The sequence below is a fragment of the Paenibacillus sp. FSL W7-1279 genome (genome assembly GCF_037969845.1).
Taxonomy (GTDB): domain Bacteria; phylum Bacillota; class Bacilli; order Paenibacillales; family Paenibacillaceae; genus Paenibacillus_AQ.
The window spans coordinates 7,206,200-7,263,870 of sequence record NZ_CP150215.1; the positions used below are offsets into that span (position 1 = coordinate 7,206,200).

General features: G+C 50.4%; 51 protein-coding genes, 1 pseudogene and 1 other annotated feature (2 of these 53 running past the window's edge). Of the genes and pseudogenes, 26 read left to right on the top strand and 26 right to left on the bottom strand.

Annotated features, from left to right (window positions below; all coding sequences use genetic code 11):
• From MKY82_RS32625 to MKY82_RS32635, 3 genes are all read left to right on the top strand, one after another.
• Positions 1 to 463 carry the 3' portion of a DeoR/GlpR family DNA-binding transcription regulator gene (locus MKY82_RS32625; RefSeq protein WP_194540087.1) on the top strand. The gene continues 311 nt to the left of window position 1, outside the view, so the window shows 463 of its 774 coding nt (coding positions 312-774); the start codon falls outside the window, past its left edge; it ends in the stop codon at positions 461 to 463.
• Positions 463 to 1,314, top strand: coding sequence for a DMT family transporter (locus MKY82_RS32630; protein ID WP_216533600.1), 852 nt, complete (start codon positions 463 to 465; stop codon positions 1,312 to 1,314). The genes MKY82_RS32625 and MKY82_RS32630 overlap by 1 nt, the downstream gene beginning before the upstream one ends.
• A gap of 101 nt (positions 1,315 to 1,415) precedes the next feature.
• Positions 1,416 to 2,219, top strand: a complete 804-nt coding sequence (locus MKY82_RS32635; protein WP_194540089.1) for an alkaline phosphatase family protein — start codon at positions 1,416 to 1,418, stop codon at positions 2,217 to 2,219.
• A 71-nt stretch (positions 2,220 to 2,290) separates the two neighbouring features.
• Here MKY82_RS32635 and MKY82_RS32640 read toward each other — a convergent pair whose 3' ends face one another.
• Both MKY82_RS32640 and MKY82_RS32645 read right to left on the bottom strand, forming a co-directional pair.
• Positions 2,291 to 2,821: a cysteine hydrolase family protein gene (locus MKY82_RS32640; RefSeq protein ID WP_339295123.1), complete on the bottom strand. Its 531-nt coding sequence runs from the start codon at positions 2,819 to 2,821 to the stop codon at positions 2,291 to 2,293.
• 202 nt (positions 2,822 to 3,023) lie between these two features.
• Positions 3,024 to 3,503 carry a MarR family transcriptional regulator gene (locus MKY82_RS32645; protein WP_194540091.1) on the bottom strand — a complete coding sequence of 160 codons (480 nt, stop codon included), beginning with the start codon at positions 3,501 to 3,503 and terminating at the stop codon, positions 3,024 to 3,026.
• 367 nt (positions 3,504 to 3,870) lie between these two features.
• Between MKY82_RS32645 and MKY82_RS32650 the strand changes: the two genes are divergently transcribed.
• The 5 genes from MKY82_RS32650 to MKY82_RS32670 all read left to right on the top strand — a co-directional run bounded on the left by MKY82_RS32650 (position 3,871) and on the right by MKY82_RS32670 (position 11,425).
• Positions 3,871 to 4,965 carry a GntR family transcriptional regulator gene (locus MKY82_RS32650; RefSeq protein ID WP_339295124.1) on the top strand — a complete coding sequence of 365 codons (1,095 nt, stop codon included), beginning with the start codon at positions 3,871 to 3,873 and terminating at the stop codon, positions 4,963 to 4,965.
• A gap of 35 nt (positions 4,966 to 5,000) precedes the next feature.
• Complete coding sequence (locus MKY82_RS32655) at positions 5,001 to 7,193, top strand: GH92 family glycosyl hydrolase (RefSeq protein WP_339295125.1); 2,193 nt, start codon at positions 5,001 to 5,003, stop codon at positions 7,191 to 7,193.
• A 225-nt stretch (positions 7,194 to 7,418) separates the two neighbouring features.
• Positions 7,419 to 9,086 (top strand): spore germination protein, encoded by a 1,668-nt coding sequence (locus MKY82_RS32660; RefSeq protein ID WP_220687190.1) that lies wholly within the window; start codon positions 7,419 to 7,421, stop codon positions 9,084 to 9,086.
• Positions 9,087 to 9,116: 30 nt separating this feature from the next.
• Complete coding sequence (locus tag MKY82_RS32665; RefSeq protein ID WP_220687189.1) at positions 9,117 to 10,223, top strand: spore germination protein; 1,107 nt, start codon at positions 9,117 to 9,119, stop codon at positions 10,221 to 10,223.
• Positions 10,220 to 11,425: a Ger(x)C family spore germination protein gene (locus tag MKY82_RS32670; RefSeq protein ID WP_339295126.1), complete on the top strand. Its 1,206-nt coding sequence runs from the start codon at positions 10,220 to 10,222 to the stop codon at positions 11,423 to 11,425. Before MKY82_RS32665 ends, MKY82_RS32670 begins: the two co-directional genes overlap by 4 nt.
• A 48-nt stretch (positions 11,426 to 11,473) precedes the next feature.
• On the opposite strand, the gene MKY82_RS32675 is transcribed toward MKY82_RS32670, so the two are convergent.
• On the bottom strand, positions 11,474 to 12,889 hold the full coding sequence (locus MKY82_RS32675) for a hypothetical protein (RefSeq protein ID WP_194540097.1): 1,416 nt from the start codon (positions 12,887 to 12,889) through the stop codon (positions 11,474 to 11,476).
• A gap of 195 nt (positions 12,890 to 13,084) precedes the next feature.
• On the opposite strand from MKY82_RS32675, the gene MKY82_RS32680 reads away from it, so the two are divergent.
• The 5 genes from MKY82_RS32680 (at position 13,085) to MKY82_RS32700 (ending at position 18,754) form a co-directional block, all read left to right on the top strand.
• Complete coding sequence (locus MKY82_RS32680; protein ID WP_220687187.1) at positions 13,085 to 13,786, top strand: response regulator transcription factor; 702 nt, start codon at positions 13,085 to 13,087, stop codon at positions 13,784 to 13,786.
• Positions 13,783 to 14,793, top strand: coding sequence for a sensor histidine kinase (locus tag MKY82_RS32685; protein ID WP_339220550.1), 1,011 nt, complete (start codon positions 13,783 to 13,785; stop codon positions 14,791 to 14,793). The genes MKY82_RS32680 and MKY82_RS32685 overlap by 4 nt, the downstream gene beginning before the upstream one ends.
• A 192-nt stretch (positions 14,794 to 14,985) precedes the next feature.
• Positions 14,986 to 15,756 carry an ABC transporter ATP-binding protein gene (locus tag MKY82_RS32690; RefSeq protein ID WP_071220513.1) on the top strand — a complete coding sequence of 257 codons (771 nt, stop codon included), beginning with the start codon at positions 14,986 to 14,988 and terminating at the stop codon, positions 15,754 to 15,756.
• Positions 15,731 to 17,662: an ABC transporter permease gene (locus MKY82_RS32695; protein WP_339295127.1), complete on the top strand. Its 1,932-nt coding sequence runs from the start codon at positions 15,731 to 15,733 to the stop codon at positions 17,660 to 17,662. The genes MKY82_RS32690 and MKY82_RS32695 overlap by 26 nt, the downstream gene beginning before the upstream one ends.
• Before the next feature lie 3 nt (positions 17,663 to 17,665).
• Positions 17,666 to 18,754, top strand: a complete 1,089-nt coding sequence (locus MKY82_RS32700; protein ID WP_194540101.1) for a DUF418 domain-containing protein — start codon at positions 17,666 to 17,668, stop codon at positions 18,752 to 18,754.
• On the opposite strand, the gene MKY82_RS32705 is transcribed toward MKY82_RS32700, so the two are convergent.
• From MKY82_RS32705 to MKY82_RS32715, 3 genes are all read right to left on the bottom strand, one after another.
• A complete protein-coding gene (locus MKY82_RS32705; RefSeq protein WP_194540102.1) occupies positions 18,749 to 19,441 on the bottom strand; it encodes a hypothetical protein in 693 nt (230 codons plus the stop codon). The two genes, MKY82_RS32700 and MKY82_RS32705, sit on opposite strands and share 6 nt — an antisense overlap.
• A 138-nt stretch (positions 19,442 to 19,579) precedes the next feature.
• The gene (locus MKY82_RS32710) at positions 19,580 to 20,386 is read right to left on the bottom strand and encodes an aminoglycoside phosphotransferase family protein (RefSeq protein ID WP_339295128.1); all 807 of its coding nucleotides are present in this window, start codon (positions 20,384 to 20,386) and stop codon (positions 19,580 to 19,582) included.
• Between the two features lie 22 nt (positions 20,387 to 20,408).
• The gene (locus MKY82_RS32715) at positions 20,409 to 20,864 is read right to left on the bottom strand and encodes an SgcJ/EcaC family oxidoreductase (protein WP_339295129.1); all 456 of its coding nucleotides are present in this window, start codon (positions 20,862 to 20,864) and stop codon (positions 20,409 to 20,411) included.
• Between the two features lie 182 nt (positions 20,865 to 21,046).
• On the opposite strand from MKY82_RS32715, the gene MKY82_RS32720 reads away from it, so the two are divergent.
• Both MKY82_RS32720 and MKY82_RS32725 read left to right on the top strand, forming a co-directional pair.
• On the top strand, positions 21,047 to 21,925 hold the full coding sequence (locus tag MKY82_RS32720) for a MerR family transcriptional regulator (RefSeq protein WP_339295130.1): 879 nt from the start codon (positions 21,047 to 21,049) through the stop codon (positions 21,923 to 21,925).
• A gap of 191 nt (positions 21,926 to 22,116) precedes the next feature.
• Complete coding sequence (locus MKY82_RS32725; RefSeq protein WP_339295131.1) at positions 22,117 to 22,881, top strand: SDR family oxidoreductase; 765 nt, start codon at positions 22,117 to 22,119, stop codon at positions 22,879 to 22,881.
• A 162-nt stretch (positions 22,882 to 23,043) separates the two neighbouring features.
• Here MKY82_RS32725 and MKY82_RS32730 read toward each other — a convergent pair whose 3' ends face one another.
• Positions 23,044 to 24,618 (bottom strand): sigma-70 family RNA polymerase sigma factor, encoded by a 1,575-nt coding sequence (locus MKY82_RS32730; RefSeq protein ID WP_339295132.1) that lies wholly within the window; start codon positions 24,616 to 24,618, stop codon positions 23,044 to 23,046.
• 267 nt (positions 24,619 to 24,885) lie between these two features.
• Positions 24,886 to 25,160: a binding site (T-box leader), on the top strand.
• Between the two features lie 49 nt (positions 25,161 to 25,209).
• On the opposite strand from MKY82_RS32730, the gene trpS reads away from it, so the two are divergent.
• On the top strand, positions 25,210 to 26,193 hold the full coding sequence (trpS, locus tag MKY82_RS32735; RefSeq protein WP_339295133.1) for a tryptophan--tRNA ligase: 984 nt from the start codon (positions 25,210 to 25,212) through the stop codon (positions 26,191 to 26,193).
• A gap of 74 nt (positions 26,194 to 26,267) precedes the next feature.
• On the opposite strand, the gene MKY82_RS32740 is transcribed toward trpS, so the two are convergent.
• The 6 genes from MKY82_RS32740 to MKY82_RS32765 form a co-directional block, all read right to left on the bottom strand.
• Complete coding sequence (locus tag MKY82_RS32740; protein WP_339295134.1) at positions 26,268 to 27,419, bottom strand: ABC transporter permease; 1,152 nt, start codon at positions 27,417 to 27,419, stop codon at positions 26,268 to 26,270.
• A complete protein-coding gene (locus MKY82_RS32745) occupies positions 27,419 to 28,537 on the bottom strand; it encodes an ABC transporter permease (protein ID WP_339220566.1) in 1,119 nt (372 codons plus the stop codon). Before MKY82_RS32745 ends, MKY82_RS32740 begins: the two co-directional genes overlap by 1 nt.
• A 29-nt stretch (positions 28,538 to 28,566) precedes the next feature.
• Positions 28,567 to 29,502 carry an ABC transporter ATP-binding protein gene (locus tag MKY82_RS32750; RefSeq protein WP_339295135.1) on the bottom strand — a complete coding sequence of 312 codons (936 nt, stop codon included), beginning with the start codon at positions 29,500 to 29,502 and terminating at the stop codon, positions 28,567 to 28,569.
• Between the two features lie 207 nt (positions 29,503 to 29,709).
• Positions 29,710 to 30,783: a sensor histidine kinase gene (locus MKY82_RS32755; RefSeq protein WP_339296738.1), complete on the bottom strand. Its 1,074-nt coding sequence runs from the start codon at positions 30,781 to 30,783 to the stop codon at positions 29,710 to 29,712.
• Positions 30,784 to 30,830: 47 nt separating this feature from the next.
• Positions 30,831 to 31,484 (bottom strand): response regulator transcription factor, encoded by a 654-nt coding sequence (locus MKY82_RS32760; RefSeq protein WP_071220520.1) that lies wholly within the window; start codon positions 31,482 to 31,484, stop codon positions 30,831 to 30,833.
• A 501-nt stretch (positions 31,485 to 31,985) separates the two neighbouring features.
• A complete protein-coding gene (locus MKY82_RS32765; RefSeq protein ID WP_339295136.1) occupies positions 31,986 to 33,164 on the bottom strand; it encodes an ABC transporter permease in 1,179 nt (392 codons plus the stop codon).
• A 172-nt stretch (positions 33,165 to 33,336) separates the two neighbouring features.
• Here MKY82_RS32765 and MKY82_RS32770 point away from each other — a divergent pair, with 172 nt between their 5' ends.
• Positions 33,337 to 33,948, top strand: a complete 612-nt coding sequence (locus MKY82_RS32770) for a TetR/AcrR family transcriptional regulator C-terminal domain-containing protein (RefSeq protein WP_339220568.1) — start codon at positions 33,337 to 33,339, stop codon at positions 33,946 to 33,948.
• 81 nt (positions 33,949 to 34,029) lie between these two features.
• Here the strand turns inward: MKY82_RS32770 and MKY82_RS32775 are convergent, their stop codons facing one another.
• Positions 34,030 to 35,079: an NAD(P)/FAD-dependent oxidoreductase gene (locus MKY82_RS32775; RefSeq protein ID WP_071220523.1), complete on the bottom strand. Its 1,050-nt coding sequence runs from the start codon at positions 35,077 to 35,079 to the stop codon at positions 34,030 to 34,032.
• A 324-nt stretch (positions 35,080 to 35,403) separates the two neighbouring features.
• Between MKY82_RS32775 and MKY82_RS32780 the strand changes: the two genes are divergently transcribed.
• The 4 genes from MKY82_RS32780 to MKY82_RS32795 all read left to right on the top strand — a co-directional run bounded on the left by MKY82_RS32780 (position 35,404) and on the right by MKY82_RS32795 (position 39,264).
• Positions 35,404 to 36,276 carry an ABC transporter ATP-binding protein gene (locus MKY82_RS32780; protein ID WP_071220524.1) on the top strand — a complete coding sequence of 291 codons (873 nt, stop codon included), beginning with the start codon at positions 35,404 to 35,406 and terminating at the stop codon, positions 36,274 to 36,276.
• Positions 36,200 to 37,177, top strand: a complete 978-nt coding sequence (locus MKY82_RS32785; RefSeq protein ID WP_339295137.1) for an iron-hydroxamate ABC transporter substrate-binding protein — start codon at positions 36,200 to 36,202, stop codon at positions 37,175 to 37,177. Before MKY82_RS32780 ends, MKY82_RS32785 begins: the two co-directional genes overlap by 77 nt.
• Positions 37,178 to 37,246: 69 nt before the next feature.
• Complete coding sequence (locus tag MKY82_RS32790) at positions 37,247 to 38,257, top strand: iron ABC transporter permease (RefSeq protein WP_260064666.1); 1,011 nt, start codon at positions 37,247 to 37,249, stop codon at positions 38,255 to 38,257.
• Entirely contained in the window at positions 38,254 to 39,264 is a 1,011-nt protein-coding gene (locus tag MKY82_RS32795) for an iron ABC transporter permease (protein WP_339295138.1), read from the top strand. Before MKY82_RS32790 ends, MKY82_RS32795 begins: the two co-directional genes overlap by 4 nt.
• 714 nt (positions 39,265 to 39,978) lie before the next feature.
• On the opposite strand, the gene MKY82_RS32800 is transcribed toward MKY82_RS32795, so the two are convergent.
• Entirely contained in the window at positions 39,979 to 41,529 is a 1,551-nt protein-coding gene (locus MKY82_RS32800; RefSeq protein ID WP_194540115.1) for a BCCT family transporter, read from the bottom strand.
• Between the two features lie 128 nt (positions 41,530 to 41,657).
• On the bottom strand, positions 41,658 to 41,996 hold the full coding sequence (locus MKY82_RS32805; RefSeq protein ID WP_339220572.1) for a helix-turn-helix domain-containing protein: 339 nt from the start codon (positions 41,994 to 41,996) through the stop codon (positions 41,658 to 41,660).
• Positions 41,997 to 42,125: 129 nt separating this feature from the next.
• Here MKY82_RS32805 and MKY82_RS32810 point away from each other — a divergent pair, with 129 nt between their 5' ends.
• Positions 42,126 to 42,530: a DUF4440 domain-containing protein gene (locus MKY82_RS32810; protein ID WP_220687167.1), complete on the top strand. Its 405-nt coding sequence runs from the start codon at positions 42,126 to 42,128 to the stop codon at positions 42,528 to 42,530.
• A 67-nt stretch (positions 42,531 to 42,597) separates the two neighbouring features.
• Here MKY82_RS32810 and MKY82_RS32815 read toward each other — a convergent pair whose 3' ends face one another.
• The 10 genes and pseudogenes from MKY82_RS32815 to MKY82_RS32860 form a co-directional block, all read right to left on the bottom strand.
• A complete protein-coding gene (locus MKY82_RS32815; RefSeq protein WP_339295139.1) occupies positions 42,598 to 43,818 on the bottom strand; it encodes a hypothetical protein in 1,221 nt (406 codons plus the stop codon).
• 105 nt (positions 43,819 to 43,923) lie between these two features.
• Positions 43,924 to 44,420: pseudogene (locus tag MKY82_RS32820) on the bottom strand (tail fiber protein).
• Positions 44,420 to 44,908, bottom strand: coding sequence for a GNAT family N-acetyltransferase (locus tag MKY82_RS32825; RefSeq protein WP_339295140.1), 489 nt, complete (start codon positions 44,906 to 44,908; stop codon positions 44,420 to 44,422). The pseudogene MKY82_RS32820 and the gene MKY82_RS32825 overlap by 1 nt, the downstream one beginning before the upstream one ends.
• 201 nt (positions 44,909 to 45,109) lie before the next feature.
• The gene (locus tag MKY82_RS32830) at positions 45,110 to 46,087 is read right to left on the bottom strand and encodes a ring-cleaving dioxygenase (RefSeq protein WP_194540121.1); all 978 of its coding nucleotides are present in this window, start codon (positions 46,085 to 46,087) and stop codon (positions 45,110 to 45,112) included.
• Between the two features lie 233 nt (positions 46,088 to 46,320).
• Positions 46,321 to 46,839, bottom strand: a complete 519-nt coding sequence (def, locus tag MKY82_RS32835) for a peptide deformylase (RefSeq protein ID WP_220687163.1) — start codon at positions 46,837 to 46,839, stop codon at positions 46,321 to 46,323.
• 4 nt (positions 46,840 to 46,843) lie between these two features.
• Positions 46,844 to 47,086: a helix-turn-helix transcriptional regulator gene (locus MKY82_RS32840; RefSeq protein ID WP_071220536.1), complete on the bottom strand. Its 243-nt coding sequence runs from the start codon at positions 47,084 to 47,086 to the stop codon at positions 46,844 to 46,846.
• Between the two features lie 136 nt (positions 47,087 to 47,222).
• Positions 47,223 to 47,867 carry a class D sortase gene (locus MKY82_RS32845; RefSeq protein ID WP_339220574.1) on the bottom strand — a complete coding sequence of 215 codons (645 nt, stop codon included), beginning with the start codon at positions 47,865 to 47,867 and terminating at the stop codon, positions 47,223 to 47,225.
• Positions 47,868 to 47,951: 84 nt separating this feature from the next.
• On the bottom strand, positions 47,952 to 51,608 hold the full coding sequence (locus MKY82_RS32850) for a collagen binding domain-containing protein (RefSeq protein ID WP_339295141.1): 3,657 nt from the start codon (positions 51,606 to 51,608) through the stop codon (positions 47,952 to 47,954).
• A gap of 131 nt (positions 51,609 to 51,739) precedes the next feature.
• Positions 51,740 to 52,693, bottom strand: coding sequence for a DMT family transporter (locus MKY82_RS32855; protein WP_339295142.1), 954 nt, complete (start codon positions 52,691 to 52,693; stop codon positions 51,740 to 51,742).
• A gap of 264 nt (positions 52,694 to 52,957) precedes the next feature.
• A complete protein-coding gene (locus MKY82_RS32860) occupies positions 52,958 to 54,469 on the bottom strand; it encodes a copper amine oxidase N-terminal domain-containing protein (protein ID WP_233354689.1) in 1,512 nt (503 codons plus the stop codon).
• Between the two features lie 249 nt (positions 54,470 to 54,718).
• Between MKY82_RS32860 and MKY82_RS32865 the strand changes: the two genes are divergently transcribed.
• From MKY82_RS32865 to MKY82_RS32880, 4 genes are all read left to right on the top strand, one after another.
• Positions 54,719 to 55,408 carry a response regulator transcription factor gene (locus MKY82_RS32865; protein ID WP_194544985.1) on the top strand — a complete coding sequence of 230 codons (690 nt, stop codon included), beginning with the start codon at positions 54,719 to 54,721 and terminating at the stop codon, positions 55,406 to 55,408.
• The gene (locus tag MKY82_RS32870; RefSeq protein ID WP_339295143.1) at positions 55,405 to 56,409 is read left to right on the top strand and encodes a sensor histidine kinase; all 1,005 of its coding nucleotides are present in this window, start codon (positions 55,405 to 55,407) and stop codon (positions 56,407 to 56,409) included. Before MKY82_RS32865 ends, MKY82_RS32870 begins: the two co-directional genes overlap by 4 nt.
• Before the next feature lie 99 nt (positions 56,410 to 56,508).
• Positions 56,509 to 57,270, top strand: a complete 762-nt coding sequence (locus tag MKY82_RS32875) for an ABC transporter ATP-binding protein (RefSeq protein WP_009591195.1) — start codon at positions 56,509 to 56,511, stop codon at positions 57,268 to 57,270.
• Positions 57,260 to 57,671 carry the 5' portion of an ABC transporter permease gene (locus tag MKY82_RS32880; RefSeq protein WP_339295144.1) on the top strand. It continues 1,538 nt past the right edge of the window, so only the first 412 of its 1,950 coding nucleotides appear in the window; it begins with the start codon at positions 57,260 to 57,262; the stop codon falls past the right edge of the window. The genes MKY82_RS32875 and MKY82_RS32880 overlap by 11 nt, the downstream gene beginning before the upstream one ends.

Here is a 57,671-nt window from a genome sequence, read left to right on the forward strand (position 1 = left end):
AACCACGATTGAAGTCATCCGTTATCTTAAGGACCGGTCCGATGTGACGGTCATCACCCATTCGCTGCCTGTCCTGAATCTGGCTATGGAGATTTTTCAGGGAAAGATTATTTATATCGGCGGGGATATGGACCGGACCAAGCAGGCGGCAACAGGTCCTCTCACTGAAATGCTGCTGGAACAGTTCAAGGTCAATAAAGCATTTATCTCGGTCGGCGGTATCTCCTTAACCGATGGCATTACCGATTACAATCTGGATGAAGCCTACATATCGCGAAAAATGCTGGAGCGTTCGGAGGAAGGCATCGTTCTTGCCGATCACACCAAGCTCGGGGTAACCACGTTCTCGAAGCTCGCCAAACTGGAGGACATCTCCATGGTTATCACGGATCCGGGCTGTTCGCAGGAATGGGTGGATAATCTGTCCGCCCGCAGCATTGAAGTCCTTATCGGACATTTCTGATGGAGCTGCTATCCCTGCTGTTGGTGCTGTCTTCCGGTCTTACCCATGCCCTCTGGAATCTGTTCACGAAGCGAAGCATTCATAAATCGGTGTTTCTGTGGTGCATCCATTCTGTCACCTTAATCCTCCTGATGCCTTCATTTCTCATGGAGATGTCAGGGCTAAAGCTGGAACCGCACATTTACGGACTTATGCTGCTGTCTATGACCATTCAGGGCTTCTATATTACGCTGCTCTCCAAAGCCTATACCCATGGCGATATGTCCCAGGTATACCCGTTTATGCGAGGGCTTGGGGCCATGCTGACCTCGCTGTGCAGCCTCGTGTTGTTCCATGAGCATCTAAGTGCAGCGGGTTATATGGGCCTTAGCATCATTATCTTTTCGTTGTTTGCTTTATCGGGTTTGAAATTCAGAGGCCCTTCCAGCCTGAACCCCAAGGCCTTAATCTATGCTTGCCTGGTTGGGCTATGCATTTCCGGATATACCCTGACCGACAAGGCTGTTCTGGACGCAGGGGTCTCTCCGATCGCCCTGATTCAATTATCCAATATCAGTTATTTCATCGCTCTCATCGTTCCCGTGATACTGTCCAGAGGGCTGAAACAGGAATGGACGGTGAACTGGCGCACGATTCTGTTGGGCTCCATCCTGGCACCGGGATCGTACTTGCTATTCCTGTTCGCCATGCGGCTTACTCCGCTTGCACACATCGCGCCGGTTCGTGAAATCAGCACGGTATTCGGCACTCTGCTCGGCATCATCGTTCTGCGTGAGCAGCAAGGCTGGCGGCGAATCATTACATCCGTGCTCATCACGCTGGGTATCATCACCATTGCATCATGGGGGTAGCAACAGTCATTGCTGCAGCAATCCTGTACACATGATGCATATTATTTTATTCAGCTTCTATGCATAAAGATCAAATTGTTCTTACCAAGGAGGTTTTATCGATGGCTAAACGCGTCATTATTCTTGGAATTGATGGAGCAGGCAGGTTCGTTCAAGAAGCGGATGCACCGCATCTTCACGCCCTGCTGCAAGCTGGAGCCTACTCGTACGATGCGCAGACCGTATTTCCCAGCATCAGTGCTGAATGTTGGGGCTCGTTGTTATATGGCGTAAGCCCGGCCCAACACGGTCTTGATAATGACCGGGCGATCCACGGGCAAATTCCGGATGACTTCCCCTATTCGTCACTATTCAAGCTGGCCCGCCAGCAATGGCCGGATGCTCCTCTGTCCGCGTTCAGCTGCTGGGAACCGATCAACACAGGAATCATTGAGAATACGATCAATGTTCATATGGAATCCAAACCCGATCCCGAGCTGACGGAAGCCATCGTCGATTATATTCATCAGCAGCCCGATTTCAAACTGATGTTCATTCAGTTGGATCACCCCGACGGCGCGGGCCACAAGTACGGATTCGGTACTGATAAGCAGCTGGAGCAGATTGCCGTTACGGATAAGTACGTAGACATGATAATCGAGGCACTGGATGATCAGCAACTGCTGGAAGATACGTGGATCATCACGGTTACGGACCATGGCGGCGGAGGCGCTCATCCTAATGACCATGGCAGTGACCATCCGATGGATATGACCATCACCTGGGGGATTACGGGTCCGGGCGTAAAACCCGGCCTTCTCGACGCTCCGATCAGCATCATGGACACGGCCGCCGTCATCGGTCATGTGCTGGGGCTGCACACACCGGATTGCTGGGAAGGCAAGGTGCCCGAAGGAATATTTTAACCAGAAAATCGAGTTATGGCGGAAGCCCGTCCTTATAAAGGATCATCTATTCATTATATAAAAGCCGGCGATTACACGCCGGCTTCTTTCGTAATGAGGATTTCTTCTGTTGTCTTCACGTCGGCAAACCATCTCAGGGTAGCGTTCACATGATCTATGATCTGCTGCGCGGTTAACACCGAATTGTTCCAGGTGCTGTGTGCATCGGCTACCAGCGTGACATCATAGCCCAAACTGGACGCTCTCCTGCACGTGGTGTCTACGCATAAATCACTCTGCATACCTGCAAGAATCACATGTTCTATGCCTTGCTGCTTCAGTTTCTCTTCAAGTGAGGTGTTATAGAATGAATCCGGTCTGGTCTTCTGAATGATCGTATCCGACATCGCAGGCGCAATCTCACGGTTAATCTTCCACGCCTCCGACCCTGCCATCAAACCTTCGTCATTATGTTGTATGTAGAGGATAGGAATGCCGCCGCTTCTGGCTTTTGCGATCAGCTGCTTGAGATTGTGGAGCAATCGATCCCCTTCAAACACCGGATCATTCACTTGAAACATCTCATTCTGTACATCAATGACCAAAAGCGCACTCTTCTTCAACTACAACACCCTCCTGTACGATTCATGTACTCATCGATTTCATTATAGAACGAACGTTCTTATGATGTATATAAAAATTTAGATCTCTCATTAAAAAATGAACTCATTTCGCACAAAAAAGGAATCCCTCTCTTAGGACTCCCCTGCGTCTTCTTTGGCTCCCTTCGTAAAGCCGATAACTAGCAGCCAAGGCAACCTTCAGCTACTCCTCCTCGACGATAACCCTCGGGTGTGCCGACTTTTTCTTTCCATTATGCTGATGAAGCTTCCTCATCGTCTTGTAAAGCTGCTGTAACTCCTGTTCATCCAGAACGTCGAACATAGAGGTTTGGAAATCCGACAGCAGCGGAATAATTTCTTCCAGCAGGGCCTGTCCCTTATCCGTTAGCGAGATATACTTTACCTTCCAATCCTGCTTGCGGACAATCAGATCCAGCTTCTCCAGCCGTTTTACCATATGGGAGACACCGCCGCCGCTAATGGAAAGATATTCGGCCAGCTCCTGCTGTGATAAAGGTTGGTGCGCGAAGACCTGGATCAAAACGTCGAATTGGGCAACCGTGATGCAGAACGGCTGTAAGAACTCATTCGAGAGGTGATTGCCGATCTGTTGAAAACGGGTGATCCGAATCCAGGACAGCATAGCTAATCGGTTCTCCTGATGAAATCCCAATTGTTTCATTGACTCCATTCACCTCCCTACCCTAATCACAGTCAATTTATCACTCAAGTGATAGGCTGTCAAATCAACGCCCGCAGGAAAGGCGATAACCAGTTATGAATATTTGATATAACAATTAACATCTTTATCCGTTTGTTATATATACCAATTTATTCTCTCCAATTTATTGGCGTTGGAAGCGTCTAATCTTGAAATATATCCATGGACACGATACTATGGACATAGAATCTTTGAACTATATGCACCCGAGCAATGTATTCCTTTTGTGCATTCAAACATAACAACTGTAACTTTTTATTAAATGTATCATTAGACTTTGACATAAACGCCACAAAATGATATATCAAATTCAGGGAGTGGATCCGCAATGGAACAAATTCCACTATATCAACATATCGTAAATGCTTTAACGGCCAAGATTGAATCCGGAGAGCTCCAGGCTGGAGATCAGCTTCCAACCGAAGCCGAGATTTCGAAGGAATACAACGTCAGCCGGATCACCTCGAAGAGGGCGCTGACCGAGCTGGAGAATGCCAAGCTGATCTACCGGATCCAAGGTAAGGGAAGCTTCGTGAGCACAGACAAAGCCCCCCAAAGGCACCTGAGCAAGACGAATAAGGAGATCCTGCTGATTCTGCCATTCGCTCATAACCCGGGACTTGGTGATTACGAAAAAGGCATCAACGAATATCTCGCAACGACTGACTACACTTTGAACATTCAGTCCAATACGATTGTCGGACAGCGGAAGCTGCTGGAAGCCGCGCTTCAAAGCGCCAATTCGGGGCTGATTCTCTACCCGATAAGCAGCATCTCGGATCTTGGCATTCTGTATCAGTATCACCTGGCACAGTACCCGCTGGTGACGATGGATAAATGCATTGAAGGGATTCCGTTCCGTTCGGTTGTCTCCGACAACTTCGGTGGCGGGTATCAGGCCTCCAAACATCTGATCGAGAATAATCATAAGAAGATCGCCTTTATCTCCTCCTTGAAGGTAGAGAACTCTTCCTCGATCCGGGAGCGGTATTTCGGCTATTTGAAAGCTTTGTATGATTACAAACTGATCGATTACAGCGTCAATGACGTGACCGACCGGTACTTAACCCATGACAACGACAACGGCAGAGAATACTATACTCAGTTTATTCAAGCCGTTGTGACGCAGGGAATTACGGGTATTGTTGCAGAGAATGACCTCATCGCGATCGAGATCATTCAGATTGCCAAAGAGCTGGGCCTGTCGGTACCGGATGATTTCTCCATCGTGGGCTTTGACAACATTCATCTCGCGGGCTTCGTTGAACCCAAGCTGACCACCATATCCCAGGATTTCGGACAGATGGGGTATCAGGCTGCACAGAGCCTTATCACCCTGATCGAGAATCCCCAGGATCACCCGCATGAGAATACCGTGGTTCCCGTTCGTCTCATTGAACGACAGACCGTGAAGAAGCTGTGACACGCCTATTTCTAAAAACCAAAGGAGACTTTTACATGCTGAACTATATCGATACAAGGCAAGGCACCAATAACCAATATACCTATTCCAACGGGAATGCGCTTCCTTATACGGGTGTACCTTTCGGTATGAACCATTATGTCGTCCAGACCAAAAACGAAGGAAGCTGGTTCTTCAACCCTAATGACCGCGTCTTCCAAGGCATTCGCCTGACACACCAGCCAAGTCCATGGATGGGCGATTTCGCCCACTTCCTGATGACTCCGATTGCGGACGACAAAATCAGAGGGTCCGTCTTCACCTGTCAAAGCTCCTACCGGCCTGAAGAAGCGACATTCAAACCCCACCATCTCAGAGTGAAGCAGCAGCGTTATAACATCACCACGGAGCTGGTTCCCAGCACCTACGGTGCGGCAATGCGTATGAAGTACAATTCCGGGCAGCAGGCAGGCTTTGTCCTGAATGTTAATAACATAAGCGAGTTCCGACTGGATGCAGCCCAGCGCAAATTAACTGGCTATGTCAGCAACTTCGCAGGCTGTCACGATGACGGGTTCCGTATGTACGTAGCCATGAGCTTTAGCAAGGACATAGATCTTGCTACAACAGGTTATTACAACGAAGAAGGCAAGTTCTTCCCTGCGGTTGCTTTTGGAAGAGTCGACCAGCATGTCGTCATTCGTTTCAAAAACTGTGAAAGAGACGTGCTGGATGTTAAACTGGCGACGTCGTTTATTAGCCTGGAGCAAGCAGAGCTTAACCTTGCGCGCGAGCTTGACATATCCCTGGATGAGCAGAAGGAACTGGCTGCACAAGCCTGGAATCATTACCTGAACAAAATCCGGGTTACTCACTCGAACGAAGAATATATGCGCACCTTCTATACTTGCCTGTACCGCATGTTCCTGTTCCCGCAGAGGTTTTATGAGCTGGATGCCAACATGGAGCCGGTACATTACGACACTACGGCCCGGTCCGTCAAGAAGGGCATTCTCTATACCAATAACGGCTTCTGGGATACTTACAAAACCGTATATCCGCTCTATTCCATCATCGCGCCCAAGGAATATGAGGAAATGCTGGAAGGTTTCCTGAATTCCTACCGCGAGACCGGCTTCCTGCCAAAATGGCTGTCCCCGGATGAGCGCGGGCTGATGCCAGGCACGCTTATTGACGCCGTCATTGCGGATGCGGCGGCTAAGGGACTGGCTCAGCACCTGCTGCCGGAACTGCTGGAAGCCATGCTGACCGCAGCCACCACGCAGAGCGGACAGAACTGTTATGGACGGCAAGGAACGCTGGATTACATCAAGTACGGTTATGTTCCAAGCAGCTATCACGAGAGCGTGAACCACACGCTGGATTACGCATACAGCGACTACTGCATCAGCCGCGTGGCCGATGTCTTGGGCCGATCTGATGTTGCAGACCAATACAGACAAAGCGCGCTCAACTACAGAAATATTTTCGATGCAGAAACCGGGTTTATGCGGGCCAAGGATCAGGACGGCCAATTCCGTCCGGATTTCAACGATACGAGCTGGGGGCTTGATTATGCCGAGGGAAGCGCCTGGCAGACCAGCTTTGCCGTATTCCAGGATTTCCAAGGCTTGATCGAGGCGTATGGTTCGGAGAAACGTTTTTTCGATAAAATCACCGAATTGTGCAACAAAGCACCGGACTTCGACGTACGGGGCTACGGCTTTGAAATTCATGAGATGAGTGAGATGGCTGCCATCGACTATGGCCAGCTGGCGATATCCAATCAGCCAAGCTTCCATATTCCTTATCTGTTCAACTATGTCGGGCAGCCCGCATCATCCCAGGTCGTCCTCAAACAGCTGATGTCGAACCTGTTCAACAGCGGCTTTGACGGTTTCCCGGGGGACGAGGATAACGGCAGCATGTCCGGATGGTATGTGTTTAGCTCCATGGGCTTCTATCCGGTATGTCCGGGCAGTAATGAATATGTGCTCGGCATCCCGTTATTCGACAGCGTGAGTATTGAGCTGCCAAACGGCAAACAGATGTTGATTCATACCGACAACAACAATCCGCAGTCCAACTTCGTGGCCAGCGTTCAATTGGAAGGACAGGATTACACCAAACTGTACATTACGCATGAGGATATTCTGGCAGGCAAGTCCCTCGATTTCCGTCTCGGGCTGGCTCCAAGCTACCGTGCTTACAGCTCTGATGAGCTCCCGTTCTCGATATCGAAGAAGTAACGATCACAGCTTAGTTCATATATATAAGGGGTATCCCCATCAGGACAGCGGCCTGGGGATGCCCCTTTTTGTTATTCCGTTTTTCAGCAATTGGTTATATAACTTCAACGGCGCAGGGTATTCTTCCTGATATTCAAATAACAGGAATTTTCAAGATCACCTCGGGTAACAATACACTTGATTCACACTATGATCTATTGCTAAAAAATTGCGGGGTGACTTTCATTGTGGTCAGTAATTGTATCCTATATTCCGAAGTGGACGATTTGGGTTCAAGCTTTACTACTCGTACTGGTACCCTTCCTCATGCTGGCGTTAACCCATTGGTTTCGCAAATCTATTAATTCGAGTTACGCCCTCAAACCGAACAAGCCCTCTCCCCCCGAGAGAGAGGATAGCGTTTCGCCACAGGCTCTCTTGACGGGGCTTTACGATGCGGATTTAACATCCGTCCGTAAAGCAATCGGTAACAACGGGGACGTGGAAATCAGAGAATTTACGATCCGGGGAACGGGAACGCGGGCAGCCATCGTTTTTGTCGACGGATTGATGAACAACGATCTTATGGACACCCATCTTATAAGGCCCCTCATGTTGGTGGGAATTCCAGAAGCGGAGCAGGAACAGTTCAATCGTTCAAGCGATACGATCAAAGCCTATATCAGCAGCCAGATGCTCCCTGTAAGCGAAATTAAACATACCGCTAGATTACTGGAACTCGTACAATCTGTTCTTGTGGGCACAACCGGTTTATTGGTAGATGGAATGCAAGGCGCCTTCCTGATTGGTTCTGCCAAGGGGAAGAGCCGAAATCTGGAGGAACCTCTATCCGAAGCACTTCTTCGAGGCCCGCGTGTCGGGTTTACCGAGAGATTGGCCGACAATACAGGATTACTGCGGCTTCACGGAAAAAACGAAAGCCTTCTGCTCACCCGATTTGAGGTTGGGAACCGCGTGAAAAAGGATCTGATCATTGCCTATATGAAGGATATTGCCGACCCGAAGCTAGTCGAGGAGGTCGTTACGCGAATTCAGAAACTCGAAATTGATGACCCTCTCGAGTCAGGATACATCGAGCAATTGATTGAGGAAAATGTCATGAGTCCTTTTCAGCAAGTGCAGAACACGGAAAGACCCGACAGGGTGATCGGGGCTTTACTGGAAGGGCGGGTAGCTATCCTGCTTGATGGCACGCCGTATGCGCTAATCGTCCCTGTCACGTTCAGCATGCTGCTGCAGTCGCCGGAGGATTACTACGAAAGATGGATCTCGGGATCCTTTGTCCGCTTATTGCGTTTTCTCTCCGCCCTGCTGGCACTTCTGGCTCCGGCACTCTACATTTCGTTTATTTCTTTTCATCCCGGGCTGATTCCAACCAAGCTGGCGCTAACGATCATTGAAACCAGGCAAGGCGTGCCCTTTCCCTCAATCATCGAAGCGCTCATCATGGAAATCGCCATTGAAATATTGCGGGAGGCCGGGATTCGGCTCCCGAAACCCATCGGGCCTGCGATGGGCATCGTAGGCGGTCTGATTATTGGCGATGCTGCCGTACAAGCCGGTATTGTCAGTCCGTTTCTCGTTATTGTCGTGGCCGTAACCGCCATCTCTTCCTTCACGATCCCAGTATACAGTGCCGGCATTACACTGCGCGTTCTTCGGTTTACCGCGATGTTCTTTGCGGCAGTGCTTGGACTGTATGGTGTCGTGATGTTCTTCCTTCTTCTCTGCAGTCATTTGGTCATACTGAAGAGCTTCGGCGTACCTTATGCAAGTCCAATGGTGCCTTACGGCATCAGTGACTTGAAGGACTTCCTCATTCGGTTCCCGCTGAAGGTGATGAAGAAACGACCTCGAATGTTAAAACCGAACGACCCTGACCGCAGAAATTAATCATCCTAAGCACGAAATGAGGCGAGGACCATGAGCAGCTCAAATAACACCCATGACCAGATCACCACGTCTCAAGCTGCCGTCATGATCATTAACTACATGCTGGGTGCCGGTATTCTGACACTTCCCAGAACGACGGTAGAGGCTGCCAAAACGCCGGATGTGTGGATCTCGATTCTCATCTCCGGTTTGATCATCCTGTTGGCAGGAATGATCGTTGTGTCGTTATGCCGAAGATTTCAAGGGAAAACATGGTTTCAATTTGTACCTGAGATCACCGGGAAATGGCTGGCTTTTGTTCTAGGCCTGCTGTTTATTGGTTATTTCATTATCATCGCCGCTTTTGAGATCCGGATTATGGCGGAGGTAACGGGGTTATATCTGCTGGAAGGCACACCCGTCTGGGCCATCGTGATGACCTTTATGTGGATCGGCCTGTATTTGACCACCGGGGGGATCAACAGCATCGCCAGAATCTGCGAGATCATTCTACCGATTACGCTGGTTTTTTTCCTCATAGCGATCCTGTTGAGCAGCAATATTTTTGATATCAAAAACTTAAGGCCGGTACTCGGCTCAGGGTTTATGCCCGTGATTCGGGGGTTAAAGCCATCTTTGCTGTCTTTTACGGGTTACGAGATCATGTTTGTTTCCATGGCGTTTATGAAGTCTCCCAAAAAAGGCACCAAAGCCATGCTCGTTGGCATTACGGTTCCCCTGGTTATCTATTTAATCACCGTCATTATGGTTATTGGCGGGCTGTCCATAAACGGAGTTGAAACAAGAACATGGCCGACACTGGACTTAATGCGGAGTTTTGAAATGCAGGGACTGATATTCGAACGTTTTGAGTCCCTGCTGCTTGTCATCTGGATCATGCAAATATTCTCGACCTTTGCGATAACGCATTACGCAGCCTCGTTAGGATGGTCCCAGCTTCTTAAGACGAAAATACGGCCCTTTCTCTTTATCCTGCTTCCTGTCATCTTCCTCATCGCGATGATTCCGAAGGACGTATCGGAAACATTCAAGCTGGGAGATGTGGTAGGCAATGCCTCTATCTACTTATTTGGCGCTTTACCATTACTCTTGCTTCTGATCAGCATCGCCCGTAAGAAAGGTGTGAAGCCGAAATGAACAGGTATTTACGATTTACGTCACTATGGACGGCCAGCATCCTGCTGTTTCTGACTACCGGCTGCTGGAGCAGCAACGAGATCGAGGATGTCAGCGTCTATGTTGGATTGGGACTCGATACAGCGAATGAATCCAGTTTCGAACGAGATATCAATAAACAAGGGGCAACCTATCCGAAGAAGAAAGTACTGACGGCAACGGTTCAGATCGTACCCCCAATTGCGGGAAAGAACGAGAAGCAAGGAGGGTCCAGTTCTTCATCGCCAAGCAAGGCCTACCTGAACGAACAGTTGACGGGCGACTCCATCATTCAAATCTTTCGCCAATTTGCATTACGTAGAGACCGGCCGCTTATCGGCCATCATCTGAAGGTCATCGTGGTTTCTAGCGAATTAGCCAAAAGGTACAGCCTGGAACAGGTATTTGACTTTATTCTCCGCGATAATGATATCCGCCCCAGCTGCCTAGTGGTGGTCAGCCACCGAAGCGCGCTTGAAGCGTTAAGCTCTACTGAACCCGGGGAGATCCCTGCTTTCTACTTGATGGGACTCGTGGATAACCGTTATCGTTCCAACAAAATCATCCCACCCGTGACCCTCATTAAGCTTGACAGCGCCATGCAATCCGGGGAAAGCTTCCTGTTACAAAATGTCGTTACCGCTCAAAGCGAGCATAAATTCTCGGGAGCCGCCATTTTCAAAGGCAAGACCAAGAAATGGATCGGGGAATTAAGCCAATATGATCTGGAAGGCTTGTCTTGGATTACGGCAGACGTGATGGGAGGCGCGCTGAAGACGTATGCGCCGAAGACCGGCCATACCGTAACCTTTGAGCCCAAGAAATCCCACAGCACCATCATACCTAAGGTTCAGGGGGACGAAATTTCATTTCATATCAAGGTCCATGCCGAAGGCAGATTAATCGAGGACTGGAGCTTTCCGGAGATTCCCTCAACGGGTGGATACATCTTAGAGATGGAGCAGCAGTTTGAAGAAGAGGCCCGTAAACAGATCGAACAGGTCCTGAACAAAATGCAGCATGTCTATCATGTGGACGTTGGGGGTTTTGGCAATGAAATCCGCATCAAACATCCGAAAGTGTGGAAGAAGGTGCAGGAGAATTGGGATGAAACCTTCAGTCATATCCCCATTACGTATGAAGTAAACATGCGAATCACGGACTTCGGTTCCTCAACAGATTAAACGAGCGCTGACAATGACGGTCAGCGCTCTTTAAGTTCTCGCTGTTGATTACACCAGAAACATCGCTACGACTGTAGTAGCAGCCAGACCCAGCAGCACCGGCTTCAAATTTCGCCTTGCCAGCTCGAATGGGCTGACTCCGCAGATGGCTGCAGCCGGAATCAACGCCCACGGAATGAGCGTGCCGCCGCCTACCCAGATGGCGGCAACCTGCCCAAGCGCTGTCAGTGTAGCCGCACCTGAGCCGATAGCCGTAGCGAACAGCTGCGCGATCGATCCGGCTAACGAGATACCGGAGAAACCCGAACCGTCCAGACCCGTAATGGCACCGGTGATCGTCAACGTTACCGAACCTACCGCGCCGTTCAGCGGCACCGCATTCGCGAGGGCAACCCCCAGGTCGTTCACGATGCCATGGGATGCTTCCGGAAGCACTTTACCGAATAAATCGGTAAATGCCGCATCCCCCAAATAGAAGAACGCCGCGATAGGAATGACAGGACCGAATACCTTGAATCCAAACATGAATCCCTCGATCAAATAAGAGGTGACCTTCTCCAATCCCCGGTTACGATGAGCGACCAGGGCAATGACACTGAGGATCAGGACGGCTGTGCCGCCGACCAAGGCCGTTGCATCTCCGCCCTGCAGCTTTAGGATGAACATGACGACAACATCTGCTGCGAACAACAGCAGAATGACGATAGCCAACCATTTTTTCATAGCCGGGGATATGGCCGCAACAGCCTCATCCTCTTCGGTACGCGTGGTGAGCGTGTCTCCCGTGTTTTTAATGGTTACCAGTCCATCTCTCCAGCTGCCGTTCCGCTGATCTCTGCGCATCATCCAGAATGCCGCCACGGTTGTTACAAGTCCCATCACGATCACGAGCGGCACACTGGCAGCCATGACACTGGATACAGGCAATCCAGCCGCATCCGCGGTTAATTTGGGCGCCCCCTGGATAATATAGTCTCCCGATAACGCAATGCCGTGTCCGAACAGATTCATTGCCACCGCCGCACCGAGAGCCGGCAAACCCACACGGATAGCCACAGGGAGCAAGACCGCACCAATTAACGCAACTGCCGGTGACGGCCAGAAGAAAAAGGACGTTACCATCATAATGATTCCGATGCCCCAGTAAGCCATCGCGGGAGTACGCAGAAAGCGGGTTAACGGAGCCACCATCGTCTCGTTGATCCCCGTCTTGATCAAGACCCGGCTCATCGCCACGATGATGGATATAATCATGATGGTGCCCATCAGCTCTTTGGTCGCATAGATGAATGAATCAAACACACCGGAGACCGAGCCGCTCAGCGTTTCCGTTGCCAGAAGGCCAAGCGCAAATATTCCGGTAATACAAACAAGCGCCGTATCGCGCCGCCGAATCAACAGCGTCATGATCAGGACGATAAACGCCAGATACACCCAGTGAATCGCGGTTAAATGAATCCCCATATGAATCACGCCCTTTCCCAGGCAGCAGGTTTGATGTGACTACATCTTATGCATGGGCCTGGGCAAAGGTTAATTTGGGATCGTACAATTGGTTACCTTCCGTTCAGAAACATGAACCTCTGGATTTCCAACGCCCTCTCCAATTCGGTATAGTAAGTACATAATGTAGTTAGGAGTTTCAAAGGAGCTGGAACCGTGTATACCATCCTGATTGTGGAAGACGATGAACGAATCGCGGATAAATTAAGATCGGCTATTTCCAAATATGATTTCAACGTACGGATCACCGAAGACTTCAGCCGCGTGATGGACATTTTTGCGGATACGAAGCCGGATCTTGTTCTGCTGGATGTCAATCTGCCGAAATTCGACGGATTCTATTGGTGCAGGCAAATCCGTACCCAATCGCACTGCCCGATCATCTTCATCTCGGCCCGAGACAGCGGCATGGATCAGATTATGGCCTTGGAAAACGGGGCGGACGATTATATTACGAAGCCGTTTGACATGGAGCTTGTTCTGGCGAAAATCCGCAGCCACCTGCGCCGTGCGGTCGGTGCCTATGCCTCCGGCCAGGAGGATGAGCATACCATCGAAAGCGCCGGTCTTATCATCTATCCCGAGCGATTCGTTGTGACCTATGGAGACGAATCAGCCGAGCTTACCCAAAAGGAAGCAGCCCTGCTGACGATGCTGATGGAAAAAGAGGGCCGTGTGGTCAGCCGCGAGCGGCTGCTGGACCTGATGTGGGAGGATCAGCACTTCATTGATGACAATACGTTAAATGTTTATATTACAAGGGTTCGTCGCAAGCTTCGTGAGCTGGGCGCCGGAGATCTTATCGAAACCGTCCGGGGAGCAGGCTACCGGTTCATGACGGGCAGGGAGACCCCATGAAACTTTTCTTGCGGGAGCATCTCCCGCTCATGCTGTTTTTTACCGTTCAAATGCTGCTTGTCCCCCTGCTGTACTGGCTTACCGGTGAAGGCAGGCCCTTTACTGTCGTACTATACGGTGTGCTGTTAAGCAGTGTCGTGCTGCTTCTCTATCTTGCTTACCGGTATCTTTCCCATCGCACGATGTATCGGGAGCTTTCTTCTGAGAAGCTTTCGGAGAAGGAATTCTTAAGCCCTCCCCTGGGCGAAGCGCCACTGCCGGAAGCGATACACGAACGGATCGGCCATTATGAGCGCTTATACCGCCAACAGCTGCATCGCCATCAAAGCCAAACCGACCAGCATCTCGCTTTCGTCAACCGCTGGGTACATCAGATGAAGACCCCGCTGTCGGTTATTCAGTTGACGCTCGATGAAGTCGAAGAGGCACCCGCCGAGCATATTCGGGGAGAGCTTGATCGTATTCGCAAAGGCCTCGAAATGGTGCTGTACACCGCGCGCCTGGACCGGTTCGAGCAGGATTTTGCTGTAGAAGCCATCGGGCTCCGTGCTGCGGTAAGCGAATCCGTGGTCGAGAACCGCAAGCTGTTCATTCGCAAGGGGATTACGCCTGTGTTCCAAATCGATGATCGGATCTCCGTCTATACGGATGCCAAATGGTTTCGTTTTATGCTGGGTCAGATATTGACGAACGCCGTGAACTACTCGGGCAGCCCCGGCAAGAAGATTCAATTAACCGCAGAAGCAGCGGGGAAACACATCAAACTCCATATCCGCGATGAGGGAATCGGCATAGCACCGGAGGACATCAACCGGGTGTTCCATCCCTACTTTACCGGAGAGCGCGGTCGGCAATATCATGAATCCACCGGCATGGGCCTGTATCTTGTCCGTGAAATCACTCATAAGCTGGATCACTCCGTTGAGTTGGAATCTAAGTTGGGCGAGGGAACCACCGTTACTTTGATGATGCGCAGAGCCGAAAACCAAGACACATCTGGAACTTAGGTGTGTCTTCTTTGTACTGGAGGAATGACCACAAACCTCACGCCCATAACCTTTAGATACGAACAAAATATACGAACATAACCTTATGGTAGTTGTAAGCTCCGTTTCACCTAAATCCATAGCAGGGCCAGGTCAGTATACGATAGAGTTAGGCTACACTAATAAGGTATACAGAAAGGAGCTTCTGGGTTTATGGATATTCTTGAAGTAAAAGCATTAAACAAAGTATATGCGGGCAAAGTGGCGACACAAGCTCTTACCGATATTCATCTCACTATCAAAGAAGGAGAATTCGTCGGCATCATGGGCCCTTCAGGCAGCGGCAAAACCACCCTGCTGAACATGGTATCCACCATCGATCGTCCAAGCTCGGGCGAGGTCAAGATCGGGGGAAAAAATCCTTACACCATGAAAAAAAGCGAGCTTGCCCACTTCCGCCGCAGACAGCTCGGCTTTGTGTTTCAAGATTTCAACCTGCTCGATACGTTAACCGTTGCCGAGAACATCGTGCTTCCGCTTACGCTGGACCGCCGTCCGCTCAAGGACATGGAGTCGCTGCTGCAGCAAACCGCTTCACGGCTTGGCATCCGCGAAATTCTGAATAAACGCGTGTACGAGATTTCGGGAGGTCAACGACAGCGCACCGCGATTGCCAGGGCTATCATCAGCGCGCCGCTGTTACTGCTTGCGGATGAGCCTACAGGCGCACTCGATTCCAACTCCTCACGGATCGTGATGGAGTCGTTAGCCGAGATTAACGAGCGGGATCGCACCACATTAATGCTGGTTACGCATGATCCTCTCGCCGCAAGCTATTGCAACCGCATCGTTTTTATTAAAGACGGCAAGTTGGCCGCCGAAATTCACCGCGGAGAGAACCGGCAGGCCTTTTTCCAAAAAATCATCGATACGCTATCGTTCTGGGGAGGGAATACAAGTGAGCTTTCCTCAATTCGCGTTTAACAACGTCCGGCGTAACGCACGTCAATATTTCGCTTACCTGCTCAGCAGCTCGTTCATGGTCATGATCTTTTTTACGTATGCGGTATTCATCTATCATCCGGCCATTGAGAATTCGCCTATGGGCACGATGACGCGTACGGGAATGACAATCGCCACGGTCATCGTCTACGTGTTTGCGTTCTTATTCGTGCTGTATTCGATCAGCGTCTTTCTGAAGTCGCGGAACCGGGAGTTCGGCATTCTGACCATCCTCGGAGCTGAAGCCAAACAGATCAATTGGCTGATCTTCCTGGAGAACATTCTGATTGGCGCCATTGCCATCGTAACGGGCATCGCCAGCGGAATGCTGTTATCCAAAGTATTCCTGCTCATCAGCACCAAAGTCATCGATATGGACGAGCTGCCGTTCTATTGGCCGGTTAAAGCGATGCTGCTTACCGCCGGTGCGTTCGCTGCGCTGTTTCTCGTCATTTCGCTCTTCACCTTGTTATTTATCCGGAAGAATCAAGTCCTGGAGCTTCTCAAAGGTACCAGCAAACCGAAAACCGAACCGAGAGCCAATCTGTTCCTGGCCCTCTTGGGCGTGGTGCTGCTTACCATCGGCTTCACCGTCCTTCGCGTCAAAGAGTTAGATCCTGTGGCACTGATCATTGCCGCGGTAACCGGCATTATGGGCACGTATTTTTTCTACTCCCAGCTATCCGTGTGGATTGTCCGTATGCTGCAGCGAAATCGCAGGGCCACCTGGAAAGGAACAAACCTGCTATGGATTTCCGAAATGAGTTACAAGATCAAGGATAATGCCCGCATGCTGTTTCTGGTCACGGTTGTGGTTGCACTGGCTTCCATGAGCACCGGTTTCGTACTGGCTATGCAGCAATCGATCAAATCGGTGTATGTAGATAACCCGTATGCGCTTAGTTACAGCTACAGCTATATCGCCAACGAGACTAAAGTGCAGGATGAGTTGGCCCTGATTGAAAATCATCTGCAGGCAGAAGGGCTGGAGTATAAACGGGAGGAGGTCGAAACCATCTATTATCGCTTGTCAGCGAATGGAGAGGACTCCTTACACATCATCCCGCAATCCCAATACGACCGTTTGGCTGCTTTGATAAATACCAAGCCGGCCGGGACATTCGGCGAGAATGAAGCCTTACTGGCGGAAACGCCGAATGCAGCGAAGAAGAGTAAAGGGAAGCTAACGGAAGCGGATATCGAATTATCCGGTCAGCCCTACTCTTTCATCTTGAAGAACCGCACAGACCGGATTGCGGCTTTGGTATACAGCGGCAGATTGCTTGTCGTTACGGACACCATGTTTGAAGAACTAAGGGGCGGGAACAAAGCAGATGAAATCAGTGTGAGTTATACGTATCCGTTTATTCTTCCCGATTCGCAAGGGCTCCCTCAGAAGGATGATCCTGAAACCAAGTTCGGCCTTGAGTTGTCGGAATGGAACAGAAGTACAATCAGTGAAGGATTTATCGATTCCAGGGCGGCGAACTATTACGTCAATAAACAAGGATTTTCGTTATTCAGCTTTATCGGGGTGTTTGTCGCCTTAATCTTCTCGATCTCATCCGCCAGCTTCCTGTATTTCAAGCTGCATACGGAGCTTTCAGCTGACCAGGCGATGTACCGGTCCCTGTCCAAGATCGGACTCAGCGCCCGTGAGATGAACATCTCCGCGACGATTCAGATTGCTGTGCTGTTCTTTATCCCCATTCTGGTTGCAGCCCTGCAGTCCTTAGTCGTGCTCGGCCCGGTTCTTGCATACCTGGATTCTCCTTTCGTAAGTGGTCCTGTATTGGCGGCTTCATCGGCATTCTTGGCCGCTCAAATGATTTATTTCCTGATCGCCAGAGCCCGTTATATCAAGTCTGTAAATAGGATGATGGTGTAACTAATGGCTCCTGTAAAAAATGAGACCGTGATGAAACGCCAGCCTGCCACTGGAAAGGGGCGATTGCACTTTTTAGACCAGTTCAGGGGTTTTGCGCTGCTTGGTCTGCCGTTTGTTAACGTATTGGCGCTTTGGCTCATCGCCACGCCGGAAACTTCAGCGGATTTTTGGCTGCAGCGCGTGCTTACCTTTTTCGTGGAGGCCCGATTCTACACGATCTTCACGTTCCTGTTCGGGCTGGGGTTCTACATGTTCCTATCCCGAAGCGCTGTTGCGGGAGGAAAGCCAAGGCTTCGGCTGTATATCCGCCGGTTAGCGATCTTGGTGCTAATCGGGTTCATACATCAGCATTATCAATCGGGGGAGGCATTATTTCATTATGCGATTGTCGGCCTGCTAGCGCTTCCCCTCTATTGGGCGCCAAGGAGAGTTAATCTAGGTATTGGAGTGGTCGGGTTTACGGTTGCGGCCGTCATGGGAGTCAAGCTGCTTACCATTCCGTTTCTGATCCTGTTAGGGCTAGCCGCGGGCCAATACCGATTACACGAAGCAACCAGCAAGGGAATACGATGGAGTAAGCTGCGCATGGTGTGGCTGCTGTCATTACTCGGAACCGTCATTGCGATCGGGGCCATGTGGTGGGCAGCACCTCCCGAGCCGATGCCCCCGTTTCTATTCATGATAGAAGGCGAATCGCCGTCATCGACCATGCAGGCAGCCTTAACTCTGGCACATATCGGGGTGGCAACGGGTCCTATCGTGTCTGCATTTTATCTAAGCTCGCTCTTATTGCTGGGGCGCACCCGTTTAGGCGCAAGGATACTGTATCCGTTACAGGCATACGGCCGGATGGCGCTTACCAACTACATCGGACAAACCGTCTTTCTGGTAGGTATTCAGCGCTTCATACTGAACACCACACCGACGACTTATGTCGTATCTACACTCGTTTCCCTTGGGATTGTGGTCTGTCAGATCATAGCCAGCAATCTGTGGATGCGTTGGTTCCAATACGGACCCCTCGAATGGTTGTGGAGATGCGGCACCTATTGGACGATCGTGCCGATTCGCAAAAAAGCAGGAAACCTATAGGTCTCCTGCTTTTTTTGTTTTTCGCCCTATTACCATGTAAACGCCAAATATCAGTGTCCATATAAACACCGGACCTGAGGTGATCGGATAGATGATAACGCTGAGTTTTGGAAGCAGCAGTGCTGCAGGTATGCCAATCGCTCCCCACAACCCTGCTGCTATGCCTATCCATGCCATGACCGGTTTCACAGTTTCTTCAGAGAGCGAGAGCAGTGCAATGCTAAGCAGGCTTATTCCGATCCAGGCTAGCATCATGGCAAAATCCCCGGCCATAATACCGAACGCAAATAACCCGACACCCAAGGCGGCCGTCCCTGGGTCTTGCACCGAACCCCACTCCTTGGCCAGCACTGGGAGAACGGTTAATTCCATCGCGAGCACGAGCACCCATATCGTAATTGCCGCATTGAACAAGCGGGCAGCCATCATTGCAGCCGGGCGTCTACCGGCCATAGTCTCCCCGAGAGACAGTCCTCCAAGCCATAATAATACAGCCGCCAGCATCAGGCTGTGATCCCATTGCCAATAGGTTAGCATGTCCGGAATCATCGAAATCACATGATGACCCGTCCAGGGATCGGTCGCAGGAGGGTGCATAAGTGTAGCAATAACAAACAGCGCTCCGCCCAATAAAATGCTGATGCCTGCATAACGGCTAACTTGCGTACGTTCCTTCCATTTGCTCATGAGGGATTCCCACCTTCTGCTTCGTCGTCTACTTATCCTTATACTTCCCGTTCCGTAATGAAACTAGAAGTTTGAGATTGTCCGGCGACTTTCCCCGTTTCAAGGAGCCTGATAGGTTCTTAGAAGCCCTGATCTCCATCAAGCATATGCACGCAGCCGATCATCAATTAGACCCAGCAGCCATTCTCTTTCTCCAGGGACATCCTCTCTCAGCCTGGCTGCCGCTACGGGCAGCATCCACCGGTCGATATCCTCCAGCTTCGCACGGGACAAGCGGCAGTACTCGTTCAGGTATACTTGATTCCACAGCATGCGGGCCATCCGAAGCGGAATCAGCAGGATGCCCGGCTGATCGTCCGGCTTAAACGGCGATTGAAACATCAGCGATGTTCTGGCGACGTCGCATAATGGGTCACCCACCGTGGCGTTATTCCAATCGATCGCCCGGCATCCGCTCTCCGCCACGATCACATTATCCGGGTGGAAGTCGCCATGACAGATGGAATTCCCCTCAGGAAAAGAGTCCAGTACCTTCAATATAGCCTGCGCCTTTTCTTGCAGGATGCCGCTTGCATCAAGAATTGCATGCTCAAGCTTTTCCTTTTGCGACGGCAGCAAGGTTGTTGTGCAGCCATGCATCGCATGCTGGAGCCGTGCCATCTCACGGGCGCACTTCAATAGCTGAAGCGGTGACGATTGAACCTGATGCAGCATTGATGGTCCTGTAACCCGTTCATACACCAGCCCTGTTCGTCCCTCGATATCCACCATGTCAAAGACGGCAGGAGCAGGCACACCCGCTTCGGCAACGATGCGGCCCATCTCCGCCTCATATGTCACCCATTCCGGGCGATACCCTTCATAATACAGCTTTAATGCCTGAGACTCTCCCCATTCATACACCTCTGCGCTCCTGCCTTTTCCTATCCGTGTACCCTTTTTCAAAGCACATCCTCCGCTTCCTGCGTCAGCTGGATTTTGATTTCGAACGCATCATCAACCGTTGGATCCAGCCTGGCTTCTGAATCCGGCAGTTATGAAATGCGGATATCTTCCATTCCCCGTTCACCTTGATCAGCACGTTGGTATTAATGGAAAAGCGGCCGGTGGGCGGCTTCTTATGAAATCTGAGCTGCACCGCTCCCGTAGCCTGGGCTATCGCAAGCTCCGGGGTCGGGAAACGCAGCTGGGTCGGGGTTGGTCCCGCAACCAGCCTGGAGTCTCGCAGCACCCCATCCCACAGCTTCTGATGAACCTCATCGATCTCTTGGCGGCCCTTCAAGTGCTGTCCGCTGAACGTGACGTAATCCGCGTCCTCCGTAAAGCATTCCGCATAAGTCCGGCCATTCCCTTCTCCCCACGCCTTGGACAGCGAATCGAATAACGTTTGGATCGCCTGGCGATCCTCGTACGTTCCATTCATCAGCCTCATCTCCTTTCCTGTCTTGCTCTTAAGCGGGATCACGAATCTTCTTTGAACACATTCTACGATAAACCGGCCGAACCGAAATCCCGCCCCGGGATGAAAACCGACTCGGTCTTGGGACTGAGTGATTCCTTCAGATCGGGCAAGTTGCGTTCTTTACGTAAGCAGGAGCGCGAGATATGATATCGTTATCCACGAGAGAACGAATCGTTAAGGAGGTTGCAGCCGGCATGATGAAGATCAGCGCTTTTGCTAAGGTCAGCGGCATTTCCATCAAAACATTGCGATATTATGATGAGCTTGGCCTATTGAAGCCGGCCCATGTTGATGAACAAAGCGGATACCGTTACTATTCCGAGGAGCAGCTTCTGACCGTCAAGCGGATTGCCGCTTACAAGGAGCAGGGGTTTACCTTGGAACAGCTCAAGCCTTTTTTGGAAGAGGATATAGGAAGCGATATCGTAAAAAACAAACTTGCGGATAAAATGACGGAGCTTCAGCATGCGATGCAGAACCTCCAGCAGCAGCTGGATAAGGTCAACAGCAGGATAACGCGCTTGGAACGATCTGAAGCAGGGAATCCAAGTGGCCCCATTATCAGGGAAGTCCCCTCCCAGCGTGCTGCCTTCATTCGTGACCAAGTCCCCCGCAGCCAGCTATGTCTCTTGCTGGATGAGATTACGAAATACGCTGTCTCTAATGGAGAAGAGGAGGCCAGGCAGCTAACCATTCTTTGGCATGACCACGGCAGCGGGAATGCTGACATTGCCGACATCGAAGTCGCAGTTCCCATAACTAGGGACATACCTGCTAATGGGCGCATTCGCGTGGACTTTCTGCCGCAGCTGAAATCTGCTGCATCTCTTGTACATCGTTGTGATCCGTACACCTACACCTGCCCCGTCGTACCCGAACTCAGGGCATGGATTTCGTCCCAAGGCCTCGTTCAGGCGGAATCGGAGCCGATCCGCGAGATCTATCTCACCTCGGATAAAGATATCTACGGCAAGAAGCGCCCTGCGGAATTGCTTATCCCCTTGCAAGGTAACGGGGAGTAACTCTTCCTTCCCGTGATAGGCTGTCGAAACGAACCTCGACCCCGTATCCACTCGTACTTGCAGAAGCAGTAACCCCCGATGTCCCTTTTGTTCATGAAAAACGCTAGAATAATTCTAAACCGCCCTCTTGACTCTCCCCTTAACAGGAGAGTGTACAGTAGCGTTAAATCGAACAAGAGGAGTGGGATTTCATGAAACGATTGGAAAACAAAATCGCATTAGTTACAGGCGGAAGCCGAGGCATCGGCAAAGGAATCGCGCTTCGGTTAGCGGAAGAAGGGGCTCTGGTCATTGTCCATTACGGAACCCGCCGGGATGCGGCGGATCAGGTTGTCCAGACCATACAAGATCAGGGTGGGCGAGCTATCGCTTTAGCTGCCAAACTGGAATCGGTAGACGGCGCAAAAGGGCTGATTCATTCGCTGGAGGAGGAGCTGCTTCGAATTAAGGGGGACAACCGTTTCGATATTCTGGTGAATAACGCAGGCATCGGAACCTCCAAGACCTTTGAAGAGACGACCGAGGAAAGCTTCGATGAGCTGCTTGCCGTAAATGTAAAAGCACCGTTCTTCCTGGTGCAACAGGCCCTGCCGCTCCTGCGTGACGATGGGCGCATCGTCAACATTTCCTCCGGCGTTACGCGGATTGCCTACCCGCATATTATGGCTTACAACATCACCAAGGGAGCCGTCAATACGTTCACCTTGCATCTCGCCAAGCTGCTCGGTCCACGCGGGATCACGGTAAATGCGGTTCTCCCTGGCATCGTGGATACGGATGTGAATGCTGCATGGCTGCATACGCCGGAAGGGCAGCAGCATGCCGCTGAGATGTCCGCGCTTGGCCGAATCGGTCAGCCGTCCGATATTGCGGATGTCGTAGCTTTTCTCGCATCAAGCGACGGGCGCTGGGTCACGGGGCAGATGGTCGATGCAACCGGCGGTTCTCATCTGTAACGATATGAGGCAGCAGATGCCCCGAGGTTTATCCTTTCTGATATGCTAAAAAGAAGCGATCCTTGTTGGGCATAATTCCAGCAAGGATCGCTCTTATGTTTTATCTGCTGTTAATCTGATTCGCCAATCTGCTCAAGATCGCTTTTTTCCTATATCTGCTGTTTAATCGGATTCAGCTATCCGCACAACCGACTTCCGCTCCGGATCCCAGCGCCATGATGGAGACTTGCCCCGCACATGCAGGCCTCCTACCCATTTATCGATCGTTCCGGAGCAGGCATCGTCGGTCTTCCCGGCTAATACCTTACGCCCCAGACTCGTCACTTGCAGCAGCCGATCTTGGAAATGGGGTACAGCCCGTTTGAAGTCGGGAAACGGTGCTGTACCATCGATAACCAGCAACGAATCCGGACCCTCCGTCATCTTCGCCAGGTAACACCAGAACTCCAGATCTCCCATTCCGAGTGTATGGAGCTGGTCACCTACCTTTCGGAACAACTCATACGGCTTATGGATTCCGCTTGCTACAGCCTCTAACGCGGTCTGCTCGATGATCCCGAGTCCATGGCTCACAGAAGGCAGCCGCGCCAGATGGGCTTCGAATGCTGCCCTCGCAAAAGGCAGTGCCGAGGAATCCACCTCCAGCATGCGCTGATGTCTCTCCGGCCGATCCGAGGTATAGCCTTCCCACAACATGCTGCCCAGCCTAAGCTCTTCTTCTCCAATCGTGTGCCATGTGCCCGATAAAGTCTCGAGCTGCTCCGTACTAAGCTGCCCCAGCCCCCGAAAAAGCTCAATGCCCGGGTAGGCGCCAATGCACAGCAGACTCAACTTCGTATTTCCCAGTGACTGTTCCTTAAACCAATGCAGCAAATAGACCAGCATGGTCTGGTCAAACAGATCATGCTCAAACCAGAGCACGATCTCATCATATTTTCGAAAATCCTGTAGCTTCCTCTCCTGCGACTCGCAGGTCTCGATATATTCCTTCTCCGGAATCCCGAGTGTTTGCTCCAAATACAGAGCTCTCGTTCTCCGATGATCCAGCTCGTCCATCTTCGTGTAGACCGGGCCAAACGTATAGAGCTCCCTCCACACCAGAATATCTCCTTGAATGTTTCCTTGGTTCAGCTTATCCCCTACCGAATCCCCGTTAACGATATGCAGCATACGTTTTCCTCCCTCATACAGATCGGTGAACACCGATACAAAGTCGGCTACGTGCAGCGTGTTCTTCAGCTTCCGCCGGGCATCAAAAAGTCGCTTCTTCAAAGCCGCCAGGGATATATCCAAATATTGCGAGATCTCCCACAGACTGTAGCCTTGAAAATAATAGAGCTGGACCGCAATCCGCATGCTTGATGGCAAATCCGCGATCGTGGCATGCAGCTGACGAATCATCTCTCTCTTTTCCACGACAAACTCCAAGCTTCGCTGATCGCCAGCCGGCAACTCCATCTCATGCAGCGGTAACGTCTGAAATTGCTTGCGGCGCAGGTCTCTGTAGCACTGCCGCTCAACGATCACTTTGAACCATCCGGGAAAACGCCGAGGATCCTGCAGCTTGTGCAGATTCGCAAAGGCCTGCGTAAAGGCCTCCTGCACGGCATCTTCCGCCAAATAAGGATCCTGCAATTTATCGTAGGCCACGGCCAGCGCCATGCCGGTAAAATGCCGGACCAAGCTCCCCTGTGCCTCCGCACTGCCCCGCCGGGCTTCCTCAATCCACTGGAACACGTTCACTAAAACCTCCCTTCACGGTGTCTCTATCCCTTAAGTGCCGATCTGAACGAAAAAGGTTACCTCACTTCAGGAACTCTGCACCCGGATGGATGATATATCGAAAACTCTCCATCGCCTTCGTCGGCGCCTCCCAGGCACGGTTCAGACACCCGATTCCTCTTGACATTCACCTAACACCTGTGTGATGATACACACCAAATCATCTTGTTCTCTCTTTACATCCGAAAAGAGCTGCGTTAGATGAATTTAAGAACAACATACCACACGGCTATGAGAAGAAATAGTAGCTTATCTCCCGAGGCCCAAGCGAACCGGCGAATGGTGCGAGGCCGGTACCCCGGAATAAGTGAATGGATCTTCTCGCTTCAACCCGAACCTTTCGGCTGTGCCGGGGCAGTAGGCCTTGACGGTTCTCCACCGTTATGATGGAGATATGGCAGGAATCATGGTGCTTTTTCCCATTTCCACGTCATGCTAAAGCGCGACTGTACAGTCGAATTTGGGTGGTACCGCGAAGGTTACACTTCGTCCCATAGAGGGATGAGGTGTTTTTGTGTTGTTCGCAAACCATTAGGAGGTGTTTTTATGCAACGATTATTGTCAGGTATCAAGCCGAGCGGAGATTTGAATATTGGCGGGTATGGAGGTGCTCTTCGTCAATACGTGAAGCTGCAGCATGAGTATGAGTCCTATTTCTTCGTGCCGGATCTGCATGCGATCACGGTCTATCAGGATCCTGTGGAGCTGCACCAGCGGACGCGCGAGATTGCCGCGCTGTACATTGCGTCGGGCATTGACCCCGATAAAGCGACGATCTTTCTGCAATCGCAGGTCCACGCGCATGTAGAGCTCGGGTGGTTGCTGGAGACGCAGGCGCATTTCGGTGAATTAAAACGGATGACCCAGTTCAAGGAGAAATCGGACGGAAAAGATACCGTGAGCTCCGCGTTGTTTACGTATCCGGTCCTCATGGCTGCCGATGTGCTGCTCTACCAGGCAACGCATGTGCCTGTCGGTGACGACCAGAAGCAGCATCTGGAACTGACCCGCGATGTGGCCGAGCGCTTCAACAACCGGTATGGCCGCACGTTTACGGTGCCTGAGCCGATCATTCAGGATATTGGCTCCCGCATCATGGGGCTTGATGATCCGTCCAAGAAGATGAGCAAAAGCAACCCGAATAAGAACAGCTGCGTCCACATGATGGATACGCCGGAGGATATCCGCAAGAAGTTCTCCAGGGCGGTTACCGATTCCGATGGCCAAGTCCGGCATGACTGGGAGCAGAAGCCGGCGGTCAGCAATCTGATCGAGATTTATTCCGTATTCTCCGAGGAAGCCATCTCCGTCATCGAGAAACGGTATGAAGGCCAAGGATACGGTACGTTCAAGAAGGAATTAGCCGAAGTGGTCATCGAGAAACTTCAACCGATCCAGGAGCGGTTCCACCAAATCGTGAATTCCTCCGAGCTTGACCGCATTTTGATGGACGGAGCGAAGCGGGCTTCCGAAAGCGCAGGCCCAACACTGCTTGCCGCCAAGAAAGCGATGGGATTGGTCATGTTCTGAAAGAACCGAGAGGGCGTCCCCTAATATCTGCATCCTGCTTCAGGAATCAGGTTAAGGGGCGCCCTGCTTATTTTTTATACATAGCTCTGCGTATCTCTATTTCTTCCAAACTTGTAGGTTGCAATCAGCGATAAGGCCAAGGCAAAGGCCAGTAGAATCGCCACATTCAACATAATGTCGGTCAACGCGCTTCCTTGTTGAAGCTTGCCGAACGTATCGAGCAGCCAATACTGCGGCAGGAAATCGGCGATTCGCTGAATCGCTTCGGGCATCACGGTAAGCGGGAATACACACCCCGCCAGCAGCGAAGTCGGCATGATCACCATCGTCTGGATTCCGTTCGCCATCATGGTGCTGTCCGAGAACGCGACAATGACCTGCGATAAACTGACCGCGACCAGAGCGAACAGCGACAGAATCAAGAACATCTGCCAGAGCGGAAGGCCAGGCTCGATATGAAAGAACCGGGTCATGACAAACAAGGTGGCCGCAATCTGGATCATCATCAGAACGATGTTCACGATGGCATTCGAGAAGACGTAACTGCGGGCCGTAATAGGCGACGATAAGAGTCTATAGTACGTACGGTTCTCTCGATCCCGGATCGTTAATGCTGATAGATTCACGGCGGAGAATAACATGAACACAACCAAGTAACCAATCGTCCGGTTGGTCATATCATGATTGACCGATTGATCCGCGACCGTAGTCGTGGACAATTGAAACGTTGAACTCCGATAACCGCTGTATAATTCGTTAAATGCGGCGGCATCGCCACCCGCCATAACCCCCATGGAGGAGATATTCCGGATGTACGCGTTCAGATACGCTTTGACATACCCCGTAACCTGAGCTCCCTTAATCGACTCGATCCGGACCGGCTCGGGTGCCCCCTGAATTACGCTCTGCGCAAACCCCTCGGGGAAAATCAGCACTGCATCCAGTTCACCCGACACAACCAAGTCATCCGCTTCCGATTCCCTAATGACTGATGCCTCGGTATGCTCCAAATGAGCAACAAAATCGATCGTATCTTGCGTGACCTTCTGTTCGATATCGTGATTCACGATGCCAATGTTAACCGAAGTCTCTCCAGAACCCTTGTAGATTAAGGTGGATAGCAGAATGCCGACAATAGGAAGCGCGATAACGAGCAGCAGATTTTTATAATCCTTCAACGAGGTCAATATCGTCTTTCGAATGAGCCAGAGCATATCCTTCATCATTACAGCCCTTCCCTTCTTCGCATCAAAATCATGGCTACCGCCAATAGCAGGACGGAAAATCCCACGTTCAGCATCATCGCATGCACGGCTGCAGTCCCATCGCCTGAATAGATGATTTGCAGCAGAGCTTCATTGGACCAATGCAGGGGAGAATACGTTGCGGCCTCCCTCATGAATCCCGTTGTGCTTGCAACCGGCGTATATCCTCCGCCAAAGAACGCAGCCAGTTGAATAATGACCATGATGACAGCTCCGGCTGCATTTCCCTTCAGCACGTAGCTGATGCCGAGCCCGAGGCTGAGCGCAAACAGGATCTCGGTGAACAAAACCAGGAATACCATGATGGGGTTCTCCCCCCAATAGGCATTGAACATATATTTGCTGATCAGCACAACGATGATGACAAATACGGCATTGATTGCGAGCGTGCCCATTATTTTTCCGGCAAAAATCTCGGCTTTCGTCACCGGTGAGGCCAATAGGCGCTGCGCGGTGTTTCGCTTTCGCTCACTATCGATGAGTCCGCCTGCCGTCAAGGCGCTGTACAGGATGATCATCGTGGTGACCGCAATCGAAAAATAATCAAGCGAACCCGGCTGCCTCGCCCCCTGAATGGAAGACTCCAGCACATAGCTCCCTCCATCATCAACAAGCAGCTTGCTCTCATATCCCGGATCGATCTTCGCGGCTTCGGCTGACAGCCGGTACCGGTCGGTAAATGCGGACAGCATCCCCTGTACAATCCCGTTCTCCATACTGTTGCGGCTGTTTCCATCATAACGGATACCTTGACCGTCCATTTCCACGTAACCGGTGTACCGGTTGTTTTTCACTTCCTGCCCTCCGTCCATGCCTTCCTTGACTTGCTCAAAGACCATGCCCGATGAGCGCTCCGCCTCCTGCATGAAAACCTGCCATTGCTCCGTAAGCGCGGGTTCTGCACCGTCGTTATGGTATAACACCCGGATGTCTCCAATCGTGGTACTGCCGTTAAAAGCATTCGAAAGCGCTGTCCCTAGGATCAAAATGAGCAGCACCGGGGTTGCCAGCATAAACACCAGCATCCGCGGCTCCCGGACGATCTTCATCTCCTTCAGCGCGATTCTCAGTACGTTCATGTATTTCCACCTCCCTCTTCCATGGTCCGCTAATCCCGAAGGCTTCGGCCGGTCAACGTCAGGAACACCGTTTCCAAATTCGGCTCGGACGCTTGAACGGAACGAATTTCAATGCCTTGCGCCATGAATACCTGAATGATTTTATTCAGGTTATTGACCCCTGCGTCGGAGCTGATGTGCACGGTATTCTCCTTCACTTCAACCGATTTGACGCCCGCGATCTCTTTCAGCTTGCCCGATTCAAGATGGGCGGCCGTTTGCACTTCGATCCCGATATCCTTCTGGTCCGTAATAATGGCCTTCAGCTGTGCCTTTGTGCCCTCCGCTATGATCTTGCCGTGGTCGATAATGGCAATCCGGGTGCAGAGCTCCTCCACTTCCTCCATATAATGGCTCGTGTACAGGATCGTGCTGCCCATCTCATTCAGCTTCCTGACCGAGTTCAGAATATAGTTCCTCGATTGGGGATCGATGCCGACGGTCGGCTCATCCATGATGATCAGCTTCGGTCTGTGGGCAATCGCGCAAGCGATATTCAGTCGTCTCTTCATGCCTCCGGAGAAGCTCTTCGGGTACATCTTATGTTTGTCACTAAGTCCGACGAAGGCAAGCGCCTCTTCGGCCCTGCTCCTAAGCTCCGATCCTCTCATTCCATACAATCCGGCAAAAAAATGAACATTCTCATAGGCGGTCAAATCCTCATATATCGCGACCTCTTGCGGAACCATGCCGATCTGCTGCTTCGCGAACTTTCTGTGCTTCATCAGATTCTTGCCCAGGACATGAACCTCTCCCTTGGTCATGGGCATGAGCGACGATATGATATTAATGGTTGTGCTCTTGCCTGCTCCGTTCGCGCCCAGGAAGCCGAAGATCTCGCCTTCCCGTATGTTCAACGACAACTGATCTACCGCTATGAAATCCCCAAACTTCTTCGTAAGACCTTTGATCTCCAGCACGTTCATACGTTTTTCGCCTCCATATTCCATCCACGCATCAACCGGTGGACTTGATCTGCATTTATCGTACGAAAAAAGGATGCCCTTGCGATAGTGCACAAGTTCATCCTTATCCATGAGAATCTTCATGTTGTTGACGATCCAAATCTTCACCCTTGTGGGGAATGTCATTTTGACCCGATATCTCTAATCCGCCAAATGCACTTACCGGTTTTAGCTATAAGGTATTAAAGTGGTCACCGAGAAGCCGTCGGAGCCATCCACGATCACGGTACCATTCACGACCGCGGCGCGCTCCTCCATGCCTATGATCCCAAGACCCTTGATGACCTTCTGCATGCCCTTGCCGTTGTCGCTGACCTTGGCCTTGATCATGGTGCCCAGAACTTCGATATGTAACGAGACTGCCGTTGCATTCGCATACTTCATCGTATTGGTTAACGCTTCCTGGGTGTTATCCTGAATGATTTTCCACTGAAGCGGTGTAATCACATCCATATTGCCCTCATGCGTTAATACGGTCTTGATCGGGTGCTGGGTGGAGAACTCCTCTAGGAATAAACGCATTCGGTTGATGCCGAGCTGCTCCGTAGGAGGCTTTACGTTCTTCAAAACCAGCCTGATGCTCTCAATGCCTTCTTTGGAGATGGATATGGCATTCTGCAGCAGCTCGGCGGACTTGTCCGGATTCGTTGTCATCAAGCGCTTGGCCGCCTCCATCTGAATCAATGCTCCCGTCATGGAATGCCCGATCTTGTCATGAATTTCCTGGGACAGCCGATTTCGCTCTTCCAGCTTGAACATATATTCAAACTGCCGGATGTACTCATTATTTTCGCTCAGCCGCTGGGTCAACCGATCCAGTTCACGATGCATCTGCTCGTTCTGCTCCTGATAGGATGTGACTCGGCTTATAAAAGCTCTCAGCATGGTGAGATAAATATAGGATAGAACGGATATAAAGAAATAGGTCAAGCCAAGCTCGTAAGGCACTATAAACGCTGGAACCAGCAGGAGAATCAGGATCATCCAGCTCCTGCGAAGATATAAAGACAACAGCTCATACAGATTCGCGGGAAGCAGCATGAAGAACAGCGGATGAATGTAGAATGAGGACGCCACGACAACAAGAATAGCCAGTACCATGAAGTATGGCTGTGTATTGCGACTCTTGAAAATATAGACGGATACATTCACGGACAGGTAGAGAAGCATGACCAGTATATACCATGACGTTATCGCAAGATCAGAGGCATACGACTGGCTGATCACATACAGGAACAGCATGCTTTTGAAACCGATGACCCACAGTTCGGCATAATTTCGGCGTTCGCTCACTTATTCACTTCCCCCGTCAGATAAAAAATCGCAATCTGGGTTCGATGCTCAAGACCTGTCTTGCTGAGAACTGAAGTGATGTGATTGGCAATCGTGCCTTCGGAAATAAACAGCTTCTTCGAAATTTCCTTGTTGGCCAGCCCTTTGGCGATGAGCGCCATAATGTCCAGTTCCCTTTCGGTGAATAGACTCCGGTCGAACTTGTCTGCCTTATCTTCCTTTTCAGGCTTTCCGGGAGAGAGCCCGGATTTGATTTTATCCAGTACGACGTCCTGCAGCACATGATGGCCGTGGTACACCGTTTTGATTGCATCGCGAATCCGTTCCGGGTCGTTATTCTTTAGCAGATAACCCTTGGCGCCGTTCAGGATCGCATCGGTAATATATTCATCGTCGTCGAAGGTCGTTAAGATCAGCGTCTTGGTCTTGGTACGCTCCGTGAGCTGCTTCGCGGCCTCAACACCGTTCAGATTCGGCATCCGGACGTCCATCAGCGCCACATCCACTTCATGCGCTTCGCAATAGGCCACCGCTTCCTGGCCGTCTTCAACGGTCGCCACGACGTCGAACTCATCAAACGTAGTCAGAATGATTTTCATACCTTCCCTGATAAACGAATTATCGTCCGCTATGATCACTTTAATCTTCAACTTACGCTCACACTCCCTTATTCAGGATTATACAGGCCGTCATCTTGAAGAACGATAGTATTTTTATTCACCTAATACAAGGGGGACCGTCACGGTGCCAACGCACTGCTGCCATGTTCCCGGCTAACATGGACCAAGCTGCTTGAGCGTAGCAAAAAAAGCAGTGCGGGTAAACCCACACTGCCCATTCGCCAGCCTATTCTATTAGTGCGTGTTCAAAAAGTCGGATTTTCAGCACCGAGAAGGTTGGATGAAGTTAGGGACTGAGGAGCGGAGCGTACGTTTTGGGTACGTGAGCACCGGAAGGCCCGACTGAATTCAAGATTCGATGCCGAGTTCCTTCTTGACTCCCTTCGTGTTAGATATAGGATTTATAAGTTATCAACGGAGTTGATGAAATTCTATATCGCAAGAAAACCTACTTCCGAATCGCGGTCGCTCAGCTCTGAATTTGCCTCGATTGGTTTTCTTATCAAAAGACTACATTTTGAACAATCTCTATTAAGAAGCGGTCATCGACTTTCTTTTGTCGGAAAGGCTCCCCTTCTTCAGCACCGAGGCAAGCAGCAGAACAAGGAAACCTCCGGCGATAGACCATAGTACGGCAGCATTCGCGGAAGATGCGGAAACGCCGTCAAAATACATTACATCTCTTAGAGCCGAAGCAGCAAAGCGGAGCGGCGTCCACGAGTACAGCCAATACTGTGTTGACTGCGGCAGAAACTCCGGCGCCATATTAAGAAGCGGCATCGAGAAGAACATCAGGAGCACCAAGATGCCCATAGCCGGGATTCCCATCCAGTTGAGCAGGGTCGACTGAAGGAGGAAAAAAGCGGAACCTGCCAGCCACAGCATCAGCCAAACGCGGCCCCCGTTGGTAAACTCCATGCCATACCAGGAGGATGCCATCCATACCAGGAAACCGGAAGCCAGACCCGCCAGCAGCAAACCGGCAGCGCCTTGCAGCACAATCGAGGTTCCCCTGCCGCTGCCGTCAGCTACGGCTTTCTGCAGCGCCTGGAACATGAACACGCTAATGATCAGACATCCAATCCATAAAATCTGCACCAGCATGCCCGGCGCATTGCCGCTTGCGTGATTAATCCCGACAGGATGTACAACCTCCTCCTGAACCTCAAACGGGGTAAGGAGAGCCTGTGCGGTTGTTACAGGCAGCATATCCGTCTGCGTGCTGATCATCGTCAATGCCTGGTTGGAGAGCTGCCCTCCCGCCATCTTCATCGCTTGCCCGAGCATCTGTTTCACCGCTGTGGATGCCTGCGTGCTCATCCCCTCGTTCACCAGCACCTGCACCACAGCCGGCTTGGGATCAGGCGATTGCAGCGACAAGATGCTCGCGCTTAAGTCCTCAGGCAGCACAAGGGCTCCATAATACTTCTGGCTGTCGAGCCCTTCCCGTGCCTCCGCTTCCGAATTCACGATTCTCCACTGAATGGGCAGCTGTGAGTTGCCCTGCAGCATCCCCTTCATCATATCGCCAACAGCAAGGGGTTCGCCGTTCGGTAACTCCGCCGGCTGATCCAAGACGACCAATGCAACGGGCAGCGACTTCGGCTTCGCTCCCGCGATCGATCCCATCATGGCCACGCCGAAGACCGACAGGGCCAGAATGACAACCAATGCGCCGATCCACAGCATGTTTTGTTTTAAGAAACCCATATCTACCACTCCTCGTCATTAATGAACATACTGTTGATTAAAGATCACAGCGTTAATTATAATGAAGAGAGATTTTTGTTCAATCATCAGCTTTCGGCGGAGTGTTCATTACTCATCAGTGTTCAAGCATTCTGTTGATTAAGTGTTCAAAATTGTACTGGAGGGGAATTCCTTGATCAAAAAGACGGATCGCCGGCAAATTCGGACGAATCAGCTGTTGCGGCAGACCTTGTTTGAGCTCATGGACGAAAAAAGCATAAATGCGATTACCGTCACCGATATCGCCAATCGCGCCAATATCAACCGAGGTACCTTCTATCTGCATTATCGGGATGTGCCGGATATGCTGGATAAGCTCAAAGAAGAGGTGCTCCAGAAGATTAAGGACATCGTCGTTCATATTGACCCCAGGGATTCCAGAGACTATGCGGAAAAGGGCGAGCCTTATCCGGCGTCAGAACGAATATTTGAGGAGCTCATCCGTCATGCCGCCTTCTTCCGTGCCGTTGTCGGCCCGAATGGGGACATATCCTTCGTGCGGCAATTCAGGGAATTCATGAAGGAGCATATGTTTGCTAAGCATGCGTTCAGAAAGCCCGTAGCAGAGAATCAAATCATTCCGAGCGATTACCTGATTGCGTATATGACCTCCGCCAATATCGGCCTGGTCATACACTGGATCGAGTCCGGCATGAATAAGTCCGCAAGAGAAATGGCGATCATGATGACCCAGCTGATCAACTACGGCCCGTTGATTACTTCAGGGATCATCCCAAAACAGTAAGGTAATGCAAAAGAAGAGAAGCGGGGAATTCCCTCGCTTCTCTTCTATGCTTAATGGCACATAGGCACTTTGCCTGCTTCGCTAATTGATCAATTGCTTTACTAATTCGCGGTTTCGCTCCTTGAATACCTCGTTATGCGAGGAGACCATCGCGTACTTTTTGGCATCCGGCTCAATGAACTGCTTCGCGCTGTTCACCGCGTTCGCGGCATCCTGGAAGGCGCCCGCAATCAGGTGCAGCTTCCCGTCAAAATGCAGGATGTCGCCCGCGGCATACAACCCCGGTATGGAAGAGTTGCAGCTTGCGTTGCCCGCGATATAGTAATCATCTACCCGATGAATATCGAGCTTGCTGTTCTCCAAGAGGGACATATCCCGTTCATAGCCATGGTTAATGATCACTTCGTCTACGGCCAGATAGGAAACTTCACCCGTCTCATTATTGGTCAATTCCACCCGCTCGATCACCTCATGATTATCCGAAGCAATAAGCTTCGTGATCGATGTATTGAGGTGGCAAGTGGCCTTGCTGTTCATCAACTGATCGACTTGGGCTTCATGGCCTGACAATTCGCCTTTTCGATAGGCCAGGTACACCTTCTTCGCCACAGGCTCCAGCTCGTTCGCCCAATCCACGGCCGAGTTTCCTCCGCCGGACACAATCACCGTTTTGCCCTTGAAATGCTGCAGGGACTTCACCGTGTAGTTCAGGTTCGACACCTCAAACCGCTCGGCTCCTTCAATATCCAGCTTCTGCGGATTCAGGATGCCTCCGCCGACCGCCACGATGACCGTTTTGGACAGATGCACGCCGGAATTCGCCGTATGTAATTCGAACAGCCCTTCCTCATTGCGGGCGATCGATTCAACCTTCTCGTTTAACAGCACTTCGGGATTAAACGTCAGACCTTGCTGAACCATCTGCTCGATCAGCTTTGCGCCCGGAACGGGTGTCAGTCCGCCGACGTCCCATATCATTTTTTCCGGATAAACGTGAACCTTCCCGCCAAGCATGGGTTGATATTCTATAATCTTGGTTTTCATGCCGCGCAGTCCACTATAAAAAGCAGAATATAATCCTGCTGGTCCTCCACCAATAACCGTTACATCAAATATCTCTTTCCCACTCATGCATTTCACTCCCGGTTTATAGATTAAAAGGCTGTTTGCGATCACCTTGTAACGTAAATGATTATCATTATCAATTAGTATACGTTGCCTTTCACCGTTTTACAATCAATCATTTAGAAAAAATTCATATTGTCACAATTTCGCCTATATTTAGGTTTGCATCACTCTTCCAATCTATATATGGATATTATTCGGCTGAAACATGAATATTATTTAAAATTTCCATTAAGATATTTATTGACAACGACGCGGCTCCACATTATATTTATGGATGAAATTGAGAATCATTATCGTTTGATAGCTAACTACTCTGGAGGTGAAATGATGATTCGCCTAAGTACAGATCGAATAAGCGTCGGTTACGGCGAGAATCTGATATTGAATCGTCTTAACGTAGATATTCCCGATAAAAGAATCACAACCATCATTGGGCCGAACGGCTGCGGCAAATCCACTCTTTTGAAGGCTGTTACCCGCATTATTCCTTACCAGTCGGGTGCTGCCATTCTGGATGGAGAAGAAATCGCCAAGATGAACACCAAGCTGCTGGCGAAAAAGCTGGCCATTCTGCCCCAAACTCCGGAAGGACCGGGCGGTTTAACGGTTGGCGAGCTTGTCTCCTATGGCCGATATCCTCATCAACGCGGTTTTGGCCGCTTGACCAAGCAGGATATGGAAGTGATTGACTGGGCGCTGGAGGTTACCGGGACCCAGGATTACAAATATCGCTCGGTGGATGCTCTATCGGGGGGACAAAGACAGCGGGTGTGGATTGCGATGGCACTTGCTCAGGAGACCGAAATGATCTTCCTTGACGAACCGACAACGTATCTGGACATGGCGCATCAGCTTGAGATCCTGGAACTGCTGGAGAGACTTAACATCGAGCAGGAGCGTACCATTGTTATGGTTCTACATGATTTAAACCAAGCCGCCAGATTCGCTGATTACATTATCGCGATGAAGGATGGAGATATCATTCAGGCCGGTGATCCGGAAGCCGTCATTTCACACGACGTATTAAAGAAAGTATTCCATATCGACGCCGAGATCGGCCGCGATCCGCGCACGGCAAAACCGATCTGTATCACATACAATCTATTAAAAGGGGAAAAAGAGGATGTACTCAAAACGGAGCAAAACGACAACTACGAAGAAACTACTCATCCCGTTTATAGCGCTGCTGCTCATTCTTAGCGCTTGCAGCAGCAAGCCTGCGGAGACAAACAGCAATAATACAGGAACGGCCGAATCACCTAAAACGGAACAAAGCGAAACTCCATCCGGGACCATTACATATGAGTCCGAGAACGGACCCGTCGAAGTACCTGCCAATCCGCAGCGCGTGATTGTGCTGTCTTCCTATGTAGGCGACCTGCTTGCACTCGGCGTCAACATGGTGGGCGTTGATTCCTGGTCCAAGGCCAACCCCGCATTTGCGGACAAAATCAAGGATGCCGAAGAAGTCACGGATGAAAGCCTGGAGAAAATCATCGAGTTGGACCCCGATCTCATCATCGGCCTGTCCAATATCAAGAACGTGGATAAGTTGAAAGAGATTGCCCCAACCGTGACCTACACCTATGGAAAAGTCGATTATTTGACGCAGCATCTTGAAATCGGCAAGCTTGTGAACAAAGAAAAGGAAGCCCAGGCCTGGATCGATGATTTCAAGCAACGGGCGCAAAAAGCCGGTGAGGACATCCGTGCCAAAATTGGAGAAGACGCCACCGTATCCGTTATCGAGAGCTTTGATAAACAGCTTTATGTATACGGCGATAACTGGGGCCGCGGCACTGAAATCCTGTATCAGGAAATGAAGCTGAAAATGCCGGAGAAAGTGAAAGAAATGGCATTGAAGGACGGTTACTATGCCCTTTCCGCGGAAGTGCTGCCGGAGTATGCCGGCGACTATGTTATTCTGAGCAAATTTGCCGATGCCGATACGTCCTTCCAGCAAACCGAGACGTATAAGCAAATCCCGGCGGTAAAGAATGGCCGCGTATACGAAGCAGACGGAAACCGGATTTATTTTAATGATGCCACCACGCTGGAGTACCAGCTAGAGTTCATTACGGAACACTTTTTGGGCAACTAGCATTTAGGCTGCCTTTGCTCAGACTTATTTCGATTGCATATTCCAACTTTAAGATGAAAAGATGATTCCATGACAATGCCTACGAAACGATCCATTCCTATTTCCATCAAATTGATTGCAGGCATCATCGTATTTATGGGCATGTTTGTTGTTGCGATGGTGTTCGGTGCAGCTGAAACCAGCATCAAGGATGTATGGTTTGCCCTTACCACCTCGATGGAGGGCGAAAAATTATCCCTCCTTCGCGAAATCCGCCTGCCCCGTGAGGTTGCAGCTATTCTGGTCGGAGCCGCGCTTGCGGTCTCCGGCGCCATCATGCAGGGCATTACCCGCAATCCGCTGGCGGATCCCGGCCTGCTCGGTCTTACCAGCGGGGCGAATGCGGCGCTTGCCTTCACGCTGGCTTTCATGCCGGCTGCCAATTATTTTGGCATTATGGTGGCCTGCTTCATCGGAGCGGCGATCGGCGCCGTGATGGTCTTCGGCATCGGAGCCATGCGAAAAGGCGGCTTCTCTCCCTTGCAGATGGTGCTGGCTGGCTCAGCCGTATCCGCATTCCTGTACGCCATCGCTGAAGGAATCGGCATTTATTTTAAAATATCCAAGGATGTGTCCATGTGGACGGCAGGCGGTGTGATCGGCACATCATGGGGACAGCTGCAGACGATATTTCCGTTTATTCTCATTGGAATTATAATTGCCATCGTGTTATCAAGACAGTTGACCATCCTTAGCCTAAGTGAAGAAGTCGCCGTCGGTTTGGGACAGAACATTGCTGCTATCAAAGGCATCCTGTTTGTCGTGATTGTCCTCCTGGCTGGAACTTCTGTGGCCTTGGTGGGAAATCTGGCCTTCCTCGGCCTGATGATTCCCCACATTGTCCGCGGGATCGTCGGAACAGACTACCGCCATGTCATTCCGATGTCCGCCCTCGTCGGAGCCATCTTCATGCTGTTTGCCGACACGGTTGGACGAACGCTGCATGCTCCTTACGAAACACCCGTAGCTGCTCTGATTGCCATCATGGGATTGCCCTTCTTCCTGTTTATCGTACGCAAAGGAGGGCGGGGACTGTCATGATTCATCCATCGTTAATAAGAAAACAACGCATTACATTTCTGGTCTTGTTGATCCTTACAGTGGTTACAGTCCTCGTTGGTCTAGGTCTCGGTTATTCGTCCGTTAGCTATGACCGGATTATTCCAACCCTGCTGGGCCAAGGCAGCTTCAAGGAGAAATTCATTATCTTCGATGTGCGCCTGCCGCGCATGCTCATTACTTTGCTGGCCGGAATGGCGCTTGCCTTATCGGGTGCCATTCTGCAGAGCATTACCCGAACTGATCTCGCGGATCCCGGTATTATCGGCATTAACTCGGGGGCCGGGGTCGGCGTAGCCGTATTTTTCCTGTTCTTCCCGATCGAAGCCGGCTCCTTTATTTACATGCTGCCCTTGGCGGCATTTATCGGAGCTGTGCTAACGGCCGTGGGCATCTACCTGTTCTCTTTCCGAACAGGCGAAGGCCTGCAGCCCGTTAAATTGGTGCTTACCGGGGTCGGGTTCTCCATGGCACTCTCGGGTGTCATGATTGTGCTCACGTCGTCTGCCGAGCGGACCAAGGTCGATTTTATTGCCAAGTGGCTGGCGGGCGGGATATGGGGAACCGATTGGCCTTTCATTGCGGCGGTGCTGCCCTGGCTGATCATCCTGATTCCGTTCACCCTATACAAAGCGCAGCGCATGAATCTGCTGGGATTAAGCGATCCCGTGGGCATCGGCGTCGGCGTATCCATTGAGAAGGAGCGCATCGTGCTGCTTCTGGCTGCCGTAGCGCTTGCAGCATCCGCGGTATCCGTTACGGGCGGGATTACATTCATTGGACTCATGGGCCCACACATTGCCAAAGCGCTGGTCGGCCCGCGGAATCAGATGTACATTCCGATTGCCGTGTTGATCGGGGGCTGGCTGCTGCTGCTCGCGGACACGATCGGACGCAACATCGTGGATCCCGACGGCATCGCCGCAGGCATTATGGTCGCCATCATCGGCGCGCCGTATTTTGTATATTTGCTGCTGAAGAAAAAATAACCGTTATTCTTTTTTAACTGAATGCCTAAGCCCCTATTGCACTCTTTCAGGTGTAAAAGGGGCTTTTTTGTATACGGTGAATCGCTTTATTTCATACATAAAGTTCATGAATAAGGTAATATAAGGATAATTCGCTTGGTAAAACAAAAGGGAGGTATTATGGCAAAATCAAAGAAAGCCACCGATTCAGCTGCAAAGCGATGGATGTCAATATTTCCTCTATGGATCCTCGTGACGGTCAGTGTACTATGCATGCTCTGGATATTCGATCTCTTGATCGACCTTGGGCTGCCTCGACAAGATGCAGGCTGGATTAACATCGCTATCGTGGGAATGTACCTTACAGGTTATTTTGCCGGCGAGCTGTATGTCTATCTGGATCGAACGTATGTAGATGGAAAGCAATCCTATACCCCGGGTGACGACATGAAGTCCGGATCCTTCAAGAAACGAATCCTCCTTCAGTTCGACATATACCTCTTTGTGATCCTAACCATCCTATGTTTCAATTGGATTCACGGCTTATTCAGATCTCTTACATTGCCATCGTGGTATGCCTATTACCTGCACATATCTTTCCTATGCTTATACTGGTTCGGCTATGGTTGCCGTCTTTTCCGAGCGTATCTCCTTACAAAATAAAGAGGGCACCGCATGGATGCCCTCTTTATCGAACAGGGAGTAAAAAACCTCGTTCGGCTAAGCGTCAGCCCTTTACTTCTTCCCCCGGTTGGCCGCCTCCTCCAGACGGCGGAACCGTTTCAGATCAGCCTTCCGAATCGGAATCGGCTCGCGGCTCAGCAGCTTCACCACGGCAATGACCAACAGCAGCAGCAGCACCGTAAACGGCAATGCCGCAATCAATGAAGCCGTCTGTAAGGCTTCCAGCCCGCCCGCATACAGCAGTACACCTGCTATCGCTGCCATGAGCGTGCCCCACACGATTTTTGCAATGTGCGGAGGGTTCAGGCTGCCATAGGTGGTCATGCTGGATAAGATGTAAGTTGCTGAGTCCGCTGATGTTACCAGGAACGTCAGAATGAGTAAGATCGCCAGCACATTCATGACCATGGAGAAGGGTAATTGGTTAAAGAGCTGAAACAGAGCAGATGTCACATCTGCATTAACGGCTGCAGCAATCCCGGTGCTCTCGTGCAGATCAAACCAGATCGCCGTCCCGCCGAATACCGCGATCCATAGACAGGCAATGACCGGCGGCACAACCATCACGCCCACAATGAATTCACGAATCGTTCTTCCCTTGGACACCCTCGCCACGAAAGCTCCCACATACGGAGACCAAGCAATCGCCCAGGCCCAGTAAAAGATCGTCCATTCCCGTACCCACGTGCCTTCAGCGTAGGGTTGAAGCCGCAGGCTGTACGATACGAAATTCGTAATGTAATCGCCTAGCGCCAATGTAAAGGTCTCCAAGATGAAAACGGTGGGACCACTAACAAACACAAACAATAAAAAAATGAGCGCCAACGCGAGGTTCAGGTTGCTTAAGTATTTAATCCCTTTATCCAATCCCGTTGTGGATGAGATCATATAAGCGACAAAAATAAGCCCCAGCATCATTAACTGCAACCCGACACCATTGTTCACTCCCATAATCGTGTTCAAACCACCGCTCATCTGCAGGACGCCAAGTCCAATGGAAGTCGCGATGCCCATGACCGTTGCAATCACCGCAAGGATATCAATTGTATTCTTCACTGCGGGCTTCGAGCCGGTGACAGGCTCCAGCGCTGTCGACACCAGCCCATCCTTCTGCTTACGGTACTGAAGAAACGCGATCACAAGTCCGACAAGGGCAAACACCGACCACTGACTAATCCCCCAATGAAAAAAAGAATAGCCCATAGCCACACGCGCCGCGTCCACACCTTGTGCTTCGACGCCTCCGAACGGCGTCTTAAAAAAATGGCTCATGGGTTCAGCCACGCCCCAAAACACCAGCCCTACACCAAACCCCGCAGAGAACAGCATTCCAATCCAGGTGAAGAACGGATACTCGGGCTTCTCCTTATCTCCGCCAAGGCGAATCGTTCCGTATTTACTGGCTGCCACCCAGATCAAAAAGATAATAATCACAAAGATCGAGAGCAGATAGAACCAGCCGAACGTATTCGTCGTAAATCTGTACAAATACCCTGCCACTTCACCAAATGCTCCAGGCATAGCAGCCCCTAGAATAGCAAGAATGGCAATGATAACGGCCGAAACCGTAAACACGATGTTCTTCAATAAACTCCCTTTCATATGCTCCACCTCAGGCTATTAAGTCATCCATTCCTATACAGTATTTGTATTTAAACCAAAATTGATGTACTTAATCGGTGAATGTGTGCAGTAATGGGTAGTACTTCGAAAGGAAGCGATCTTGAAGCCTATTCGTTAGGGACCTGTTTCGTATCGATATACTGTTGTCCCAGAATGACCATTTGCTCAAGCACCGCTTTGAAATGGATACCGAACTCCGTTATGGAGTATTCCACCTTGGGGGGTACCTCTTGATACACCGTCCGTTTCACGATGCCGTTCTCCTCTAATTCCCGCAATTGAACGGTAAGCACATGCCTTGATACTTCCGGTATTCTCCGATGCAGCTCACCAAAACGCAGCGTTTCCTGAAACAGTTCATACAGTACTCGAGGCTTCCACTTTCCACTAATCATGTGCAAGCCTACTTCAGCCGGGCACCCATACCGCTCATCCTGATATGGCATATGTATTGCTGAACCCCCTTTAAGTCATTGGTCATAAATAGATGACTAAGTCATAAAATTCTGCGTACTTATCACAGCTTTTATTTTCAGATAGGCTATTGCTATCATCATACAGAAAGAGGAGATTCAATGAAACCATCCATTCCCGCAAGCCGAGTCTGGAAGCCGGAGGAGATGAATGCCGCATTTGCTGATGCATATAACTCAGGGGACATCGATCAAGTGCTGGCGTTGTATGAACCGAACAGTATTCATGTCCACAGCAATGGAAGCTTGGAGATCGGAATTCATTCCTTCCGCCATACGCTGGAGGAACTGCTGCTGCTTCAAGGCAAGATGGTCTCCACCAATCTATACTGCATCCCTTTTGAAAATATCGCTATGCTGCGTGCCCATTTCATCTTGCATACCGTGAACCCGGATGGCCAACCTCTTGTGCTGCAAGGTTATACCTCCGAGGTCGTGAGACAGCAGCCTGATGGAAGCTGGTTGTACATTGTGGACCATCCGTTTGGTTCGGATGTTATGGAATGAAGGTAATTATACAGTTACCTTAGTAACCGGGCTGGTAAATCATCAAGGGATCACCAGCCATGTTATGCTATCTAGCTACAAACCAATTTTCTGGCTCAGGTGTTATGGTCACAAGCACTTGGCCAACTTGGCCTGGCTGCGGATCAACCGCAGGTTGTCCGGCAACAGGAGTTCCTCCCCCGTTACCACCGTTTCCGCCGTTGGCCCCACCTCCACCGCCAACGGTAACAATGCCTGTTACACCCATTGCATTCACTCCGCCCATACCACCATTCAGCTGGAGTGTCCCCGTAACTGTTGGAGAAACGGTTGATATAAGGTGGATAACACCACCACTTCCGCCTCCGCCGCCACCTTCGCCATCTCCGCCATTACCATCCCAACCGATAGCCCCGTTCCCTCCAGCCGCCGCAAGGGTTCCCGCAATGGTTATGCTATTCTTAGCAGCAATCAATATAAAGCCCCCAGCACCACCCCCGCTACCGACTATACCGCTACCAGCAGAGAGTGGGTTTACTCCATGATTTCCGTTAGCAGTAATCAGGGCCCCATTGGCAATTACGACTTGGCCCTGGGCAGCCAAAATCAAACTACCTCCGCCTTCTCCGCCACTGCCTAACAAAGTTCGGCTCCCAGCCCCACCGCCAGCTGCTGTTGGAATGACCTGTGCTGCTTGCAGTGATCCGAGTCCAATTCCGCCGTTATATGGTCCTGCAGCAGCAGCGGATATTCCCTCGTTTGGTGAGCCATTGCCAGAGTCTGCTGCACCGGGAAGAACCGTAACTACACCACTTATCACGAGATCCCCCGATGATTGGATCGTGATGCCGCTTGGAATGATAAGTGTCCCCGCAATTTCTACTCTGGAGAACTGCAGATTTGTTCCAGAAGGCAATGCTGCAAGAGAGCCTGGAACACTTAAATCCACAACCTGGCCACTGTTTATGAGCAATTCACCGGCTGAGCCATCCCCATAAACAGCAAGCGAACCATCTACCCCCTGCGGCCCAAGCGGCCCTTGTGGTCCTGCCGGACCAATCAAACCTACCGCTGCTTCCGATAAACCCTGAATCCCTTGAGGACCCTGAGGGCCAACAGGCCCTACGGGACCAATCGGTCCGACCGCTCCTGGCCTTCCCCGAAATCCCCGGAGACCACGTTGCCGGATTCCCCTTACCTTGGATTTCTTGCAGTGAAAATATCGTTTTGAATGATTACGGTTATGACTATATTTGCTTGGTAAGGGTGCACTTCTTGAATGAACAGGTTTAACTTTACATCTTAACAAGTGACCACTACCTCCCTCCGTCGTTCAACTCAGTGTATGCACTCAAGACCAGACAAGAGGTGGTCAGGTGACTAGCAAGCGGCCTATTTTACATGTGGATGTTCTTCATGGAATCGGAGGGAATATCCCTTCTATAGCAATGCAGTAATTTAAAACAAGATAAGGCTGCATGTTATTATGCGGTTGATTTCCTCAGTAGGAGCAATAGCGCCCGGGCTCATGAATGAATTAGTGACTTCGTGATACGTCAAGCTGTCAGAGAGCGCCCATGTTCGATCCACAGGTAACACACTATTAGCTGGATTGGCGCTTCCCATTGCTTGATGCGTATGGCTGGGAAGCTCCGCGTCCGTTAGGGTATGGAACTCCTCTCCACCATTCTCTCCTATCGGGAAGTCGGTGCCTCGATGAACAGCAACTCTCCCCCTTAAATCCGGGAGCGCAAAATGGGTCGTGCCGTTCCCCCCGTACGTTGTCCCCAGCAGAGAAAACAAGGCTGTATTCTGAGCAATCGGCAATAACTGCCCGTCACAAAACGCCCACCCATCGGGAGCAAAATTAAAAGCGAATAAGCGAATTTCACCTAAGAACGGATCTGCCATTATATGTTACCTCCTGTCCTCTCTGTCGAAGCGCTCCACTCCATGTGTACATAAACATCATCTCCCCCTCTTATCCGGAATCCTATGCGTTCATATAATGCTATAGCTGGATTTGAGCGGATAACATGGAGACGGATGGACTTCGAGTCTGTCCTGGCCATATCCTGTAAATGAACCAGGGCTGCCGTTCCTATACCCTGATTCCCGAATTCAGGCAAAATCGAGATGTCGACCAGGCGAATTTCGGCAGGTGTTTCATGTACAATGACTCGCCCAGCCTGTAGCTGGTTATTCATAAGAATCAGGTGCGATGCTTGAGGGAACTGCAGTGCATAGGAGCGCTGCTGGAGATCAAACTGCATGCGCAGAAACACCTCCATTTCCTGCTCTCCCCATCCCCAGGAGGAAACTTCTCTAAGGCGTGTGCTGCGGTACAGCTCATATAAAAACGCTGTATCTTCCTCGTTAGCATCAATCATATTGATCATGGGATTATACGATACCTGCCCCTGCCTAAAAGTCGATAACCCCTAGGTTATCGCGGTACTTCAGTTTATGCGGATAAAGAAAGTAAGGTACAATAATCCAGAATATGTCGTGCTTTGCCTGTCACACACCTTTACTACGGAACAAAAAAAGCAACCCAACTGTGTCTTAAACAGCCGAATTGCTTCTTCAGATTCATTGCATTATTCCTTCACGAATTCCTTCGTGCTGCGCACGGTATCGATTGGACGAACCATACTCTCAATCTGTTCGCGCTTTGGCTCCAGGAATGGAGGCAGGGACAATTTCTCGCCAAGAGTTTCATATGGCTCATCACCCATGAAGCCTGGACCGTCGGTTGCAAACTCAAACAGAATTTGGGGTGCAACTCGCGCATACAAGGACTGGAAGAAATAGCGGTCTACAAAGCCCGACGTATGAAATTGGAAGTCGTCAAGACGCTTGATCCAATGTTCCAGCACCGAGCGGTCCTCTACACGGAAAGCCGCGTGGTGTACAGTGCCGAAGCCCTGCTGAGCTCTTGGAAGCACGGCGTTGTACTCGACAACCACCTGGGCGCCATTGCCGCCTTCACCAACCTCAAACAGATGAAGCGAGCCTTCCTTGCCGATTTCTTTGAATTCGAGCACTTTCTCCATCATTTCCTTGAAATAATCGAAGTTGGACACCCGTACAAACACCGGGCCGAGTCCTGTAATCGCATGCTCCAACGGAATCGGTCCCTTCTGCCAAGGAGTTCCTGAAGCCACGCCCTCGTTGTTCTCATCGGAGATGAGCTGATACTGCTGATCGTCAAAATCAACAAAGGCGAGTGTTTTTTTGCCAAACAATTCTTGAATGCCTTGATGCTTTACATCCAGCCGGTCAAATCGCTTGATCCAATATTCGAGCGCTGCATCGTTAGGAACACGGAACGAGGTTTTGTAAATCTCGTCTGTACCGTGTCTGCCCTGCGGGATGCCCGGAAAGTCGAAGAATGTCATATCGGTGCCGGCATTGCCCTTGTCATCCGCGAAAAACAGGTGGTATGTCTGAATATCGTCCTGATTAACTGTTTTCTTCACAAGTCGCATACCGAGCACATAGGTGAAAAACTCGTAGTTCTTCTCGGCACTGCTCGTAATGGCTGTTACGTGGTGAATTCCTTTTAATCCGTTCATGGTTAAATTCCTCCGTCTCTTCTATTTAGAAAGTGTTTGCCCGACCTTCAAAAATTATTATTTCGATTTAAAACATCTTTAATTTAAGATAATGTTATCACGAGAACTCTGTTCCGTCAACCTTCTAAATTCAATATCTTATTTTGGTCGTGAATGATGATATAAAAAAACGGTCGGACATAAAGACATCCGGCCGTTCTATTTCTATCCTTATAAGAGTCTCCTCATGTCCGTTATATGCCAGTATTGGATAATCCAATGACAGGAAACAGCTCGATGCGTTGATGGGTCTCCTCGTGATACAGCCATCCATCCCGAACATGGTCCACAAATAATATGCCGTTCAGGTGATCAATCTCGTGCTGCATACATCTGGCCAGATAATCTTCACCTTCCAGGATCACCGTCTGGCCTTGACGATTTAGTGTCTTTACTTTAACCTTATTGGCCCTCTTCACATATCCGTAATACCCCGGGTAAGACAGACAAGCTTCGGGGCCCATCTGTTCCCCGTCCATCTCTACGATTTCCGGATTAATCAGCTCGATCAACCCTTCTCCGCAGTCCATGACAATAAGCCTTCGTAATATACCGATTTGGGGTGCGGCAAGACCAGCGCGCCCTTCACTGTCATACAGTGTCTCTGCCATATCATCCAGAATCTTCAATGCTCTGGCGTTTACGGTATCGACTGGCCGGGCGATCTTTCGTAAGATCGGATCACCGAATGGCACAATAGCTTTAACCGTCATTCACTTAAGCCCCCTTAGTTCTAGAAGGAGGTGTATGCACCCATAAGTCACCTGGAGTACACTCTAAGGTTGTGCAAAGGGCATCTAACGTCTCTGCCTTCATCTGCCTGGGCTGGTTCGTCAGCAATGCACTAATGGAAGCAGCTGATAAGCTGTAATTCGCCTTCTCTTTCATCAGCCGCGCCAAAGCCGCTCCCGACCATATCCCTCTCTCCGCCATCACATTACGTAGCATCCATTCGAGCAAAGGGTCCCCCTCCCGTTCCATGAAAAATATTAGCTCATACCTTATTTTATTAGGTACTGCCTAATATCTCAAGCCTAATTTTTAGGAGCTAACGAAAGTCGTTCTCTCCAAGATCTTAATGATCCTTAAGAGACACTTAATCGGAAACGAGTTCAGCTTGAACAATCAAACGATGTGTAGCCTCGTAGAGAGGATCGCAAGTGATCAGTGTAATGATCTGCTCATCCGAATCTCCTTCCAGAACAGATACATCGGTCGGCTCCACGATGGAAATCTGGTTGACTCGGTAAATCAATTCACGGCCATCCGTCTTAATGATGATCTCATCCCCGTATGTGAGCTCATTCAATCGATTGAATAGACGTCCGGTCTTATGGGCCCGGTGGGCTGCAATGGCAGCATTACCGGCTTCTCCGAGTCTTGCCGTCCCCGTAACGCGAGCAGCTGCATTCTTCATATTCGATTGGGTTGCTCCCTCCAGAATAGGAAGCTCTAACTCTAGTTTGCTAATGGTGATAATGCCGATAGGTGAACCTTCTTCATAACCGGTTTGTTCCTCTTGTGTTGAGGCCGCTGCCTCTCCCTCGTCCAGGATACGGGACAGCTCCTTGTAATGAACAGCAACATTATCTCGAGCGGAACTCTGTTGAGCCTCAGCTTCAATTTGCGCTGCTTGCTTTAGTAAATCCCTCTGTTGGCGGTCTGCATTCCAATCGCGAAGGATCGGATATAAGAATATGAGAAGCCCAACAAGAATCAAGACAACCGAAAGCTTTCGCATGAAGAGCCCTCCTTCCCTATTACGATTGAAATTTAAATCCCCCTCTCCAGTTACACGCAGGGAGAAGGGGATGATATCATCAAATTATTGACGTTTGTTACGCAGACGGCGGCTTAAGATGAAGCCTGTAAGCATGAGTGCCAGTCCTCCGAGTTGGAACGGTTCTGGATTGCTCTCTCCTGTTTTTGGGAGCATCGCAATCGGGCCGCTTTCCGGCTTAGTTTCTTGAACCGGATTCCGATTTGTATCATTCTCGGCGGATGGTGTAGAAGGATCTTGCGGATTCGCCGTCTCGTTCCCAACCAGGGTGTCATCTTCTTCCGGTACCTCTACAGGTATTGGTTCTGGATCAACTTCGCCCGGTACGACGGGATCAGTTTCTCCAGGTCGTACAATTTCCCCAGGAACGTTTGGCGTTTCTTTATCGTTATTACCACCTGGTGATTCGGTTCCACCCGGTGATGTACCTGGGTTTGGATCTGGATTGCCCGGATTTGGATCCGGGTTCCCTGGATTTGGATCCGGATTGCCCGGATTTGGATCCGGGTTCCCTGGATTTGGATCCGGATTGCCCGGATTTGGATCCGGGTTCCCTGGGTTTGGATCCGGATTACCCGGGTTTGGATCCGGGTTCCCTGGGTTTGGATCTGGATTGCTCGGATTTGGATCCGGGTTCCCTGGGTTTGGATCCGGATTACCCGGATCCGGTCCTGGCGTAACGCTATCCTTGCTGTTCGTTATGGTGATTCGCTTGACGTTGCCAGTCTGTTTAATGCTTGAATCGATCGTAATGGTTGTAGTTGCTTGATCAATTACATATCCTTGAGGAGCCGAAGTCTCCTTCAGAATGTAATCGCCGTAGAGCAGCTTCGTAAACAAAGCCTTCCCAGCTGCATCGGTTGTAAGCGTCACTTCAGGACGCTTGCCTTGCGTGTCTTGGAGAACAAACGTTGCTCCTTCCAATATAAGCGACGGATCAGCCCTGTCCACCTTCAAGACCTCCAGACTTCCTCGAACGCCCGAACCGCTGCCGGAGCCAGAAGACATGCGAACTTCGAATCTTTGTTTACTATCTGTAATTCCAGCCGTAATGCCTTTACCTTCAAAGCCAGCCGAGTTGCTGACAACTTCCCGGTCGGCAGCGTCGATCAGCGTCTCGTATTCCAGAATGTAAGGACGATCTATCGGGCTCAAGAATTCCAATACAAACTTCTCGGTATCGCCATAAATGAAATTCAGTTTATAATCCGAATGATTAACGAGTTTGTCCGTCTTCGTGACCGTTCCGTCCACCGCAACCTTGGTCTCGTACAAACGGAAGGAATCCTCCACCAAGATCAGGTTGCCCGACGGCTCGTCGCTGACTTTGGCTGCTTCCACGTAGGACTGACCCCGATTAATATGCAGCGTCCATTCAATCTTTTCGCCGTTTTGGACCCCGGTCTTCGCAACATACTCTCCGCCCCGCGGAACTCTAGCTGAACCATTCCAGTTGGAGACAGGCGTATTGTCGTCCATCAATATCGCTTCGTTGGCGATAGATTCCCGCTCTATGATTCGATCACCCAACGCGGTTTTAAACGTGATCAGGAACGGAGCGTCAATCTTGTCCTTAAAGGCAATTTGCAGCTCATTGCCGTTCGCCTCCGACGGCTCCGTTATCGAATACTGAGTGGATGGGATTACAACCCCTCTATTTGTTTTCCCTGAAGCGTCTACATTCAGATTATACACTTCTAATGACCCATCGACGTACTGCTGTGGTGAAACCAGCTTGTCCTTAACGACAGGTTTGTCAACACTATTGAAATTGTAGTTCCCCTGGATGGTCCAGGTAATCTCCTTATAAACGGCATCATAAGCTCCTGATTTATCCCCGTTTCCAACAGTCAATGGGTTAGGCTTCAGGCTTACGTTTCTAGTCGTCGAGAACGGCTTGCTGCCTTCTTCCCAGGATAAATCGGCGCGATTCCAAAAGCTCTGGTCATCCTTATTTTGGCGGAGATCATAGTCAAACTTGGTTGTGTACGTGATAATGATCGCCTTGTCAACAGGCTTAAGGAATTCTACGGTAAAGCCCTGGTTAGGGGTGCTCGCATCCACCGTATAATCCAAACCCTCATCCCAAAGGGTACCGACAGCATCCTTTACAACGATGGGGCCAGTCAGCTCAAGCCCGCCATTCGTAAACATGTCCTTCAGTATCACGTTGTCCATGCTGTAAGTGTCCTGGTTGAGCGTGATTTGCCATTTGATCGTTTTATCCTTGTAATCGAAGCCATCGTTGCTTTTGATGAGCGCTTTACTCTGCATCAATTGCTTGGCTTCCCTTGTTACACCGTTTCCGTACACACTGTTCGTTACAGTTTCGTCCTTAATAACACGCCCACTTGCCTTGGTCTGGTAGGTAATCTCATGCTCAGTGGTAATGTCTTTTTCAAACTTCAGATCGAATCCGGTTTTCCCTCCGCTGTTAACCAACGGCGTAAGGACATAATCTGTTCCTTCCGTGAGAATCGCACCTGTCTGTGTATCCTTGACTTGGAGCGAACCGTTTACCAACTCTTGCGTTGAGTTAAAACGATCTTCAAGTCTAGCATCTACTTCCGGAATGGTGGTTTCGCGGGAATTGTACAGGATGGACCAGTCGATGGTCCGGTCGTTTTCATCATACAATACGACTTCTTTCGCAAGTAACTCCCCACGGTCAATCGTCTGTTTATTCTCGGCATAAGCCTTCTGCTGACCGTTATCGGACAAAGTTGCCGTATTGAGGAATTCCGTTGTATCGCCAGCGGCAATCGTCGTAGAGTACTCGATTTGATACGCCGAATTCATCGGCGAACTCTTGGTGACGACTAATTTTGAAGCATCGGAAGTGTCGATACTAAACTCTCCGACGGCCGCTTCGGCGCCAACCGCGGTGCTGCCATCCACATTAACGGTCAGGTTGTTGATCTTAACAGAGCCTGTTTCCAGCGTAAGCCCGGAAGGAATCAAATCCTCTATAACGGGCTTGTCTATCCGTTCCAAGACCGTATTGACTTGAAGCGTCCACAAGATCGTGGAAGGTTTGCCTCTGCCATCATTGACAACCTTGCCGTTCTTGCCCAGAAGATTGCCTTTTGCCGGCTTCACCGGGATAATGATCTGCTTCACGCCATCCCGAAGCTCAATCGGAATTTCAACGTCCGGAGTACCGCCGCCGATCCCCTCTTGGCTAAGCTCCGTCTGGAATTTCAGCTTTCCCCGGACTTCGGCATTATCCACCAGAGAGTTGAACGTCATCACAACATGACCGTCCACAGATACGGTGAAGGTTCCCACATCCCCGATGTCCGTCTCAAGAACCCCGTTGATGCTGTTGTACAGTTTGAATGCCTTGGGCAGGTCGAACTCAAACGTTGAGCCATCCACATAGTTATGATTGTCCCCAAGCTCCCAATCGTAGAGCAGGATGGCGTCGGAGCCAAGCTCTACCCGACCCGCATCCGGATTGTAGACCGAGTCGATGACGGTCCCCTTCGAATCCTGGACAGTGACATTTGTCAGAATGCTCTGCCCTGCGGCTGAACCGTATACCGCGTTGGTAACGGATACTCCATTACCCGGATCCGATGCAGGATTACCCGCTCCAGCCGCACTGACTCTCTGGCCGTTAAACATACCAAGGCCCGTACCAAATATACCTTGGACCATCAAGATGACAATGAGAGCCAGCATGCTTCCTTTCTTTTTCATAGTTTAACTCCACCTCTAAGTATGATTTCATCTGTTTTTAGTAGAATATTATGACAAGTGGCAATGTGAACAGATGCTACAGCCTGTAATCATACATGGTGGAACTCGACAATTTCTCTACAACAAACAGATTAAGCTGGTTTCGACTTGTTCCGCCCAAGCGCTTTACGACTAGCGCTCTTAGATCTCCCGGCAAGGCTGGTCCCGATCACCCCGATAATGACGAGTGCTGCGCCGATGACATGATAATAAGCCAGCTCCTCATTCAAAAAGGCGACACCTCCGAAAATCGTGACCACGGTAGCCAGATTGTTAAAGATGCCCATGCGGGATGCCTCCATCTTGGATAAGGAATAATTCGACAGTAGCGATGTCCCGAGAGAGGACAGAATGCCAAGATACAAAACGGCCCATACGAAGGACGGATGCATGAACGGGTCAAAATAATGTACAAGCGTCCCCTGCGCAGCATGTTGAGCGGCCGACATCAGGTTAAACAGCACGAATCCGATCATCGACATGATGAACGTTATATCCAGTACCGGCTGCTTCTGCGTCAGCTTGCGGGCCATCACGCTGTAAACGGCGTTGGATAGCGCCGACATCAGAATTAGCACAATCCCAAGTGTACTCGAGGCCTCGAAGGAAACCCCCTTCAACACGAAGATAGAGATGATCCCTGTCACCGACAACACGGTAAACAGCTTCTGTGCCCAGCTGGAGCGTTCCTTTAATAGCAGCGATGCCAAGAGCATCGTAAAGATCGGTACCGTAGCGTGAATGATTCCGGCCTCGGCCGAAGAGGTGTATACCAAACCGAAGGTTTGCAGCGTAAAGAACAGGAACGGATAGAATATCGCCAGCGGCACGATGGTCAGCAGCCTTTTCAGATCCAGCGGGACCTTTCTACGGGCTATGAGTAGCGCGAGCGATGCGGCAATGAACGAAATGGTGAATCGGTGTGCCAGCGTGTCCAGCGGGTTAGCATGGATCAGCGCCAGCTTTACAAACATAAACGAAAAACCAATGATGGCCGTATATCCTAACGCGGCGGCATAGGCACGGCTTGTATGCGGTATATTCATAATATGTGTTCTCCTTCATCTTCTCTTTTGCAGGACAACCAGAAGGTTGATGCATTTGCTACTTATCTTACGGCAGGGAGAACCCCATTACGATTTGAAATAACTGCAACTGTACCGGTACAGTTCATACGATGAAGGAAGGAATGACAAAAAGGCTGTTTCCCACCATTCCAAGATGATAGGAAACAGCCCCGCTATACTTTAACTTGTATACGTTTCATAACAGGCATACCCAGGCCAGCCCGTTATCCATAACAATCAGCGCTAATCACGTTTAATCGAAATCCAGCCATCACCCTCGAGGTGAAGCGTCGCACCGAGCGCTTCTGCCATAAACCGGAGCGGAACGAAGGTAGATCCGTTGGTATGAACGAATGGAGCTTCCTGCAGCGTCACGTTTTTACCGCCGACGCTGGCTGTTTTGGAGCCCACGGTCAATACGATTTCTTCCCCTGTCAGATCATTAATGACTGTAATTTTCTTGGAGCCTTTGCTCCACTTCACTTCGGCATCCAATTGGTCTGTCAAGTAACGAAGCGGAACGAAGCTCTGATTGTTCTTCTTGATTACACCATATCCATATTCATCGCTTACGGGACTAAGAAACATCGTTTTGTGCGTGATCTTCAGATCATCCTTCAACACATTATAGATAAGGGAGTCCTTTTCAAAGTTCCGCAGCACTTGACCCGGTGTCACCGAATCATTCAGAACGTCCAGCACGCCTTTGGACGTGTCCACCTGATTGGCCTTCACTGCGCCGCCGATATTCCAGACCTCACCTTCGGAATACACCTTGAATGCTTTCAATGGCAGGTCCTCGGAAGCCGGTAGCGCGACAGTCAGCTCCAGCGCATTCTTGCGTGTATTCAGCTGCTCATCGAAGTAGTAGTCCAGCTTGAGGACCGTATCCTTACCAAAGACGGTTTCGGATCCCGGTAGCTCCTCCAATAACTGTTCCTTCTGTTCATCATAGTTCTCCGTGAATTCGATCAGTGCGCCATGCACGATCTCGTAGAGCGATGCGACGACCTCCTCCTTGGATTCCTGTGGCAGGAGTTCTACGTCTTCGCCATAGGCCTCGCCGATGCTGGTTATCATCGGATAAATGGCATCATACGCATCGCCGATCACTTGCTTCAAGCCGGCTTCATCCTTAAGCAGACTTTCGGCGAAAGGCTTAACCATGTTCAAGATCTCTTCACCGGTCAGCTCCATGTGGAGATGCGTCAGGTTCAGGCTTTCCCCGTTCACCTTCTCCTGAGCGGACTTCACCGCAATTGTTGATGGATTTGGAAAATGCTTCAGCACAAGTCCTGCAGCCTTCTTCACGACATCCTGAATCGCCTGTTCGTATTGGCTGGTATCAGGCAATCCGGGAACGGTCGTATCCATCGATAAATAGAACGGCTGCTTGGCGCCTTCTAATTGAATCGCCATTCCTTTGGAATCCATGGACACATGAAGCGGAATCTTCTTGTCCGAATATTGGATACTGCCCTGAATGGACACCGTTTTGCTATCCTGCACGATGGCATGGTCCATATTCAGAGATAACGAATTAATGAGATCAATCGCTTCTTTATCTTCAGTCGATAGGGCCTTGTCCGATGGCACCACCTCGAATCGAATACTTGCCTTGGATTCGCTGGATTTAACATCGAGACTGGTAAGCAACGCCTTGTTGATATCCAGTCCCCCGACGGCCTGACATCCTGTCATAACAACCAGCACAGCTGCAATGAGTACAGTCAACCACTTGAACTTCTTATACATAACGATATTTGTCCCCTCCCAGGTCATAGGCTCATTTCTATTATGGGAAGGTAGGAAATGTTTGTAAATAGGTATTTAAGCCTCGTCATATACGCACACGCGGATGGGTCCCACAGATAGCACATATCGACATTTTGCTATACACTGGGAATGAAAACTGTAGTAATTTGCAAGCAATAGTCAGCTTTTTTAGCACCGGGAAAGCTTGCTGAAGGGCTTTGAACAACCTTATAAAGCGTGGTGAATCTCTTGTTTAAAATTATGTTAATCGAAGACGATGTGACCCTATTCCATGAAGTGCAGGAGCGACTGTCTCAATGGTCGTATAACGTTTATGGCGTACAGGATTTCAGCGCCGTACTTCAGGAGTTTACAGCGGTTCAACCCGATCTGGTCATCATCGACATCCAGCTGCCGAAGTTTGACGGGTTCCATTGGTGCCGAATGATTCGCTCCCACTCGAACGTGCCGATTATCTTCCTGTCTTCCCGCGATCATCCGACCGATATGGTGATGTCCATGCAGCTTGGAGCCGACGATTTCATTCAGAAGCCGTTCCACTTTGATGTCCTGATTGCCAAAATCCAGGCCACTCTGCGCCGGGTATACAATTACAATACCGAACGGACCGAGCTGAGAACTTGGCGCGGAGCCACCGTCGAATTCGGTAAAAATACCATTAGCAGCCCTCAGGGCACCGCTGAACTGACAAAGAATGAGATGTTCATTCTGAAAATCCTCATGGAGCGAAAAAATCAAATCGTCAGCCGTGAGGATCTGATCAAGAGTTTATGGGACAACGAGCATTTTGTCAGCGATAATACGTTAACGGTCAACGTCAACCGGCTGCGCAAGAAGCTGGAGCCCCTCGGACTTGATCCCTACATTGAAACCAAGGTGGGACAAGGGTATATCGCCACGGAAGAGGCCCATGCATGATGATCGCCTACATCCGGGAACGACTAAGCTGGATTCTGTTCTTCGTGTTTCTGCAGCTGCTGTTCCTGTTCATAGCCGCCGTGGACTCCCAGATCCCGTTCTTGCCCATCCTTTATATCGTGTTTCTGTCGGTGCTGTTCTTCCTGGTGTTCCTGTTCGTGAGGTACAACCGGGAAACCAAGTTCTACAAAAGCCTCCAGACGTGGGATGACACCTACGATTTAGCCGCCATCAGCGAGCCGGAGCACCCCTTTGAAGCGATTGCCATGGACATCCTCTCCCTTCAAACGGAGCGCTTCAAGAAGGAATCCTCCATGCGTCTAATGGAGATACAGGGGGAGAAGGACGATCTGCTATCCTGGATTCACGAAGTGAAAACGCCGCTCACCACGATGCAATTGATGATCGAGCGCATGGAAGATGAGACGTTAAAGGCTCAGCTCCAGTATGAGTGGCTTCGCATCCACCTGCTGCTTGACCAGCAGCTGCACCAGAAGCGCATCCCCTTTATCCGGAATGATCTGCTGATCGAGGAATTCGCGCTTGAGCCGATCATCTTCCAGGAAATACGTGCGCTCAAGTCCTGGTGCATGCAGAAAGGGATCGGATTTGACGTTTCCCTTGAGGTAACGGAAGTGCTCAGCGATGCCAAGTGGCTGGGCTTTATCATCCGCCAGCTGCTGACCAACGCGGTCAAATACAGCAACGCTTCGGACATCCTCATCGAGAGCGATCTCACGGATGACCATGTCAGACTTGCCATCCAGGATGCCGGACGCGGCATTGATCCGAAGGACATGCCCCGTATTTTCGACAAAGGCTTCACTTCGACCACCTCGCATCAGGACAGTGCCGCAACCGGCATGGGGCTCTATTTGACGCAAAAAGTAGCCGATGCCCTGCTGATTCGCATTCAGGTGGAATCAAGGCTCGGCATCGGCACCACCTTCACCTTGATCTTTCCGAAACGGAATGATTTCGTTAGCATGACCGGCATGTGACAACAATGTCACATGCTTTTGCACTTTGTTCGGCGAATCGAAGGAAAAGGCGCTGCGACTCCTTTATGATAAGGACAGATAACGAAGGAGTGAGTGAAATTGGCAATTCTTGAAGCAAACCAAATTCATAAAAGCTACGGCAACAAATTCAATAAACAGGAAGTGCTGAAGGGTATCGATATCCGCGTGGATAAAGGCGAGTTCGTCAGCATCATGGGCGCATCGGGCTCGGGGAAAACCACGCTGCTGAACGTGCTTTCCTCGATCGATAAAGTGAGCCTCGGCAGCATCAAGATCGAGGGTAAAGAGTTTACGGGCCTGAAGGAAAAGGAGCTGGCGGAGTTCCGGAAGCACCATCTGGGTTTTATTTTTCAGGAGTACAACCTGCTGGATACATTAACCGTCAAGGAAAACGTGCTGCTGCCGCTCTCCATTAAGAAAGTCTCGAAAAAAGAAGCGGATCAGAAATTCCAGCGCATCGCGACCGAGCTTGGCATCTACGAACTCAAGGATAAATATCCGAACCAAATCTCCGGGGGACAGAAGCAGCGAACCTCCGCGGCTCGCGCATTTATCCATGATCCCAGCATTATTTTTGCCGATGAGCCGACGGGCGCGCTGGACTCGAAGTCCGCTTCCGATCTGTTGAACAAGCTAAGCGAATTAAATCAGAAGATCGATTCCACGATCATCATGGTTACCCATGATCCCGTGGCCGCCAGTTATTGCACCCGGGTCGTCTTCATTAAGGATGGACAGATCTATACCCAGCTGAACAAGGGTGAGCAGTCCCGGCAGGCCTTCTTCAATGACATCATCAAAACTCAGGGCGTGCTAGGCGGTGTTCAGAATGAACATTAATTATCTGATCTACCGGAATTTGAAGAAGAATATCAAGAATTACTACCTGTACGTATTTGCGCTCATCTTCAGTGTAGGCCTGTATTTCTCGTTTGTCACACTGCAATATGACCCAGCCATGAATGAAGTGAAAGGATCGGTCAAGGGTGCAGCCGGGCTTGGAGCCGCCTCCGTGCTGCTCGTGGCGATCGTTGCCATCTTCCTGCTGTATGCCAACACGATTTTTATTAAACGGCGCAGTAAAGAGATCGGACTGTTTCAGCTCATCGGACTGACCAAAGGCAAAATATTCCGGATCCTCAGTGCGGAGAACCTGATTCTGTATTTCGGCTCCATGGTCATCGGCATCTTTGCCGGCTTCGCGGGTTCGCGCTTAATCCTGATGATTCTGTTCAAGGTCA

Bases quoted from the DNA above. Each gene is read 5' to 3' on its own strand.
- MKY82_RS32630 (WP_216533600.1), top strand. From the start codon at position 463: ATGGAGCTGCTATCCCTGCTGTTGGTGCTGTCTTCCGGTCTTACCCAT.
- MKY82_RS32635 (WP_194540089.1), top strand. From the start codon at position 1,416: ATGGCTAAACGCGTCATTATTCTTGGAATTGATGGAGCAGGCAGGTTC.
- MKY82_RS32645 (WP_194540091.1), bottom strand. From the start codon at position 3,503: ATGAAACAATTGGGATTTCATCAGGAGAACCGATTAGCTATGCTGTCC.
- MKY82_RS32650 (WP_339295124.1), top strand. From the start codon at position 3,871: ATGGAACAAATTCCACTATATCAACATATCGTAAATGCTTTAACGGCC.
- MKY82_RS32655 (WP_339295125.1), top strand. From the start codon at position 5,001: ATGCTGAACTATATCGATACAAGGCAAGGCACCAATAACCAATATACC.
- MKY82_RS32665 (WP_220687189.1), top strand. From the start codon at position 9,117: ATGAGCAGCTCAAATAACACCCATGACCAGATCACCACGTCTCAAGCT.
- MKY82_RS32670 (WP_339295126.1), top strand. From the start codon at position 10,220: ATGAACAGGTATTTACGATTTACGTCACTATGGACGGCCAGCATCCTG.
- MKY82_RS32675 (WP_194540097.1), bottom strand. From the start codon at position 12,889: ATGGGGATTCATTTAACCGCGATTCACTGGGTGTATCTGGCGTTTATC.
- MKY82_RS32685 (WP_339220550.1), top strand. From the start codon at position 13,783: ATGAAACTTTTCTTGCGGGAGCATCTCCCGCTCATGCTGTTTTTTACC.
- MKY82_RS32690 (WP_071220513.1), top strand. From the start codon at position 14,986: ATGGATATTCTTGAAGTAAAAGCATTAAACAAAGTATATGCGGGCAAA.
- MKY82_RS32700 (WP_194540101.1), top strand. From the start codon at position 17,666: ATGGCTCCTGTAAAAAATGAGACCGTGATGAAACGCCAGCCTGCCACT.
- MKY82_RS32705 (WP_194540102.1), bottom strand. From the start codon at position 19,441: ATGAGCAAATGGAAGGAACGTACGCAAGTTAGCCGTTATGCAGGCATC.
- MKY82_RS32715 (WP_339295129.1), bottom strand. From the start codon at position 20,864: ATGAATGGAACGTACGAGGATCGCCAGGCGATCCAAACGTTATTCGAT.
- MKY82_RS32720 (WP_339295130.1), top strand. From the start codon at position 21,047: ATGATATCGTTATCCACGAGAGAACGAATCGTTAAGGAGGTTGCAGCC.
- MKY82_RS32725 (WP_339295131.1), top strand. From the start codon at position 22,117: ATGAAACGATTGGAAAACAAAATCGCATTAGTTACAGGCGGAAGCCGA.
- trpS (WP_339295133.1), top strand. From the start codon at position 25,210: ATGCAACGATTATTGTCAGGTATCAAGCCGAGCGGAGATTTGAATATT.
- MKY82_RS32740 (WP_339295134.1), bottom strand. From the start codon at position 27,419: ATGATGAAGGATATGCTCTGGCTCATTCGAAAGACGATATTGACCTCG.
- MKY82_RS32745 (WP_339220566.1), bottom strand. From the start codon at position 28,537: ATGAACGTACTGAGAATCGCGCTGAAGGAGATGAAGATCGTCCGGGAG.
- MKY82_RS32750 (WP_339295135.1), bottom strand. From the start codon at position 29,502: ATGAACGTGCTGGAGATCAAAGGTCTTACGAAGAAGTTTGGGGATTTC.
- MKY82_RS32755 (WP_339296738.1), bottom strand. From the start codon at position 30,783: ATGCTGTTCCTGTATGTGATCAGCCAGTCGTATGCCTCTGATCTTGCG.
- MKY82_RS32765 (WP_339295136.1), bottom strand. From the start codon at position 33,164: ATGGGTTTCTTAAAACAAAACATGCTGTGGATCGGCGCATTGGTTGTC.
- MKY82_RS32775 (WP_071220523.1), bottom strand. From the start codon at position 35,079: ATGAGTGGGAAAGAGATATTTGATGTAACGGTTATTGGTGGAGGACCA.
- MKY82_RS32780 (WP_071220524.1), top strand. From the start codon at position 35,404: ATGATTCGCCTAAGTACAGATCGAATAAGCGTCGGTTACGGCGAGAAT.
- MKY82_RS32785 (WP_339295137.1), top strand. From the start codon at position 36,200: ATGTACTCAAAACGGAGCAAAACGACAACTACGAAGAAACTACTCATC.
- MKY82_RS32790 (WP_260064666.1), top strand. From the start codon at position 37,247: ATGACAATGCCTACGAAACGATCCATTCCTATTTCCATCAAATTGATT.
- MKY82_RS32795 (WP_339295138.1), top strand. From the start codon at position 38,254: ATGATTCATCCATCGTTAATAAGAAAACAACGCATTACATTTCTGGTC.
- MKY82_RS32800 (WP_194540115.1), bottom strand. From the start codon at position 41,529: ATGAAAGGGAGTTTATTGAAGAACATCGTGTTTACGGTTTCGGCCGTT.
- MKY82_RS32805 (WP_339220572.1), bottom strand. From the start codon at position 41,996: ATGCCATATCAGGATGAGCGGTATGGGTGCCCGGCTGAAGTAGGCTTG.
- MKY82_RS32810 (WP_220687167.1), top strand. From the start codon at position 42,126: ATGAAACCATCCATTCCCGCAAGCCGAGTCTGGAAGCCGGAGGAGATG.
- MKY82_RS32825 (WP_339295140.1), bottom strand. From the start codon at position 44,908: ATGATCAATATGATTGATGCTAACGAGGAAGATACAGCGTTTTTATAT.
- MKY82_RS32830 (WP_194540121.1), bottom strand. From the start codon at position 46,087: ATGAACGGATTAAAAGGAATTCACCACGTAACAGCCATTACGAGCAGT.
- def (WP_220687163.1), bottom strand. From the start codon at position 46,839: ATGACGGTTAAAGCTATTGTGCCATTCGGTGATCCGATCTTACGAAAG.
- MKY82_RS32845 (WP_339220574.1), bottom strand. From the start codon at position 47,867: ATGCGAAAGCTTTCGGTTGTCTTGATTCTTGTTGGGCTTCTCATATTC.
- MKY82_RS32850 (WP_339295141.1), bottom strand. From the start codon at position 51,608: ATGAAAAAGAAAGGAAGCATGCTGGCTCTCATTGTCATCTTGATGGTC.
- MKY82_RS32855 (WP_339295142.1), bottom strand. From the start codon at position 52,693: ATGAATATACCGCATACAAGCCGTGCCTATGCCGCCGCGTTAGGATAT.
- MKY82_RS32860 (WP_233354689.1), bottom strand. From the start codon at position 54,469: ATGTATAAGAAGTTCAAGTGGTTGACTGTACTCATTGCAGCTGTGCTG.
- MKY82_RS32870 (WP_339295143.1), top strand. From the start codon at position 55,405: ATGATGATCGCCTACATCCGGGAACGACTAAGCTGGATTCTGTTCTTC.